General features: G+C 30.8%; 55 protein-coding genes, 2 riboswitches and 1 other annotated feature (2 of these 58 running past the window's edge). Of the genes, 12 read left to right on the top strand and 43 right to left on the bottom strand.

The window, feature by feature from the left end:
• From KPL54_RS01195 to KPL54_RS01170, 6 genes are all read right to left on the bottom strand, one after another.
• Positions 1 to 137: the 5' portion of a GTP-binding protein gene (locus KPL54_RS01195; RefSeq protein ID WP_216103859.1), read on the bottom strand. Its footprint begins 562 nt before the window's first position; 137 of the gene's 699 nt are visible here — the first part of the coding sequence; its start codon is at positions 135 to 137; its stop codon lies beyond the left edge, outside the window.
• 1004 nt (positions 138 to 1141) lie between these two features.
• Positions 1142 to 1951, bottom strand: coding sequence for a TIGR03943 family putative permease subunit (locus KPL54_RS01190; protein ID WP_216103858.1), 810 nt, complete (start codon positions 1949 to 1951; stop codon positions 1142 to 1144).
• A gap of 14 nt (positions 1952 to 1965) precedes the next feature.
• Positions 1966 to 3534, bottom strand: a complete 1569-nt coding sequence (locus KPL54_RS01185) for a permease (protein WP_216103857.1) — start codon at positions 3532 to 3534, stop codon at positions 1966 to 1968.
• 15 nt (positions 3535 to 3549) lie between these two features.
• Positions 3550 to 4542, bottom strand: coding sequence for a CobW family GTP-binding protein (locus tag KPL54_RS01180; protein ID WP_216103856.1), 993 nt, complete (start codon positions 4540 to 4542; stop codon positions 3550 to 3552).
• A 201-nt stretch (positions 4543 to 4743) separates the two neighbouring features.
• Complete coding sequence (locus tag KPL54_RS01175) at positions 4744 to 5559, bottom strand: metal ABC transporter permease (protein WP_216103855.1); 816 nt, start codon at positions 5557 to 5559, stop codon at positions 4744 to 4746.
• Complete coding sequence (locus KPL54_RS01170; protein ID WP_216103854.1) at positions 5546 to 6229, bottom strand: metal ABC transporter ATP-binding protein; 684 nt, start codon at positions 6227 to 6229, stop codon at positions 5546 to 5548. The genes KPL54_RS01175 and KPL54_RS01170 overlap by 14 nt, the downstream gene beginning before the upstream one ends.
• Positions 6230 to 6391: 162 nt before the next feature.
• On the opposite strand from KPL54_RS01170, the gene KPL54_RS01165 reads away from it, so the two are divergent.
• Positions 6392 to 7306: a metal ABC transporter substrate-binding protein gene (locus tag KPL54_RS01165; RefSeq protein ID WP_216103853.1), complete on the top strand. Its 915-nt coding sequence runs from the start codon at positions 6392 to 6394 to the stop codon at positions 7304 to 7306.
• A gap of 100 nt (positions 7307 to 7406) precedes the next feature.
• Here the strand turns inward: KPL54_RS01165 and KPL54_RS01160 are convergent, their stop codons facing one another.
• The 25 genes from KPL54_RS01160 to KPL54_RS01040 form a co-directional block, all read right to left on the bottom strand.
• Complete coding sequence (locus KPL54_RS01160; protein ID WP_216103852.1) at positions 7407 to 8171, bottom strand: heme ABC transporter ATP-binding protein; 765 nt, start codon at positions 8169 to 8171, stop codon at positions 7407 to 7409.
• The gene (locus tag KPL54_RS01155; RefSeq protein WP_216103851.1) at positions 8172 to 9224 is read right to left on the bottom strand and encodes a FecCD family ABC transporter permease; all 1053 of its coding nucleotides are present in this window, start codon (positions 9222 to 9224) and stop codon (positions 8172 to 8174) included.
• Between the two features lie 16 nt (positions 9225 to 9240).
• Positions 9241 to 10185 (bottom strand): ABC transporter substrate-binding protein, encoded by a 945-nt coding sequence (locus KPL54_RS01150; protein WP_216103850.1) that lies wholly within the window; start codon positions 10183 to 10185, stop codon positions 9241 to 9243.
• 97 nt (positions 10186 to 10282) lie between these two features.
• On the bottom strand, positions 10283 to 10615 hold the full coding sequence (locus tag KPL54_RS01145) for an ATP cone domain-containing protein (protein WP_216103849.1): 333 nt from the start codon (positions 10613 to 10615) through the stop codon (positions 10283 to 10285).
• A 41-nt stretch (positions 10616 to 10656) separates the two neighbouring features.
• Positions 10657 to 10839: a helix-turn-helix domain-containing protein gene (locus KPL54_RS01140; RefSeq protein WP_216103848.1), complete on the bottom strand. Its 183-nt coding sequence runs from the start codon at positions 10837 to 10839 to the stop codon at positions 10657 to 10659.
• Positions 10840 to 10873: 34 nt separating this feature from the next.
• Positions 10874 to 11064, bottom strand: a riboswitch (cobalamin riboswitch).
• 42 nt (positions 11065 to 11106) lie between these two features.
• Positions 11107 to 11436: an energy-coupling factor ABC transporter substrate-binding protein gene (locus KPL54_RS01135; RefSeq protein WP_216103847.1), complete on the bottom strand. Its 330-nt coding sequence runs from the start codon at positions 11434 to 11436 to the stop codon at positions 11107 to 11109.
• Positions 11436 to 12188, bottom strand: coding sequence for an energy-coupling factor ABC transporter permease (locus tag KPL54_RS01130; protein WP_216103846.1), 753 nt, complete (start codon positions 12186 to 12188; stop codon positions 11436 to 11438). Before KPL54_RS01130 ends, KPL54_RS01135 begins: the two co-directional genes overlap by 1 nt.
• Before the next feature lie 64 nt (positions 12189 to 12252).
• Complete coding sequence (locus tag KPL54_RS01125) at positions 12253 to 13080, bottom strand: energy-coupling factor ABC transporter ATP-binding protein (RefSeq protein WP_216103845.1); 828 nt, start codon at positions 13078 to 13080, stop codon at positions 12253 to 12255.
• A 12-nt stretch (positions 13081 to 13092) separates the two neighbouring features.
• Positions 13093 to 13914 (bottom strand): cobalt ECF transporter T component CbiQ, encoded by an 822-nt coding sequence (gene cbiQ, locus KPL54_RS01120; protein WP_216103844.1) that lies wholly within the window; start codon positions 13912 to 13914, stop codon positions 13093 to 13095.
• Positions 13915 to 14085: 171 nt separating this feature from the next.
• A riboswitch (cobalamin riboswitch) is annotated at positions 14086 to 14268 on the bottom strand.
• Positions 14269 to 14355: 87 nt separating this feature from the next.
• The gene (locus KPL54_RS01115) at positions 14356 to 14643 is read right to left on the bottom strand and encodes an ArsR/SmtB family transcription factor (protein WP_216103843.1); all 288 of its coding nucleotides are present in this window, start codon (positions 14641 to 14643) and stop codon (positions 14356 to 14358) included.
• Between the two features lie 173 nt (positions 14644 to 14816).
• Positions 14817 to 16811: an NAD-dependent DNA ligase LigA gene (gene ligA / locus KPL54_RS01110; protein ID WP_216104317.1), complete on the bottom strand. Its 1995-nt coding sequence runs from the start codon at positions 16809 to 16811 to the stop codon at positions 14817 to 14819.
• Between the two features lie 245 nt (positions 16812 to 17056).
• Positions 17057 to 19336, bottom strand: a complete 2280-nt coding sequence (gene pcrA / locus KPL54_RS01105; RefSeq protein WP_216103842.1) for a DNA helicase PcrA — start codon at positions 19334 to 19336, stop codon at positions 17057 to 17059.
• Positions 19337 to 19584: 248 nt separating this feature from the next.
• Positions 19585 to 19887 (bottom strand): YerC/YecD family TrpR-related protein, encoded by a 303-nt coding sequence (locus tag KPL54_RS01100; protein WP_216103841.1) that lies wholly within the window; start codon positions 19885 to 19887, stop codon positions 19585 to 19587.
• Positions 19888 to 20056: 169 nt separating this feature from the next.
• Positions 20057 to 20287: a preprotein translocase subunit SecG gene (gene secG / locus KPL54_RS01095; protein WP_216103840.1), complete on the bottom strand. Its 231-nt coding sequence runs from the start codon at positions 20285 to 20287 to the stop codon at positions 20057 to 20059.
• Positions 20288 to 20520: 233 nt separating this feature from the next.
• Positions 20521 to 21816, bottom strand: coding sequence for a phosphopyruvate hydratase (gene eno, locus KPL54_RS01090; protein WP_151553492.1), 1296 nt, complete (start codon positions 21814 to 21816; stop codon positions 20521 to 20523).
• A gap of 160 nt (positions 21817 to 21976) precedes the next feature.
• Positions 21977 to 23506, bottom strand: coding sequence for a 2,3-bisphosphoglycerate-independent phosphoglycerate mutase (gene gpmI / locus KPL54_RS01085; protein WP_216103839.1), 1530 nt, complete (start codon positions 23504 to 23506; stop codon positions 21977 to 21979).
• A gap of 167 nt (positions 23507 to 23673) precedes the next feature.
• The gene (gene tpiA / locus KPL54_RS01080) at positions 23674 to 24420 is read right to left on the bottom strand and encodes a triose-phosphate isomerase (protein WP_216103838.1); all 747 of its coding nucleotides are present in this window, start codon (positions 24418 to 24420) and stop codon (positions 23674 to 23676) included.
• A 79-nt stretch (positions 24421 to 24499) separates the two neighbouring features.
• A complete protein-coding gene (locus KPL54_RS01075; protein ID WP_171295608.1) occupies positions 24500 to 25696 on the bottom strand; it encodes a phosphoglycerate kinase in 1197 nt (398 codons plus the stop codon).
• Positions 25697 to 25872: 176 nt separating this feature from the next.
• Complete coding sequence (gap, locus tag KPL54_RS01070) at positions 25873 to 26880, bottom strand: type I glyceraldehyde-3-phosphate dehydrogenase (protein ID WP_216103837.1); 1008 nt, start codon at positions 26878 to 26880, stop codon at positions 25873 to 25875.
• Positions 26881 to 26961: 81 nt separating this feature from the next.
• Positions 26962 to 27996 carry a sugar-binding transcriptional regulator gene (locus KPL54_RS01065; protein ID WP_216103836.1) on the bottom strand — a complete coding sequence of 345 codons (1035 nt, stop codon included), beginning with the start codon at positions 27994 to 27996 and terminating at the stop codon, positions 26962 to 26964.
• 144 nt (positions 27997 to 28140) lie between these two features.
• Positions 28141 to 29511 (bottom strand): RNA polymerase factor sigma-54, encoded by a 1371-nt coding sequence (rpoN, locus tag KPL54_RS01060; RefSeq protein ID WP_216104315.1) that lies wholly within the window; start codon positions 29509 to 29511, stop codon positions 28141 to 28143.
• Between the two features lie 214 nt (positions 29512 to 29725).
• The gene (trxB, locus tag KPL54_RS01055) at positions 29726 to 30649 is read right to left on the bottom strand and encodes a thioredoxin-disulfide reductase (protein WP_216103835.1); all 924 of its coding nucleotides are present in this window, start codon (positions 30647 to 30649) and stop codon (positions 29726 to 29728) included.
• 90 nt (positions 30650 to 30739) lie between these two features.
• Positions 30740 to 31207 carry a tRNA (cytidine(34)-2'-O)-methyltransferase gene (locus KPL54_RS01050; RefSeq protein WP_216103834.1) on the bottom strand — a complete coding sequence of 156 codons (468 nt, stop codon included), beginning with the start codon at positions 31205 to 31207 and terminating at the stop codon, positions 30740 to 30742.
• A gap of 12 nt (positions 31208 to 31219) precedes the next feature.
• Complete coding sequence (locus KPL54_RS01045; protein WP_216103833.1) at positions 31220 to 32776, bottom strand: MutS-related protein; 1557 nt, start codon at positions 32774 to 32776, stop codon at positions 31220 to 31222.
• Between the two features lie 56 nt (positions 32777 to 32832).
• Entirely contained in the window at positions 32833 to 34179 is a 1347-nt protein-coding gene (locus tag KPL54_RS01040; protein WP_216103832.1) for a VanW family protein, read from the bottom strand.
• A gap of 198 nt (positions 34180 to 34377) precedes the next feature.
• On the opposite strand from KPL54_RS01040, the gene KPL54_RS01035 reads away from it, so the two are divergent.
• Positions 34378 to 35418 carry a M42 family metallopeptidase gene (locus KPL54_RS01035; RefSeq protein WP_253203296.1) on the top strand — a complete coding sequence of 347 codons (1041 nt, stop codon included), beginning with the start codon at positions 34378 to 34380 and terminating at the stop codon, positions 35416 to 35418.
• A gap of 47 nt (positions 35419 to 35465) precedes the next feature.
• Here KPL54_RS01035 and KPL54_RS01030 read toward each other — a convergent pair whose 3' ends face one another.
• From KPL54_RS01030 to KPL54_RS01015, 4 genes are all read right to left on the bottom strand, one after another.
• Positions 35466 to 36917: a TolB family protein gene (locus KPL54_RS01030; RefSeq protein WP_216103831.1), complete on the bottom strand. Its 1452-nt coding sequence runs from the start codon at positions 36915 to 36917 to the stop codon at positions 35466 to 35468.
• A complete protein-coding gene (locus KPL54_RS01025) occupies positions 36904 to 37416 on the bottom strand; it encodes an RNA polymerase sigma factor (RefSeq protein WP_216103830.1) in 513 nt (170 codons plus the stop codon). Before KPL54_RS01025 ends, KPL54_RS01030 begins: the two co-directional genes overlap by 14 nt.
• 463 nt (positions 37417 to 37879) lie before the next feature.
• Entirely contained in the window at positions 37880 to 38548 is a 669-nt protein-coding gene (gene sleB / locus KPL54_RS01020; protein ID WP_216104308.1) for a spore cortex-lytic enzyme, read from the bottom strand.
• Between the two features lie 151 nt (positions 38549 to 38699).
• Positions 38700 to 39962 (bottom strand): magnesium transporter, encoded by a 1263-nt coding sequence (locus KPL54_RS01015; RefSeq protein WP_216103829.1) that lies wholly within the window; start codon positions 39960 to 39962, stop codon positions 38700 to 38702.
• Positions 39963 to 40406: 444 nt separating this feature from the next.
• Here KPL54_RS01015 and KPL54_RS01010 point away from each other — a divergent pair, with 444 nt between their 5' ends.
• Positions 40407 to 42413 carry a YgiQ family radical SAM protein gene (locus tag KPL54_RS01010; protein ID WP_216104306.1) on the top strand — a complete coding sequence of 669 codons (2007 nt, stop codon included), beginning with the start codon at positions 40407 to 40409 and terminating at the stop codon, positions 42411 to 42413.
• Between the two features lie 29 nt (positions 42414 to 42442).
• On the opposite strand, the gene KPL54_RS01005 is transcribed toward KPL54_RS01010, so the two are convergent.
• The 3 genes from KPL54_RS01005 to KPL54_RS00995 all read right to left on the bottom strand — a co-directional run bounded on the left by KPL54_RS01005 (position 42443) and on the right by KPL54_RS00995 (position 44606).
• Positions 42443 to 43090, bottom strand: a complete 648-nt coding sequence (locus KPL54_RS01005; protein ID WP_216103828.1) for a hypothetical protein — start codon at positions 43088 to 43090, stop codon at positions 42443 to 42445.
• 64 nt (positions 43091 to 43154) lie between these two features.
• Entirely contained in the window at positions 43155 to 44042 is an 888-nt protein-coding gene (locus KPL54_RS01000; RefSeq protein WP_216103827.1) for a YegS/Rv2252/BmrU family lipid kinase, read from the bottom strand.
• A gap of 132 nt (positions 44043 to 44174) precedes the next feature.
• Positions 44175 to 44606 (bottom strand): CBS domain-containing protein, encoded by a 432-nt coding sequence (locus KPL54_RS00995; protein WP_216103826.1) that lies wholly within the window; start codon positions 44604 to 44606, stop codon positions 44175 to 44177.
• A 281-nt stretch (positions 44607 to 44887) separates the two neighbouring features.
• Here KPL54_RS00995 and pssA point away from each other — a divergent pair, with 281 nt between their 5' ends.
• Positions 44888 to 45400, top strand: a complete 513-nt coding sequence (gene pssA, locus KPL54_RS00990; protein WP_216103825.1) for a CDP-diacylglycerol--serine O-phosphatidyltransferase — start codon at positions 44888 to 44890, stop codon at positions 45398 to 45400.
• A gap of 161 nt (positions 45401 to 45561) precedes the next feature.
• On the opposite strand, the gene KPL54_RS00985 is transcribed toward pssA, so the two are convergent.
• The 4 genes from KPL54_RS00985 to KPL54_RS00970 all read right to left on the bottom strand — a co-directional run bounded on the left by KPL54_RS00985 (position 45562) and on the right by KPL54_RS00970 (position 49797).
• Complete coding sequence (locus KPL54_RS00985; RefSeq protein ID WP_216103824.1) at positions 45562 to 45891, bottom strand: hypothetical protein; 330 nt, start codon at positions 45889 to 45891, stop codon at positions 45562 to 45564.
• Positions 45892 to 45950: 59 nt separating this feature from the next.
• Positions 45951 to 46826, bottom strand: a complete 876-nt coding sequence (sdaAA, locus tag KPL54_RS00980; protein ID WP_216103823.1) for an L-serine ammonia-lyase, iron-sulfur-dependent, subunit alpha — start codon at positions 46824 to 46826, stop codon at positions 45951 to 45953.
• Between the two features lie 71 nt (positions 46827 to 46897).
• A complete protein-coding gene (gene sdaAB, locus KPL54_RS00975) occupies positions 46898 to 47575 on the bottom strand; it encodes an L-serine ammonia-lyase, iron-sulfur-dependent subunit beta (RefSeq protein WP_216103822.1) in 678 nt (225 codons plus the stop codon).
• A 563-nt stretch (positions 47576 to 48138) separates the two neighbouring features.
• Positions 48139 to 49797: a nucleoside kinase gene (locus KPL54_RS00970; protein ID WP_216103821.1), complete on the bottom strand. Its 1659-nt coding sequence runs from the start codon at positions 49795 to 49797 to the stop codon at positions 48139 to 48141.
• Positions 49798 to 49923: 126 nt separating this feature from the next.
• On the opposite strand from KPL54_RS00970, the gene KPL54_RS00965 reads away from it, so the two are divergent.
• The 3 genes from KPL54_RS00965 (at position 49924) to KPL54_RS00955 (ending at position 52064) form a co-directional block, all read left to right on the top strand.
• The gene (locus tag KPL54_RS00965; protein WP_216103820.1) at positions 49924 to 50613 is read left to right on the top strand and encodes a DUF421 domain-containing protein; all 690 of its coding nucleotides are present in this window, start codon (positions 49924 to 49926) and stop codon (positions 50611 to 50613) included.
• Complete coding sequence (locus KPL54_RS00960) at positions 50610 to 50990, top strand: DUF4363 family protein (protein ID WP_216103819.1); 381 nt, start codon at positions 50610 to 50612, stop codon at positions 50988 to 50990. Before KPL54_RS00965 ends, KPL54_RS00960 begins: the two co-directional genes overlap by 4 nt.
• A gap of 126 nt (positions 50991 to 51116) precedes the next feature.
• Positions 51117 to 52064, top strand: a complete 948-nt coding sequence (locus tag KPL54_RS00955) for a ketose-bisphosphate aldolase (RefSeq protein WP_171295626.1) — start codon at positions 51117 to 51119, stop codon at positions 52062 to 52064.
• A gap of 282 nt (positions 52065 to 52346) precedes the next feature.
• Here KPL54_RS00955 and KPL54_RS00950 read toward each other — a convergent pair whose 3' ends face one another.
• The gene (locus KPL54_RS00950; protein WP_216103818.1) at positions 52347 to 53396 is read right to left on the bottom strand and encodes a nucleoid-associated protein; all 1050 of its coding nucleotides are present in this window, start codon (positions 53394 to 53396) and stop codon (positions 52347 to 52349) included.
• Between the two features lie 307 nt (positions 53397 to 53703).
• On the opposite strand from KPL54_RS00950, the gene KPL54_RS00945 reads away from it, so the two are divergent.
• The 5 genes from KPL54_RS00945 to leuS all read left to right on the top strand — a co-directional run.
• A complete protein-coding gene (locus KPL54_RS00945) occupies positions 53704 to 54252 on the top strand; it encodes a class IV adenylate cyclase (protein WP_216103817.1) in 549 nt (182 codons plus the stop codon).
• Positions 54252 to 55157 carry a DUF5685 family protein gene (locus KPL54_RS00940; protein ID WP_216103816.1) on the top strand — a complete coding sequence of 302 codons (906 nt, stop codon included), beginning with the start codon at positions 54252 to 54254 and terminating at the stop codon, positions 55155 to 55157. The genes KPL54_RS00945 and KPL54_RS00940 overlap by 1 nt, the downstream gene beginning before the upstream one ends.
• Positions 55141 to 55785: a J domain-containing protein gene (locus KPL54_RS00935; protein WP_216103815.1), complete on the top strand. Its 645-nt coding sequence runs from the start codon at positions 55141 to 55143 to the stop codon at positions 55783 to 55785. The genes KPL54_RS00940 and KPL54_RS00935 overlap by 17 nt, the downstream gene beginning before the upstream one ends.
• A gap of 25 nt (positions 55786 to 55810) precedes the next feature.
• Complete coding sequence (locus tag KPL54_RS00930; RefSeq protein WP_216103814.1) at positions 55811 to 56314, top strand: hypothetical protein; 504 nt, start codon at positions 55811 to 55813, stop codon at positions 56312 to 56314.
• A gap of 95 nt (positions 56315 to 56409) precedes the next feature.
• Positions 56410 to 56626: a binding site (T-box leader), on the top strand.
• A gap of 120 nt (positions 56627 to 56746) precedes the next feature.
• Positions 56747 to 57671, top strand: the beginning of a protein-coding gene (gene leuS, locus KPL54_RS00925) for a leucine--tRNA ligase (RefSeq protein ID WP_216103813.1). 1538 nt of this gene lie beyond the right edge of the window; the window shows 925 of its 2463 coding nt (coding positions 1-925); it begins with the start codon at positions 56747 to 56749; its stop codon lies off the right edge, out of view.

Here is a 57671-nt window from a genome sequence, read left to right as displayed (position 1 = left end):
AGATTATCAAAAGAAGTGAGACAATCAAATTTCACAACACCAATACTTCCATTGGGCATATTCATACATTCGATGAGTCTTAAAATAACAGACGTTTTCCCTGAAGATGGTGGTCCCGCAACCGTTATCATTCTCATTGACAAATCTCCTTATTTTTTATTTGATTGGTTTAATAATTTAAACTTTATTGTTTCTCCATTTCTATTTTTTCATCTATGCACATAATGCAAATGAACATGCCTAAACACAACTAAACACTATTAAACGCGTCTAAATTATTGTGTTTTGTTATGTTTTGTTATGTTTTATAATGTTTAGTATATACTAATAATATTTGAGAGTCAAACATTATAAAAGCCATCTGATGTAACAATGATAAATAGATAAAATTGGACTGGTTCAAGTGTATTATTAGATGAGACTCTTCCTCCTATATTATTAGAAATCTCTTCTGTCCCCTTTTCGAAATTGTTATCGCTTATGACTCTATTGCTAAATAATAAAATTGCAGAACATTATAAAAAATAGATAAAGTTTTGTTTAAATATGTCAAAATATACATCATACTTTTAATTGCATATACCTTACTTGAAGAGAGGTACTAAAAGTAAAAAATGATATATTACAAAGTTAATTATTATAACATCTATAATGACTGTGGCTTTATTTATTTTAGGTTTATTTTCTATTCAGGGCGGTCGTATTGCTACGAATGATATGAATAAAATATATAATAATAGTAATTGGTAGTGAATTATTAGAGCAATATCAAACTAGTGTAAGAAATCTAAATGATAATAATTCAAATAATGCTAAGTCTATTTTTAACGATTATGAAGCATCTGCACAAGAAATTGAAAAAACTGCAGAATCTATAGCGAAGATTTCACAAGATAGTGCAATTGAAGTTTTAGAGATTAATAAAAGAGCTGTTCATACAAAAGATAGTGTTAATGAAGCACTAATAATTTTTATTTAGTGAACACGTTTTATCTCTTTATATTGAAACTGATGGAATGAAAATATTATAAAATAACGCTAAAAAGGTTGATTATAGCTTAATCAACCTTTTTTCATTACCCTGATCAAAATCTTCAATAGTTATAAGATAACAAATTTATATCCCAATTATTTTAATAATCTAAAATGGATAAACATATTCAACTTTTGATTTTTCTGTATTTTTTATACTTTCAACTATAATTATAGGTGTTTTTTCACCGTTATAGTTTAAGATTTTTATTTTCCCAGTAACCTTTATCCATGTATCTTGTTTTAGATCCTTAGCTTTATCATAATTAGCTAAAAGTCCAACTGGCACTAGATCTGCTGCGCAGCAAGTCATCATAAACCTGGCCGGAACAAACTCATTATTTTTGAATCCCTCAGCTTTAAACACGAACCCAATTAGTTCAATCTTCTTACCTTCATATTTCATCATGTTATTAGAAATCTCTTCTGTCCATTTTTCGAAATTATTATCACTTAAGACTATAGTATTATCATGCATTTCTAGTTTTACAGCTACTTTACTCGAATTTGTTTTTGTAGTTCCTATGGCGTTATTCTTATTTACTATACTATTATCCGTTATATTTTTCTGTTTTATATTATCAATTTGCGCACCACTTTTCGCACCTACAAGTGACATTGATTTTGAACTAACCGAAACCTCTGGCGTCATGAAAGCCATAAGCAATGGAATAATAAAAAATAAGTACGGTTTCATATTTACTTTTCTTTTAGGCTTAAATATATCACGTATTATGGATAATGAAAGTAAAATCATTGCAATAATCCCAAACTTTATATAAGGAATAATCCTAGGAGCAACATAAAGCAGCACTTTTCCACTTTTAATTATGTCATAAAAGAAAAATGCAAATCCAGTTAATATTACTAGTTTTAACAATACTTCTGTGTTTATTTTCTTAATTTTTATTAACCCCATAATCTTCACCTCCATTAGAATAGTGTTGCGAACACAATTAATATTTCAAATGAGATTAATAATATTAAAAATACAAGTTTAATAACAAATCTTTTTTTAAAGTTTCCGAGTAGCATAAGCAAGTTCTTTATATCAAGCATTGGCCCAAGCACTAAAAAACCCATTATTGAACCTATAGAAAATTGATTAACAAAAGTTCTTGCTATAAATGCATCAGAAGTAGAGCATACTGAAAGAATAAATGCAAATAACATCATTATTAAAAGTGAAATTATAGTTCCTCCACCTAGATTTCCAAACATTTCTTTTGGAATCATAGTCTGCATTATGCTAGAAAGAAATGCTCCACTTATTATGAATTTTCCTATTTGAAAAAATTCTGCCCCTGCATGATTAAATATTGCATCTATATTTCCTAAAATACCTTTTTTATTATTATAATCGTTATTACAAAACCCACAATTACAATTTATTACATCAACACTTTCCAATAGTAGAATATCTTTTTCAGGAACAAGAATAAATACCATACCAACTAAAAATGCTACAATAATGCCTAGTCCTACCCTATATATTGCTATAAAAGGTTGACTAGGAAATGCAAACAATGTAGATGCAATAACAATAGGATTTACTATTGGTGAAGCAAGCATAAATGTTACAGCTGCCGGCAATGGTACACCCTTTTTAATAAGTCTTGCGCCTACTGGTACAATGGCACAATCACATACAGGAAAAAAAAGTCCTGCAAATATAGCAACAATAAATTGTAAAGCTTTATTTTTAGGAAAAATATTTGTTATTTTTTCACTTGATACATTTACTTGTATTATAGCTGAAACAAATACACCAAATAACACAAATGGGAAAGCCTGAATCAAAATACTTAGAAATACTATATTGAATCTTTCTAACCAAGGTAAAAATATTTTAGTAATGTCAAATCCCGTGGGTTTAAAAATAGAATACACTAAATATGCTATAAAGAACCCTAATATAGCTATTAGAAGCAATATTTCATTATTGAATGCCTTTGGTTTAGCTAAAATAAAAATCCCTTTACTTATTTTAGCAGACTTATTTATTCTTTTTAAAGTTCGTTCAATTTTATTCAATTTTTCACCATTGAAATTACCTGTATTATTTAGAATAATAAAATCACTGTTTAAAATTTGATTAGTAAGTATACTACCCATGTTATTCATAAAAATATCAAAGGTTGAAACATCAATGGTATGGACTATTTCATTTATGAAACATTTTCTGCTTATACTAATATAATCAAATATTTCTATTAAATTATCAATTTTTTTCATACCATTGGCTTCTATAATAATTTTAGTTGGATGATATTTTTTAATAACATAGTTTATATATTCTTTATCTAAAGTATTTTCCTTGTAAGCATCCTCAATGAATAAGTTTTTATTTTTAATAACGGGGTCTATATTTGTTTGTCCTTTTTCACATTGTATTATAACTATAATATCTCTTTTAGAAACCTCATTTTCAAGTTTATTATTTATAAGTTTAGTCTTACCCGATCCTAAAAATCCAGTTACTATATCTACTTTTATCTTCATAAATTATAACCCCATCTATACTGTTATATTAAATAAATTAGAAAGTTTATTTTTATTTAAGTCCTTTCCTATTAAACATAACCTTCCTGCATAATCAGGTGCTATGCTCTTAACATCAATCTCACCAGGTACATAATCAAATTGCAACCATTTTTGATTATCACTCTGAACAATACCCTTGCCTCTTAGAATAACCCCATAAGCCTTATCATTTTCAATCTTTTTCATAATCTTTTTTAATTCTTCTCCCTTATATGAATTAAGCGTCTCAACTCCCCAAACCTCAAAAATTTCATCAGCATTATGGTTATGAGTATTATTCTCTCCATTTTTGCTCACTTTTTCATAGGTTATGCCATTTATTAAGAAGTTCTTTGCACTTTTCACCTGTCTTTCTATTGATACTGAGTCACTTTGCTCTGCAGCACCTAATATCGTATCGGCATTCATACTAACCAGCGGTGTTGTTACTATATTACATTTACTATTTAATTTACGTATTGATTTAACAACAGCCTCTATGTTATTCCTATCATATTTTTCTGTTCTACTTAAAATAATGGTCTTTGCGTGTTTTATCTGATTTTTATAAAACTCACCAAAGTTAGTTATGTATATATCATACTTTGATATGTCTACAACCGTTATAATCATATTAATCACTATTAGATTTTTCAATTTTGATGCATCACATGCCTTAATAACATCCGAGAGTTTCCCAACTCCAGATGGTTCTATAATTATTCTGTCTGGTTTATATTTTGTTATAACCTCTTCAATAGCTTTTCCAAATTCACCTTTAAGAGTACAACATATACATCCTGAATTAATTTCTTTTACTTTGGCATTTGATTTTTTAAACAAACTTCCATCAATACCAATCTCACCAAACTCATTTTCTATTATAACTAGATTTTCGCTATACAATTTCTCCTCAAGTAGCTTTTTTATTAAAGTTGTTTTACCCGCTCCTAAAAATCCCGAAATTATATCAACCTTTGTTTTCATTTCTTTATTCCTCCTCGTATAAAAGTAAATTTTTGTTTATTATCTTAATAAGTTAGAATGTATTACCAGACATTATATATTTATTAAATATATATATTTTTGCCATTCAATATAAATGCAATCCATTTGCATTTATATTGAATTATATGTTAAAAAAATTCAATTTATTATCAATTTTATTTAAAAATATCTTTTGGCAATTTATTTTGCAACGCTTTTTGATAATAATAACCCTACCTTTTTTATTAATATAACTAATGCAAGTAATACAACTGAAATCAACGCAGTTATGCCTCCAGGCGCACAATTCATATAATATGAAATAAATAGTGACAAGAGTATATCTATAACACTAAAGAGTATTGAGTATAAAAGAGTTGATTTAAACCCTTTCCCTAGTTGCATTGCTGTAGCAACAGGCAAAGCGATCATTGAGCTTAAAACCAGTACTCCAACAATTCTCATAGAAACAGATATTGTAGCCGCAACCAATATAGCAAAAATATAATTGATTAATTTAACATTTATTCTACCAACTTTTGCTGCTTCTTCATCAAAAGCTATTATAACAAGTTTATTATATAATATTATTAAAGTTACAATTGATACAAGACTTAATGCTAAGACGGCGTATAAATCATCTCTTGTTACAGTTAATACACTTCCAAATAAAAATGAATTTACATTTGCATGTAATTCTCCGGAACTCATGATAGTAATAGCAATACCAACACTTAAAGATAAAACTACAACAAGTATTAGCTCAGCATATTTTTTAAAATAATCTCTTAAAAACTCAATTAAAAGTCCACAAAATGATGTAAATACGAATGAACTCATTATAGGATTCTTATTAAATAGAAGCCCAATTGCAACCCCAGCAAGCGAAGCATGAGCTAAAGTATCACCAATCATTGAGTACCTTCTCAGTACTAAGAAAAAACCAATACATGGACAAAGTATAGAAATTAAAATAGAAATCATAAAAGCATTTTGCATAAAACTATACTGAAACATTAAATTCACCCTCTTTGTTTGGTTTTAAATATTCTTTAATATATTTATCCGGTGTGCATAAATGACCTTTTCCTTTTGATATATGATAAATAAGGGAAGAATTACTCATAGCAGCATTAAGGTTATGCTCAATGGCAATAACGGTTATCTTATTATTTTTATTTAAGTCTCTAATTAAGCTATAAATCTCTTTTTGGCTAGTTACATCAATTCCTGTTGATGGCTCATCTAAAATTAATAAATCAGGATTTCCGAGTAATGCACGTACTATAAAAATCTTTTGACATTGACCACCTGATAGTGTTCCTATTAGTGAATCCTTAAAATCGAGCATATTAATACCCTCTAACCTCCTAGCTACTAAAGTTTTATCTTTTATTTTCAATACCTTTCTATAGCAATTAAGCATCTCATATACAGTAATAGGAAACTGTGAGTTTAGAAAATCAGACTTTTGAGGAACATAACCAATATTCTTATCAGAATTTACTATAGAACCCTTAGTAGGAGACAAAAAATTTAATATTAATTTTACAAGAGTACTTTTACCTGAGCCGTTATCACCTAATATCGATAGATACTCTCCGTTATTTATAGTTAAACTAATGTCATTAAGAATATAGGGCGCCCCGCTTGTATAAGAAAAAAATAAATTATTAATTTGAATCATAATTGTCCTCCATTTTATATAGTTTTGTCACTTTATCAAAGCATTAATATACAAATTTGAAAATAATTAAGGTTATTGCTATTGACAAAGGTGCCGTTTATACTTATATTATAAATGATAATGCAAATGATTTGCAAGAAGAAATTTTAAGGAGCGATAAAAATGTTTAAAAAAATGTCAATGTTCATTTTACTTATTTGTACAATAGTAACCTTCACAGCATGTGGTAGTAAAAAGTCAGAAACTACTACTGTAAAGACTCAAAACAAAGTAAAAGTTGTAGTTTCATTCAATGCAATGAGAGAAATTGCTACTGCCATAGGAAAAGATAAGGTTGATATAGTAACCATGATCCCTAACGGTACCGAACCACATGATTTTGAGCCTAAGGCAAAGGATCTTGAAAGCTTAAGTACTGCTAAAATATTTGTGTATAATGGGTTTGGTATGGAATCTTGGGCAGATAAGGTTTTAAAATCTGTAGACAATAAAAATTTAATAACGGTTGAGGCATCAAAGGGTTCAACCCCAATTGAAAATACAGACTCAGCTGAAAAAGAAGAACACGGTCAATATGACCCACATCTATGGATTAGTTTAAAAGGCGCAGAAAATCAAGCTAAAAATGTAAGGGATGCTTTAATAAAAACAGATTCATCTAATAAAGCTTATTATGAAAAAAATTATAATGATTTCGCTCTAAAGCTTAATACTCTTTACAATGAATACAACAAAAAATTTAAAACTGTTAGTAACAAAAACTTTGTAACTGGCCATGCCGCTTTTGCATACCTTTGCAGAGACTTTGGACTAAAACAAAACAGCGTAGAAAGCGTTTTTGCAGAAGGTGAACCCAGTGCTAAAAAATTAAAAGAACTAACCGATTATTGTAAAAAGAATAAAATTAAGACTATATTTGTTGAGGATATGGTAAGCACGAAGGTTTCAGATGCTCTAGCTAAAGAAGTAGGTGCTAAAGTTGAAAAAATACACACCATAGAGAGTAAGGAAGATAATAAAGATTATTTAACATGCATGAAAGAAAACTTAGATATGATATATAACAGTTTAAAATAAATAGGTGCCATCCACGTGGCAAGTATCATCCAAATGTTTATTAATAGCCCAGGCATAAAACCTGTGGGCTATTTTTTATATTGACCATATACTTTTTATACTAAAAAAGCATAATAAAAGTCTTTCCAGTTCTAGGGTTCTTAGTTATATACACCTCTAATCCATAAACCTGCTTAAGTATATCTTGTGTTAATACTTCCTCTGGAATTCCCTCTTTGTAAACTCCACAATCATGCATTAGTATCATATGATCGCAATATGCAGCCGCTATATTCAAATCATGTAATACTGCGATGATTGTAATTTTTTTATTTAAATTTAATTGTTTTAATTGATCCATTATTTCAATCTGGTGATGAATATCTAGGTGTGAAATGGGCTCATCTAAAAGTATTATCCCCGTTTCTTGCGCAATCGCTCTTGCAACTACCACACGTTGTCGTTCTCCCCCACTTAATGTATTTATACTCTTATTTCTAAGTTCCCAGGTGTTTGTCGCTTTCATAGCCTTCATTGCAATTTCCATGTCTTTTTCACTTTCTGAAGAAAACCTAGAAATATGAGGCGTTCTTCCCATAAGAACTATATCTTGTACTGAGAAATCAAATTCTATCTCTGTACTTTGTAAAACCACAGCCATTTCCTTTGCTAACACTCTTGATTTTATTTGGGTTAATTCCTTTTCATTAATAATAATCTTCCCTTTATCACTATGGAGTGATTTAGCTAGTAATCTCAAAAGCGTAGTCTTACCTGATCCATTTGGTCCTAGTATCGTATAAAATTTACCACTTTCAAATTTTATATTAATATCCCTTAATACTTCTTGTTCAAAGGAAAAACTCACATTATTTATTTCTATCAATTAAATCGCCTTCTTCTTGGTTTTATATAATAAATATACAAAAAATGGGACTCCAAAAATCGAAGTAATAATTCCAACTGGTATTTCTGAAGGAGGCACAACAACCCTTGCGAGAGTATCACACATTATCAAAAATATAGCTCCTCCAAGTGCTGAAAATGGTATAACTACCCTATTGTCAGATCCAAACATCATCCTAATTGCATGAGGCACTATAAGCCCTACAAACCCAATTATTCCACTTACAGCTACAACTGCCGCCACCATTAATGTACTTATCACAAATATATATTTTTTAAACCCATTTACATCTATACCAAGGCTTCTTGCACTATCTTCTCCAAGCATCATAACATTTAAATCTCTTGAAAATATAGATATAAATAGAATTGAGGGTACTACTATAACAAATAGTAGAATCACCTCTTCCCAATTAGCTGTCGAAAAACTACCCATAGTCCACATAACTATCTCTTCAATGTTTTCTCTATTAAATGTCATCATTAATGAAATAATCGAGGATAATAAATAATTTAGAGCAACACCCGCAAGTAGCAGCGTGGTAACTGGGACCTTTGTACCAACTCTAGCAATATTGTATACCAAAAATGTAGTTATTAGAGCCCCAATAAACGCACTAAATGCTACCATGCTCATTCCAAAAATATGAATATTCTTAAGAAAAACCATAGTTATAGTAGCTCCAAGTGCAGCCCCAGATGAAACTCCAAGAACAAATGGGTCTGCCATTGGATTCTTAAAAATGCCCTGAAAAGAAGTACCAACCACTGAAAGCGCTGCTCCTACAAGGCATGATAAAAGTATTCTAGGAAGTCTTAAATTTAACATTATGATCACAGATGTAGACTTAATTCCATCTAATGACCCAAAATTATTTAATATGGGAATTTTGCTTATTACAATAAATACTGCCTGCCTAAAAGAAATATCCGCCACTCCAACATTTGCCGAAGCAATTATTACAATTAGGAGCAAAATCAATCCCATTATAAAAACTCTTCTATAAAAATTCTTCTTTTCTATAAACGTCATGGCAAAGCAACTCCTTTTATTTGAAAAGTTCAGGATGAATTAATTTAGCAATTGCTTCTAGACCATCTGCAAGTCTTGGTCCCTGCCTAGCAATAATATTCTCATCAACTTCTAGTAGATTTCCACTTTTTACTGCTTTTAAATCTTTGTAGCCACTTGTAGCTTCTATGCCTTTTTTTGAATCATATAACTTTGAGCATATTAGTACATCAGGATTTTTTTCTACCAGCTTTTCTACACTGTATTTCCAACCTACTACATCCTTTGCAGCATTTTCTCCACCAGCCATATCAATCATATTACCTATAAATGTATCTTTACCTGCTGTGAAATCACCACTTTTACCAAAACCCGCTACATAGTAAACTGTAGGTTTTTTAGCACCTTTTACCTTCTTAGTTACATCTGCAACCTTCTTTTGCATATCTGATATTATTAACAACGCTTTATCACTTGCATTTACAATTTGTCCAAGTTTTGACATTGTATCATAAACACCAGCAAAATTTTCTTCACCATAAATCACTACAACCTTTATATTAAGACCTTCTAATTTTTTAATAACATCCTTATCAAAATGAGTCGATGCTATTACTACATCAGGTTTTAACTCTACAATCTTTTCTATATTTGGTTTTAATAATCCACCAACAGATGTAACCTTATTGGCCTTAGCTGGATAATCATCATAATCACTTCTACCAACTAGACTTGTACCTTTTCCAAGGGCATATATTCCCTCTGTTATATTTGGCGCAATTGCAATAATCCTTTTAGGTTCTTTTTCAATAGTAATTGTTCTATTATATGAATCAACCACCTTTAGTGGGTAAGTTACAGTACTTGTTGCTTTTTTCGTAGTATTTTGTCCATTATTAGTAACTCCATTATTGCCACACGCACTTAGAACAAAACAAAAGACAGCTAAAACTATAGTTATTATATTTTTTCTTTTAAACATAAAAAACCTCCATAATAATTAATCTTCTATAAAAATAAGCCACCTAATCATTCCAATTAAGAGGCTTATTTTTAAAAATGATTACATTCTTTGTTGTTTACTTTCGGTAATTTGAATAAGCTACTCCAATTTTTATATATCCATTGTTAATCATTAATTTCTCAATAGTATCCTGAATATCTTCAACAGTGATACACTCCTTGCCATTATCATTAAGCTCTTTTATTATTTTTTGTAGCAAATCATCAATTTCTTCTGTTGTAATATAATATATAATTTCCTCTGTTTTTATATAATCTGCAATTTGTGTCCCAACTTTTTTTATAGTATTCTTTATTTTCAAAGCATCAAATTTAGTTGTTCTACCATCATTTTTAATTACATTTTTAATGCATTTTCTCGTACAAGCTACATCCTCTTCAATATACATTATAACCCTCCCTTTATAAAATGGTTTAATACTGTTTTTTTTCATTTTAGGATTAGGTTATATTTTTTCATTTTATATTGAAGATCTTGTCTTGAAATACCCAAATTTCTTGAAGTTTTGCTAACATTATTTTCATTTTTTTTAAGTGTTTTTTCAATAATTTGCTTCTCAATATTAGATATATAACTATTTAACTCAAACTTTTCATCCAAATTTATAACCATATATTATAAAAACCTCCCCTATCTCTCGTAGAGTTAATTGTATATAATTACGGTGAGGTATTCTGACTTAAGATTCATTGCCCATGCTACCTTCCCAGTTTCCCAGTGGTTTTTGTGCATAGGCTCTTCTTTTACAGCGGCGGGACCGTGCAGGATTTTCACCTATCTTCCCTTTTAAAACCAAAATTATTTATACTTTAGTTACCCGTAATTATATTTAAAATCATTCTTATAAACATAACTAATTATATGAATATACGAAAAAATTTACTTAGTTTTATTATCCCGATTTTCTTTTTTAGTTCTCTCTACGAATCTTCCTAGAAAAAAGAAAAGAACACCAACTCCAATACCAGTCTGTAGACAAAAGAGTAAACTCTCAATTTCGCCTGGTAACTCTCCACCAATCAAAGTTTCCATAATCGGCGTAGCCCAGGGCTTATAATCGGTACCTGTAATCTGGGAAACTACTTTGCTTCCTGCATCATCTGATCCACCGAACTCAGCACCCTTTAACATAAATAATGGTATAAGGGCAATTAATGCAGCAATAACTAATAAAATAATAACTTTTTTCTTTGTCTTTGTCTTTGTCATTAATTATCACTTCCTTTTAGGAATTCAAGAACTGTCAATTCCGATTTTGCATATGTTTCAAGACCCATAATAATAACAACGGTCAGAATACCTTCGATAATTGCAAGTGGTAGCTGTGTTGGTGCAAATACTGCAAGGAATTTGACTACTGATGCAGCAACTCCACCATTTGCAGAAGGATATGCAAGTCCAAGCTCGACACTTGTTACACAATAGGTAAATATATCACCAAATGATGCTGCAAGAAAAATGCCTACATATTTATTGACTTTCAGCCTCTGGCATAATTTGTATATTACATAAGAAAGAATTGGACCTGCAATAGCCATAGAGAATGTATTAGCACCAAGAGTGGTTAGTCCTCCATGAGCAAGTAGAGTTGCCTGAAAAATCAGTACAATAATCCCTAGAATACTAACTGCACTGGGTCCGAATAAGATTGCGCCAAGTCCAGTACCAGTCATATGTGAACAACTTCCTGTTACTGACGGAATTTTTAAAGATGAAAGCACAAAAATAAACGCTCCTGCCATAGCAAGAATAGTGATAGATTTACGGTTTTTTGACAATGTTTTCTTAATTGAAAAGTATCCCGCTACTAAGAATGGCATGCATATAACACCCCACAAAATACAGAATCTTGGTGGTAGATATCCTTCCATGATGTGCATCGCGTTTGCTGCCGGAACTATTCCAAAAGTTACTGCAAAAAATGCAATAATAGCGACAATTTTCTTTTCCTTTTGATTCATTTTATTTTCCCCCCTTATTTGTTTCTAATTTATATTAAATCGGTAAAATACCTAGAATAAACAACTATTTTTTAAGCATTTCTTTAAATTCTTGTGTACTTTTGGGATAAGCTTTTATATCCGCAAGCATACGTTTCTCTACAAGTGATTCATAAACCTCAAGCATTGTTGGCTGTTTTAGATTCGCCTGTTTTAAAACTTCAGTGTTCAAGAAAATTTCGAGAGGTGTCCCATCTGCGATGATTTTTCCCTGGCAGAATACAAGCACTCTTTGCGCCCATCTGTATGCAAAATCTACATCATGGGTGGAAATCAGCATCGTCTTCCCCTCAGAACTAAGTTTGGCCAAAACTTCTTCTAACATCATTGTATTTAAAGGGTCAAGTGATGCTGTCGGTTCATCATATATAATAATCTCAGATTTCATAGCAATAATTCCTGCAATAGTCACTCGTTTCTTTTCACCACCACTCAAATAGTGTGGCGGACGATCCTTAAAATCTGATATATTCATGTATGCCAGTGCTTCCTCAACCCGCTTGATTACTTCCTCTTTGGGAAGCTTTAAATTCATCGGCCCGAATCCAACTTCTGCCCTAACTGTAGATGCAATTATTTGATTGTCTGCATCCTGAAATACAATTCCGATATTCTTTCGAAGATCTTTTACATTCTTTTTATTTACTACATTACCCCGATAAATGATTTTTCCCTGCTGCGGTGTAAATACACCGTTTATATTCAAGAAAAATGTGGATTTGCCTGATCCATTAGAACCAATGACAGCGATCTTCTCGCCTTCATAGATATCCACGCTTACACCGTCCAATGCAGCCTTTCCATTTCCGTAGACGTAGTATAGATCTTCTACATTTAATATTGGTTTCCTCATAATATCTCCTTTCTATCTTGTAAAACCCCAGAGCAAAATTAAAAAAAATATGAATACTACTGCATAAGCAATCTGTATTGTCTCTACCTTTTTATCCTCCTCCAAAAATATAAGATCTCCCTCATAACATCTAGCCTCCATTGCATCATAATACGTGTTTGCCTTTTTAAGCGAAACAACCAACATATTGCTCGCAATGCTTCCAAATGTATAACAAGAAGTTTTAAAATCACAATAGCCTTGACGAGATTCTGCAGAGTTTTTCATTTTAGTATATACATCTATTAAAATGAAAATATAACGGTAAATGAGGTTCATGAGTTCTACGATAAGCTTTGGGACATGTGCCTTTCGAAGAACATATATTATCTCAGAGGACGGAGTCGACAGCGTCATCATTTGTAAAGAACTTATAGCTGCAAAAACCTTAAGAATTAAAAATACTAATTCCTTAATCTTTTCCCCAGAGGTAAACACATAGCAGAAACCAAGATACAGATTATACTGACCAATCGGCTGCTTTGAAAAATCAATAGCAATTGTAACTGTGCCAAGGAGGATAAAGACGATTGGAATCGCAAGTATTGAAAAATACTCACACACTGGAAGCCCACCTTTTACAATTGTCAGATAGGCCATTGCAATAATTATCACAACTGATACATATGGGTTGTCCAATACAACACAAAGAATAAGTATCAAAACAGAAAGAGATACTTTAAAAGTAGAATTCCAATGTCTTATTTGGGAAATATAAGCGTAAAAATCTATTGAAAATCCTTCGCCATGTTTATGTCCGATTCTATGATGATGAGGGTTCCCATCCTTATTCATATGCCACCTCCTTTTATTTTTACCCAATGTCAGTATTGTAGAATAATTTACAACCAAAACAAAAAACCTTCTAACTAAAGCGTTAGAAGGAAACAATCAAAAATATGTTTAATAATATAAAATCAACAAACAAATCTTCATTACAATGCCCTCTCTATCACTCGTAGAGTTTACGGTGCAAAAATATAGGCAGGTCTTCTGACTCAAGAATCATTATCTAAGTACGCCTTCCCAGTTTCCGAGTGACATAATATACTTAAATTCATCTATTACAGCTACGAGATAGTTCAGGATTTTAACCTGATTCCCTTTTAATTAATTAAATTTAATTAAACCTATATTCTAATATTCAATTTGATTTTAGTTTACACCATGTTAACAATTTAATCAATGTTTTCTATTAAAATAACTTGATTTTTCAAAATATTGAAAATTCATACATTAATCCTTGTTTTTTAAAATAAATTCTACTAATTCTCTGACTTCCTCATTACAAATACTATAATTTATCTCTAACCCATTTCTTTTCCCTACAATTATTTTTGCCATTCTTAATTTTTGTAAATGTTGAGATAAAGTAGATTGTGGAATGCCTAAACAATCTTGCATGTGACTTACATTACATGTCCCTTTTCCCAGCAATCCATTAATAATACACAACCTTACTGGATGAGCTAATACTTTAAGCATTTCTGCAATTTCATTATATTCCATATAATCTTTTTTCATAACATTTACCTCTTTATAAATATATTTTCATATTAATATTGTTATATTAATATATTATGATACAAATAACAAATAATATCAATACTAATAAAAAATAACATGATAATTATATTATTAATTAACATGTTATTTCTTATGCTTTTAAGAACTTCATTTTTTAGCTAACTCATTAATTATTTTAACATATTTAGTAGTTCTTCTTCAGATATAACTGCAATTCCTAGTCCCTCTGCTTTTGTAAGTTTGCTCCCGGCATTTTCTCCTGCTAACACGTAACTTGTTTTCTTAGAAACAGAACCTGATACCTTTCCACCATGGCTCTCTATCATTACTGTGGCCTCACTTCTACCTATAGTAGCTAATGTTCCAGTTACAACGAAGGTTAATCCATCAAACTTGTTATCCTCGTTATCGCCGTCCTCTGCAGCCATATTAACTCCATAATCTTTTAATCTACTTATTACTTCTCTATTTTTATTATCTTCAAAAAATTTCAATATACACAGGCCACTTATTTCGCCTATATCCGAAACATCTTGTAACTCTTCCAATGACGTATTTTGCAAGTCTTCAATAGATTTGTAATGTTTCATTATACTTTTCGCCGCTACCTTCCCAATGTTCGGAATTCCAAGGCCTGTAAGCAACATTTGTGCTTCATTTCCCTTTGACTTTTCTATAGCATCTAATAACTTATCTGTATTTTTTTCTTTTCCAATTATACCTTGCTTTACAAGTTCCCCTCGATAATTAAACAAGGAATATATATCCGCAATATCTTTTATATATTTCAAGCGAATAAGTTCCTTAACATATGCGCTGCCAAAACCTTTTATATCCATAGCAGTCCTACCAACAAAATTAATTATACGTCTTTCTAATTGCGCCAAACAATTAGGGTTTATACATTTGATGTCAGCAGTATCTTTTTCACGCACTGTTGGTGCTCCACAAACTGGGCAAATTTCTGGAATTTTAAATCTCTTTAATCCCTCAATACGTTTTTCTTTCACTACAGACTTGATTTTTGGGATAATCTCTCCTGACTTATAAACAACAATTATGTCTCCAATCCTTATATCTAAATCATCGATAAAATCTTGGTTGTGAAGGATTGCTCTAGATACAGATGTTCCGCATAACCGAATCGGCTCAAATATTGCTGTAGGAGTAATTCTACCAGTTCTCCCTACTGATACTTCAATATCAAGTAATTTCGTTTCTTTTTCTTCTGGAGGAAATTTATAAGCTATAGCCCATTTAGGAACTTTCGAGGTGTTTCCAAGTTCTTTCCTATCTTCCAAATTATCAATTTTTATAACAACCCCGTCAATATCATATGCTAAGGTTCCTCTTTTCTCTCCAATATCTTGAATAACACTCCACACTTCATCAGCCGTTTTACATTTCACATAATTCTCAATGACCTTTACTCCCTGCTTTTTTAACCATCCATAACCCTCTGTATGTGTTTTAAATTCAATTCCTTTAATATCTTGAATATTAAAAATGAATAGAGATATTCCTCTTTCTTTTGTTATCTTACTATCTAACTGCCTTAATGTACCAGCAGCACAATTTCTTGGATTTGCAAATACTTTCTTCCCTAATAACTCTTGTTGTTCATTAATTTTATCAAATGATGCATTTGACATATATACTTCTCCACGAATTTCAAGGTAGGGAACTTTATCTTTCAGTTTCTTTACAACATCCTTAATTACTTTAGCATTTTCAGTTACATCCTCGCCTTGAATGATTCCATCACCCCTGGTCACAGCTACTGTTAAGTTACCATCTACATAACGCAGGGACATTGACAAGCCATCAATTTTAAATTCAACAACAAATGTTGGATCATCCAGTTCCTCAATCATTTTATTTACATAAGCATATACCTCTTCTTTTGCAAATACATCTTGCAAACTAAGCATTGGAACATTATGTTTTACGAGCACCCCACCTTTCCTTTTAGCACTTCCACCTACTCTTTGAGTTGGAGAATCTAAGGTAATAAGTTCTGGGTGCTCTTTTTCTAGTTCTTTAAGTTCTAACATCATTTGATCATATTCATAATCCGATATTTCTGGATTATCCTGATTATAATATCTATCACTATGATAATTAATTATATTTTTAATTTCATTAATTTTATCTTCTTCATTCATCATATCATTCTTCACCTATCCCTCTAGACGCTGCTTTAACCAAATTTCACTCATATTCATAAACTACAACCTTTACGCAAAATAGCACACAACTTTTAGGCCTTTTGAATAAAATGACTAGCATTCTTACTAGCTATTTTATCCAAAATGCCTCAGTTGCATACACTATGCACAAATTACATTTATGATGCGCAAGTTACCTTCAAATAAATAACAATCAAATACTAGTCTTATTTTAACAAACCTTATAACATTTCTAGTGGTGCCTTACCTAACATTAGCTTTTTTATTCCCATGTTATCAAAGGCTATTGAAATCAAAGTATCACCATCAGAACTCGACCTTGACACTATTGTGCCTACACCAAATTTAGTATGTCTAACTTTTCTACCTACTGTAGCTTCGCTACTTATGTTATTTAATCCATTATTAATAACATTCTCACTATTAATACTTTGCTGGCCTGAATTATCTCCATGTGCTGTAGCTGATACATAATCTTGTGGCGCAGTTTTACTTAACAGACCATGTGGATTATATCTTTGTGACTCCTTGGCATTTTTTCTCTTTAATACCTGCGTAGTCCTATTTTTAGCTCCACCTATAATTTCTTTTAAATCTGGAGAAATTTCACTAATAAAATCTGATGGTTGATATGAAACATTTCTACCAAATACCATTCTACTTTCTGCAGAAGTTATATATAGTTTTTCTTCCGCCCTTGTTATTGCAACATAACATAGACGCCTTGATTCTTCCATTTCAGAAGGGTTATTAATGGAGGACATACCTGGAAATATTCCATTTTCCATTCCTACCATAAATACTACTGGAAATTCTAACCCTTTAGCACTATGAACTGTCATCATTGCTGCCGTATCAATGGTTTCATCAGGATCATCAGTGGTTGACCCTAAACTTACCCCCTCTAAAAATGTTAGGAGTGATTTATCTTCTGAAGTTCTTTCGAATTCTACAGCATCTGATACTAATTCCTTTATATTTTCAACTCTACTCTCGTCCTCTGGTTCCTTAGAGTTTTCGAGTTGCTTTAAATATCCTGTATCTTCTATTATAGTCTTAATAAGCTTAGATACTGATACCTCTTCATTTTTAGCCATAAAATTATTCATAAGACTTACAAATTTACTTATAGATGATTTATTTCTAGTTGTAAGTGTAGGTATATACTCTACATCCAAAATAGCGCTATATAAACATTGCTCTATTCCATTTGCAAATTCTTGAATCTTTTGAATAGTTGCATCCCCTATATTTCTTTTAGGTACATTTATAATTCTCTTTAAGGCAATATCATCAAGCGGATTATTAATAAGCTTTAAATATGCCATTATATCCTTTATTTCTTTTCTATCATAAAACTTTAATCCTCCTACTATCTTATATGGAATTAGATGTTTTCGAAAACTTTCCTCAAAAATACGTGATTGAGAATTCATCCTATATAAAATTGCAAAGTCTTTATAACTTCTATTTCCCTCTGCCATAATTGTTTTAATCTGATTTGATACAAAATTTGCTTCATCTCTATCTGTAAATGCTCTATACAGATTAATTTTCTCGCCATTTTCTTTTTCAGTTCTAAGAGCCTTATCTTTTCTTTGAGAATTATTTTTTATGACTTCATTAGCCGCCATAAGTATATTACCTTTTGATCTATAATTTTGCTCAAGTTTAACAACCTTTGCCTTTGGATAATCTTTTTCAAAATCTAAGATATTGGTTACATCCGCACCTCTCCAAGCGTAGATGCATTGGTCATCATCTCCAACTACACATATATTCTCTGTCTTATCTACTAAAAGTTTTATAAGCTCATACTGTGCTTTATTTGTGTCTTGATACTCATCCACCATAATATACTTGAATTTTGAATGATAAAAGTCCAAAACATCCTTATTGTTTTTTAAGAGTTCAACAGCTTTAAATATTAAATCATCAAAATCTAACGCATTATTACCCTTTAGTTTCTTTTGATAAAGAAGATATACGTCAGCTACTTTATTTTTTCTAAAATCGCCCTCATTTTCTTTTTTAAATTTAGCAGCAGAAATAAGTTCATTTTTAGCACTTGATATTTTGTTTAAAATTTCTGAATCTGTTAGATCTTTATCATTTATATCAATTTCCTTCATACACTGTTTAATTAAACTTTTTTGATCATAGCTATCATATATAGTAAAATTTTTATTATATCCTATTTTATCTATTTCCCGTCTTAGAATTCTAACACAACTAGAATGGAATGTAGAAATCCACATATTATCTGCTATATTACCTACAAGCGATCGTACCCTATCCTTCATTTCGCCAGCGGCTTTATTAGTAAATGTTATAGATAAGATTTGTGATGGATATATGTTTAAATCTTGAATCATATGTGCGATTCTATAAGTCAAAACTCTAGTTTTTCCAGAACCTGCACCAGCAAGTATTAGCAATGGACCGTCAACCGTTATTGCAGCCTCACATTGCTCTTTGTTTAACAAACTTTTTAAATCCATGAAACCACTCCTTATATTATATTAATACTAGTTACATCTAGTGTTATTTTAGATCTATATAACTTTTTTACCACTCCACTTTAAGGCATAAATATACCTATAAGTATATCACATTGTGCAAGAACTTAAACACTATAAAAAATATAGACGGTTAATTTATATCACTCTTTTATCATTAGCTAAACCGAGTAAATATATATTAACCGTCACTTTTTATATGTAAATGCATATTTTTAAATTAATTATACCTATTTTTTTGATTTCAATCGTTCTAATATAAGTTTATACCCATCGCTACCATAATTCAGTGCTCTATTGATTCTACTAATCGTGGCAGTACTTGCGCCTGTAGCACCTGTAATCTCCATATATGTCCTTTTATCTGCAAGCATTGTTGCTATTTGAAATCTTTGTTCAAATGCCTTTATTTCATTTATAGTGCATATATCCTCAAAAAATCTATAACACTCTTCCTTTGTTTGAAGGCTTAAAATACCTTCAAAAAGAAAATCCATATCCTTACTTTCTAATTTTGAACTATATTCGCTCATCATCCTTCACCTCTAATAATCATAGACTACTTTAACTAATGTTCATTCATATTACTATATACTAGATATTTTTTTAATATAATAACTTTTTAAAATATAAAAAAATGCAGTTTATTAAAATTATTTAAATAAACTGCTCTAAAATCTAAATTATGATTGATTATTTGTATTATTTTACTACATTTAGCATTGCTATACAAAAAGTAAAACAAAGTGCAGAAACTACTGTAACTCGCGCTATCACTGATTCAGCTGTTTTGGTTTTGTTTTTTGCAAAAAAAGTTTCCGAAGTTCCTCCTATAAGGCCACTTAGTCCATCTGATTTACTAGGTTGCATCATAACTGAAACAATTATTGCAATTGACGATATAATCAATAAAATTATTATAAGACTACGCATATGTACACCCCCTATTCATTAAATATTTGGCTATTTTAACATATTCTAAGGTATCTTACAACGAAATGTAATTTATCTACTTACTCCATTATCGTTACAAAAAAAACATAAAATATGTTTTTATCATTATATTTTTATGTTAATTCTAACACAATTTCATTTAAAAATCCACCTTAGCCTTAATAAAAAATAAGAGCATAGCCCTAAAGACTATACTCCTATTTTATTACTAACTATCTTTTTATATTATAGAATGCTTTTATTCCTCTGTATTCAGCCGCTTCTTCTAATTCTTCTTCTATTCTTAAAAGCTGATTGTATTTAGAAACTCTTTCACTTCTAGCTGGAGCACCAGTTTTAATTTGTCCTGCGTTCATAGCTACAACTAAATCAGCTATTGAAGTATCTTCAGTTTCTCCTGATCTATGAGAAACTACTGCAGTATATCCTGCACGCTCTGCCATTTCTATAGCATTTAAAGTTTCAGTTAATGTTCCTATTTGATTTAATTTTATAAGAATTGAATTTGCAACTTTTTTATCAATTCCCATTTTCAATCTATCTGTATTAGTTACAAATAAATCGTCACCAACTAATTGGATTTTATCCCCTATTTTATCTGTTAAGTATTTCCAACCATCCCAATCTTCTTCAGCCATTCCATCTTCAATAGAGATTATTGGATACTTGTTAACAAGTTCTACATAATAATCTGCCATTTGTTCTGGAGTAAGTACTCTTCCCTCTGATGCTAAGTTGTACTTACCATCTTCAAAGAATTCAGATGCTGCTGGGTCAAGTGCTATAAATATATCTTTTCCTGGAACAAATCCAGCTTTTTCTATAGCTTCTATTATGATTTTTATAGCTTCCTCATTTGATGATAAATCTGGAGCAAATCCACCTTCATCACCAACACCAGTAGCGAGTCCCTTACTTTTTAATAATGCTTTTAGTGCATGATAAACTTCTGCACTCATTCTTAAAGCTTCTTTAAATGATGTTGCTCCTACTGGCATAACCATAAACTCTTGAAGGTCTACATTATTATCAGCATGGCTTCCACCATTTATAATATTCATCATTGGAACTGGTAAAACTTTAGCGTTTACTCCACCAATATATTGATATAATCCAAGTCCTAATGACTCAGCAGCAGCTCTTGCGCATGCAAGTGATACTCCTAGAATTGCATTAGCACCAAGTTTTGCCTTATTAGGTGTTCCGTCAAGCGCTATCATCGCCTTATCAATTGCTACTTGGTCATATACATTCATTCCAACTAGTTCGTCAGCTATTATATTGTTTACATTATTAACAGCCTTTAGAACTCCTTTACCATTATATAAATCTTTATCTCCATCTCGTAATTCTACTGCTTCAAATATACCAGTAGAAGCACCTGATGGTACTGATGCTCTTGCTATTGTTCCATCTTCGAGTGTTACCTCAACCTCAACTGTTGGAAATGCTCTTGAATCTAAAATTTGTCTTGCAAAAATATCAATGATCTCAATAAAGTTTTTCATATTATCTTACCTCCAAATTTTTTATCTATGTTATTATTCCCTAAGTTTAATTAATATAATCCTAAGTTTAATAGAATTTAAACTAAACTTAGATAATATAATAGTTTGATTCAATTTTCATTTAATTTAAAATTTAATGATATTTCAGCACCTCATGAAATTACTTAATTAAAGATTTCCCTGTCATTTCGCTAGGTACATCGAGCCCCATAACTTGTAGCATTGTAGGTGCAATGTCTGCAAGTATTCCACTCTCTCTTAAATCTTTACTGTGATTTGATACATATGTGAATGGAACTAAGTTTGTAGTATGTGCAGTCATTGGTTTACCTGATGAATAATCAATCATTTGCTCAGAATTTCCATGATCTGCAGTTATAAATACAGTTCCGTCTTTACCGAGTACTGACTCAACAACTTTTCCAAGACATTCATCAACTGTTTCTATAGCCTTTTTAGCAGCTTCAAAAACTCCTGTATGACCTACCATGTCTGGATTAGCATAATTTAATATTATCATGTCGTATTCATCTGTATCTAATCTTTTAAGTAACTCTGTAGTAACCGCGCGGGCACTCATTTCTGGTTGCAAGTCATAAGTTGCTACTTTAGGAGATGGAATCAATGCTCTGTCTTCATTATCATTTGGAGCCTCAACACCACCATTAAAGAAAAATGTAATATGAGCATATTTTTCAGTTTCAGCAATTCGGAGCTGTTTTTTACCCATTTTACTAACATATTCTCCAAGTGTATTAGTGTAACTTTCTGGTGTATATGCAACATCAACGTTTTCTATAGATAGATCATATTGAGTAGTACATACATAATTAAGATTTAATGACTCTCTTTTAAAACCATCAAATACCTTATCATTTATTGCGCGAGTTAATTCGCGAGCTCTGTCTGGTCTAAAATTAAAACATATTACAGTATCGTTATTACTAATAGCTGCAACTGGTTTATTATTTTCCATTATAACAGTTGGAAGAACAAATTCATCTGTCTTGTTATCATGCATAGCTTTTTTAACTGCCTCTATTGCTGATGTGTCTTTCTCACCTTTAGATAGGACCATAGCATTATATGAAAGTTCCACTCTTTCCCATCTCTTATCTCTATCCATAGCATAATATCTACCACAAATAGTAGCGATTTTACCAAGCCCTATTTCATTCATATATTCTTCTATTTCTGCTATGTATTTAAGTGCTGAACCCGGTTGCACATCTCTACCGTCTAAGAACGCATGAACATAAACTTTTTTAGCGCCTTTATCTTTAGCTAGCTTTATTAAAGCTTTCAAATGATCAATATGAGAGTGAACTCCTCCATCAGAAAGTAATCCTAAAAGATGAATTGAAGAATCTGCCTTTATTGCTTTATCTATTGCTTTGTTAAAAGCAACATTCTGAAAGAAGTCTCCTTCTTTGATTTCTTTTGTTATTTTTGTTAGTGCTTGATATATAATTCTACCAGCACCTATATTTAAATGACCAACTTCTGAATTTCCCATTTGGCCCTCTGGAAGTCCTACTTCTAGTCCACTTGCAACTAATTTTGTACTTGGGTATTTCTTTGTTAACCTATCATAATTCGGTTTACTTGCTGCAGCTACTGCATTTCCATCTACGGTACTTGATAATCCAAATCCATCTAAAATCATTAGCATTACTGGTTTTTTCGACATTTATTTTCCCCCCACTAATTGTTTCTAAAAGCAATACACATTTCTATGTATTGCTATTTTTGTAATTTCTTATAATTATAATTAACCAACCAATATGCCATCTACTTTAGTAGATGAAGCTACTTTAGTAAACGAATTCGCTAAAGTAGCTTTGTCTAAAAAACAACTTAGTAGTTTACTATTCCGGCGAAGTCTTGTGCCTTAAGGCTAGCTCCTCCGATTAAACCACCATCTATATCTGATTTAGCCATTTGTTCTTTTATAGTTGATGGTTTAACAGAACCACCATATTGAATTCTAACTTTTTCAGCTACTTCACTACCAAACATAGCTCCAACAGTTGCTCTTATAAATGCAATTGTCTCATTAGCTTGATCAGCAGTTGCAGTTTTACCTGTTCCTATAGCCCAAATTGGTTCATAAGCAATAACCAATTTTTCTACTTGCTCTTTTATAAGTCCTTCTAAATCTAATTTTACTTGACTTGCTAAAACTTTTTCTGTAATATTTCCTTCTCTATCACTAAGAGTTTCTCCTACACAAAGTATAGGAATGATATTATGGCTATAAGCAGCTTTAAGCTTTTTGTTTACAGCTTCATCTGTCTCATTGAAATATTGTCTTCTTTCACTATGTCCAATTATAACATAATCAACGCCAATATCTTCTAACATTCCTGGAGAAACTTCGCCTGTAAAAGCACCACTTTCTTCATAAAACATGTTTTGAGCTCCAACTTTTATATTTGTACCCTTAGTTGCTTTTATTACTGCATCTAAGCATAAAAATGTAGGACAAACAACAACATCACATTTTGCATCTTTAACTAATGGCTTAATTTCCTCAATTAAAGTTACAGCCTGTGCTACAGTTTTATTCATCTTCCAATTTCCTGCAATTATACCTTTTCTCATAAAAAAAACCTCCTAATATTTCTTTGTAATCGGTAAAACATATATATTTAAACCTTAAAAGTACCATAGTTTTATTTAACTATTTATCTGTAAGAGCTTCAATTCCTGGTAATAATTTACCTTCTAAAAATTCAAGAGACGCTCCACCACCGGTAGATATATGAGTCATTTTATCTCCAAATCCTAATTGATTAACAGCTGCTGCACTATCTCCACCACCTATTACAGTAGTTCCATCAACTTTTGACATAGCCTCAGCTACAGCAATTGTTCCTTTTGCGAAGTTTTTAAATTCGAATACACCCATTGGGCCATTCCAAACAATAGTCTTAGCTGTGCTTATAGCACCTTTATATATTTCACAAGTCTTAGGTCCAATATCAAGTCCCATGTAACCATCTTTAATGTTTTGATCCTCTGTAACTACTGGCTCTGCATCAGCTGAAAATTTATCTGCAACTATATGATCAACTGGTATTAAGAATTTAATTCCTTTTGACTCAGCTTTTTGCATCATATCTTTAGCATATTCTACTTTATCTTCCTCAACTAGGGAACTTCCTACAGAATAACCACCGGCTTTTAAGAATGTATATGCCATTCCTCCACCAATTATTAGTGTATCTACTTTATCAAGTAAATTAGCAATAACAGCTATTTTATCAGATACTTTAGCTCCACCGAGTATTGCAACGAATGGTCTAACAGGACTATTTACTGCATCACCTAAGAATTTTAATTCCTTTTGAATTAAATATCCGCATACTGATGTTTTAACAAACTCAGTTACACCAACTGTAGAACAATGAGCTCTATGAGCTGTTCCAAATGCATCATTTACAAAAATATCTGCAAGAGAAGCTAATTCTTTTGAAAAGTTTTCTTTGTTTTTAGTTTCTTCTTTTCTATATCTTGTATTTTCTAGTAATATAACGTCTCCATCTTTCATTTTAGATACTACAGATTTCACATTATCACTAACAACATTTGGGTCTGCTGCAAAAATCACTTCTTTTTTTAACATTTCGCTTAATCTTTTAGCTACTGGCGCTAAAGAAAGTTCAGGTTTTGCCTCGCCATTTGGCTTTCCAAGATGTGAGCATAAAATTAATCTTGCTCCATTTTTAATTAAATATTCTATTGTTGGCATTGCACCTACTAATCTATTTACATCTGTAATTTCTCCATCTTTTAATGGCACATTAAAATCACATCTTACTAAAACTTTTTTGCCTTTAACCTCAATATCCTCAATTGTTTTCTTATTAAATTTCATACACATTCTCCTCTCACACTGTTTATCTTATAAACCTTTGTAACTTCTATCAATTGTAGTATGTTCTGCTAACCATACTCATATACTAGAATAAGCAATAAAAAGGCCTGGTTCCATAGACTACCTATAAAACCAGACCCTAATACTATACTTACAGTTTTATAGTAAACTAAATTTTATAGTTTATCTGCAACAAATTTAGCTAAATCAGCTAATTTACTTGAATATGCTGCTTCATTATCGTACCATGAAACGACTTTAACCATATTTCCTTCAATAACCATAGTTGACATTGCATCAATAATAGAAGTTCTTTCGTCTCCTTTGTAATCTATAGAAACTAATGGTTCTTCACTGTATCCAAGGATACCCTTCATTTCATTTTCAGAAGCTTTCTTAAATGCTGCATTTACTTCTTCTATAGTTACATCTCTTCCAAGTTCAGCTACTAAATCTACACATGAAACTGTTGGAGTTGGAACTCTTAATGAGAATCCGTTTAATTTTCCTTTTAATTGTGGTAAAACTAATGCTACTGCTTTAGCTGCACCTGTTGTAGTTGGAATCATTGATAATGTAGCAGCTCTTGCACGTCTCATGTCCTTGTGAGGAGCGTCTAATAATCTTTGATCTCCAGTATATGAATGAATTGTAGTCATTAAACCTTTAACTATTGTGAATTCTTTGTCTAATATTTTAGCAAATGGTGCTAAACAATTAGTAGTACATGATGCATTAGATATTATGTTATGTTTTGATGAATCATATTTTTCTTCATTAACACCCATAACTACTGTTATATCTTCATTTTTAGCTGGTGCAGATATAAGAACTTTTTTAACACTAACTCCTAAATGATCAGCTGCTTTAGTAGCATCTGTAAAGAATCCAGTTGACTCAAGTACGATTTCTACTCCAAGTGAACTCCAATCAATGTTTTTAGGTTCTCTTTCAGCGAATATTTTAATTTCTTTTCCGTTAACAACTATAGAATTTTCTTTAGCTTCTACAGTTCCGTCAAATTTTCCGTAAAGTGAATCATATTTTAAAAGATGTGCTAGTGTAGCAGCATCTGTTAAATCATTGATTCCTACTACTTCTAACTCTGTTGAATAATTTTTTACTAATGCGTTAAATACGTTTCTTCCTATTCTTCCAAATCCATTAATTCCTACTTTTACCATTTTGGCAAAACCTCCTAAAATTTTAATTAAATAATTATATGTAAATATATAATTCTCTCTTTAATAAAATCATTATATAGTTTACTCTCTTTTTTCTAAAATATTTATAATTTTTTGTGCAGCCGCTTCATCAATTATCAAAACAGTACTAGAACGGTTGATTTCAGTGGCAATAATTGCTCTAGCTTTATTCTTTCCAGCTGCTACTGCAATTAGTATTCCTTCATGATTAATATCTTCATTTTTCACCATAATAGTAGGTGTGGAATAAATTATCTCACCTAATTCATTATAATATTGACCAAATGCTTCACCTACTGCACCCAATTCTTCAAGTTCTCTAATTTTTTTTTGTGGTATTCCCCTTTTAAGAGCCATATCTTTTGCGATACCTATACCATAAAGAAGAATATCAGCACTTCGAATTTTATCAATTATATTTTTTATATCTTTTTCATTTAATATAGTTTCTAGTGCCGCGTTGCTTAAATTGTCAGGTACATGTAGTAATTCGTAATTTCCACCAATTCTATCTGCTAACCTTGCAACCAAAGTATTCGCTTGAATTTCTACATTTCTCGCCATGCCACCTCTAGCTGGAAGCACCAAGATGTTTTTGTATTTATTGTTTTTAGGAAAACTATCTACAACTTCTTTTACAGTAGTTCCACCGGTTAATGCAATTATACTATTATCTTCAATGATATCCATAGCATAATTCGCCGCTGCCTTCCCTAGTTCTTTAAGAACACTTTTATCAATTTCTACATCTCCGGGAACAATTATAACTTGCTTAAGCTTCAAGTGTTCTTCAATAGATTTCTCAATTTTAGATAATCCTTTGATTTCATGAATAAATCCCTTTAACTGACGTATAATTTCTTCTCCATCAGATGTTATAAACATACCCAATGCATTAACTTCAATTAAGTTCTGAGACTTAAGAAAATTTATTTCATTTCTTACTATTCTCTCGCTTATACACATATGATCTGATAAAATTCTACGTCCTATAGGTTGATTATAACATATCGTTCTTAATATATCATGCCGTTTTTCAAGAAGTTCTATCAATTCAGGCACTATTTTCTGTTCTAACTTTAAAATATTCTCCACTTGAACACCTTTCTGGACTGTTTAAGTCCCAGCATATATTTTCTGCTCCCACTTACATTATAGTTGAAATGCTAACATTTTTAAATTAGTATTTCCGAAAAAAATGTTAACATTTTGTTAACGGAGCCATTAAACAAACAAATTTTAAAATCTTTTGCGTTTACTTGAGCTTTTAATTTCAAGTTCTTCGCGATATTTTGCTACTGTTCTTCTAGAGATATTTACTCCTTCATCATTTAACCGATTACAAATAATTTGATCAGACATTGGTTTTTTTGTATCCTCGCTCTCTACCAGTTCCTTAATATTCTTTTTAATATTAATTGTAGATATATCCTCTCCGCCTATACCTGATGTTATTCCATTAGTAAAAAAATCTTTTATTTTAACGACTTTACCATCATTTATACTTACATATTTTTCTCTAATTGCACGGCTTATGGTAGATTCATGCATCTCTAAATTGTTAGCTATTATTTTAAGCGTCATTGGTTTTAGATATTCGACACCTCTATCAAAATATTCCCTTTGAACTTCTAATATTTCTTCTAAAACTCTATACACAGTGTTTTTCCTTTGTTCAATACTTTTTATAAGAAACATCGCGCTATTAAGCTTATCTTTTACATATTCTACGGCTTCTGTATCTTTTTCATCTTTAATTATTTCCTTATACAAATTATTTATATTTAATTTAGGAAGCACATCTTCATTCATAGAAATAACATATTGATCATCAATTTTATTAATATAAGCATCCGGTACAACATATTTAACAGTCTCGCCCGTATAAAATCCTCTTGATGGTTTAGGTTCTAAATTTTTTATTATATCTCCATATTTTTGGACGTCACTTATGTTAATTTTTAATTTTTTTGCTATCTCACTATACTTATTTTCTGCGAGTAGTTCCAAATAATCATTAATTATTTTACAGATATTTTCATCATCCATCCCTAGATTATACAATTGAATTGTTAAACATTCTCTTAGATTTCTAGCTCCTATACCTTCAGGATCTAAAGATTGAAAAATTGAAAGAGCTACTTCTGCCTTTTTATTTGATATTCCAAGTTCTTTACATATGTCAGGTAGACTTGCTGATAAATAACCCTTATCATCTAAGTTTTCTGCCATGTATTTGCATATACTCAAAATATCGCTTTTCTGGGTAAGTTCACCTATTTGCTGCTTAATATAATCTTTAAGAGATTTTTCCTCTGCAATATAGTAAAATGGAGAAACTTCATCGCCATCATTCTTTGAAGCATGATTTTTTACTTTATATCCATCTTTATCAAGATATTTAATTATTTCTTTATAATCATTAACATCGTAGTCATTACTTTTGCTATTTTGCAAATCTTTTTCCTCTAGCACTGGATTTTCTTGCATTTCCTTATTAACATACTGACCAAGCTCTTGTGCTGACATTTGAAGAAGTTTAACAGACATTTGCATTTCTTGCGTCATTATTAATTTTTGTTCTTGGACCAAGTTTAAGCCAAAATTAATATTCATTTTATCCATCACCTCATGTAAATCATCTTATAAATATTATAACATAGAGCGAATAGATTATACCTTAAGCTAGGACTAAAAATAAAAAAATTCAGCATATTTTCCTATCACCATAATAAATGATAGGACAAATATGCTGAGTTTTTTTGCTTTATTTAAACTAACCTTACAGAACTTATCTCTAAAAGATTTTGCATCTATTACTTTTCTATGATTTGTTTTCAATGTAATGTTCAGCATGGGTAGCTGCTATTGCACCGTCTGCCGAGGCTGTAATTACTTGTCTTAATAACTTCACTCTTATGTCACCTGCTGCATATACTCCCGGTATATTAGTTCTCATATTCTCATCAGTGATAACATCACCACGATCATTCATAGTAATTTTTCCTTTATACAATTCAGATATTGGAAGATATCCTACAAACACAAAACATCCATCTGCTTTTAATTCACTGAGTTCACCAGTTTTAACATTTTTAAGTACTAAACTTTCTAACATTTCTTTACCTTTGGCTTCCTCAACTACGGTATCCCAAACAAACTTTATTTTCGGGTTTTTGAAAGCTTTTTCTTGAAGTGACTTAGCAGCTCTAAGCTCACTTCTTCTATGAATTACGGTAACAGTTTTACCAAACTTAGAAAGGTATATGGCTTCAGATATAGCTGAATCTCCTCCTCCTAACACCGCAATGTCTAAATCTTCAAAAAAGTCAGCATCACAAGTTGCGCAATAAGAAACGCCCTTACCTCGTAGTTCTGTTTCATTCTTAAACCCACTAAGTCTAGGGAACGCTCCTGATGCTATTATAATAGTCTTAGTTTTATAAGTTTTATCCTTGCATTTGATTACTTTAATATCGCCTTCAAGTTCAACTTCCACTACCTCTTCACTTGCAAATTGTGTTCCAAACTCTTCTGCTTGCTGCTTCATTCGTTTGCTGAGTGTTGCTCCTGTACAATTTTCAATGGATCCTGGGTAGTTATCAATTTCATTAGTTGTAGCTACCTGTCCACCAAACTCTGCTCTTTCTATTATTAAAGTATCCATTCTTGATCTTGATGCATATAGCCCAGCAGATAATCCTGCAGGTCCCCCACCAATAATTATAGTATCATAAATATGTTCCATGACTTAATCCTCCTATTTTTTCACCTTATTTAAATCCATTTTGTGTTATGTAATATATACTTACTTACAATATAAAAATGGCTTATCTTTTTACTTCATGCCTTTAAACCCTATCTGTCTAAGTGCCTCATATGCAACGATAGCTACTGTGTTTGAAAGATTAAGCGACCTAGTTGTACTGCTTATCATAGGTACTTTTATACATCTCTCGGGGTCACTACCACGAACGCTATCTGGAAGTCCTGACGACTCTCTTCCAAATACTATAAAATCTCCATCTTTATATTCTACATCTGTGTAGAAATTCGATGCCTTTGTTGTAGAAAAATAAAAAGTTGAATCCTTATATTTTACGCGTAGTTCTTCGTATGAATCGTGTAACTCTAAATCTAAATAAGGCCAATAATCTAGTCCTGCTCTTTTAAGTTGTTTCTCCTCTAAACTAAATCCTAAAGGTTTTATAAGATGAAGTTTGCAATCAGTAAGCACACATGTCCTTCCTATATTACCAGTGTTTTGTGGAATTTCCGGTTGAAATAATACTATATTTAAATTCATAATTAACCCTCCTTATTTCTCTATTGTCTCAGCTCTTTTATATGCTGCATCTGTTATTGCTTTTGGATAATGCATATATTCTAAAAGTTTTATTGCATTTCTTGTTTGTGAAACTCCCTTTTTAATCTTATAATCAAAGCTTAAACCCTTGTGGTTATCAACCTTTTCACTAAAGTAGTAAAACTCATAATTTTCTTTTAAAATATCAACTAATTCTCTATCATGTGTAGCTACAATTGAAATACTTTTTCCATTGTTTATATATGTTAATATAGCTGCTGACATAGAAATTTTTTCAATTGGGTTTGTACCCCTAAATATCTCATCAATAGGACAAAATACAGGTGCCTCTTTCTCTAGAGCTTTAATTATACGTTGTATAGATTCTACCTCCGCCATAAAGAAACTCTTTCCCTTTGTTAAATCATCATTGGGACTAATTGATGAAACTATGTTAAAGAAAGGTGCTTCATAATCTTTAGCCAATGCAAAATTAAAACTTTGTGCTAAAATTATATTTACTCCCATCATTCTTAAAAATGTAGATTTACCTGCCATATTTGTACCTGTAAGCACAATTCCTCCCTTTTTTATGTTAATTGAGTTAGGAACAGCATTCTCTATAAGAGGATGTACCCCATCCTTTATATTCAAACTGATAGTCTTTGTAAACTTAGGTTTTACACACTGCTCCTTCAGATTATGTTCGTAACCTGAAATTGAGATTAATGCTTCTAATTCCCCAACAATGTAGTAAAGATCCATCAACCTTTCTTTTTCTCTTTTTATTTTATGAGATATAGAGTAATAGGTTGTTTCCTCTAAAAGAAAAATAACAGAAATGAATTCAAAAACACCTCCCCACATATTTATAATTCCTATTGTTTTTGTACTCAAATCTATGTCTTTCATACCTTTAAGAAGCGTTTTTATCTTATCTTTGTAATAAACAATTTCTTTATCATTTATACTTGCTATTTTTTTAGCTGCCTTAATATTCTTTTGCAAATAGAATATACCATTAGACTTAATTGCCCTTACTTCTGTAGAATTTATAATCATATTAATTGAACCTATAGCAAATAATGCTATCATATATTTAGGACTTGCAAATATTGCAAGTAAAATCGCTATTACTGGTATTACTTTGCCTAGAATGCTGTACACATAATATTTAGTTTTATTTATGATAAGGTCAGTTTCAATCATATCTAAAAAACTATTTTTAGTATCACTATTTAATTCAAAAAAAATACACTGAAGAGTTTCCCGAAGCTTCGTATTTTCTTTAATAGACTGAATCAATTTCCCTCTTTCTTTTAGCTTATCTTCCTTCATTAATGGATTTCTAAGCATTGAGTATAAAGACGCTTCTCCAGGACTGCTATATGATCTGTCCAGCTTTTCATACACCTTATTCATATCTAAATCATCCCAGGTCTGATCGTCTATTGTGTATTCACTGCTTTCACGCATTGTAAAAAACTTCTTAACCTTCTCAATATTTCTTGTCTTATCCGCTTCTTTATTATAATCTTTTCTTATTGATCCTAAATATTTGTTAATCATAGTACAATGCTCCTTTAGATTTTTTTAATGTTCACTTTAGTTTAATCAAACTGCTATTATTTCTTAGTTCCAACTTTCTTAACTTCATTTATAACGTGGAACGTATCTTTATTTATAATTTCAGTATTAACTAACTTTCCATTTTCATAAGTTTTTCTAGTCACTTTAACCTTAAAACCTGCATAACCTGTCTTTACAATCTCACTTTGACCCTGATACATCGTTGGGTCTTTTATAGTTTCTGTTTTAGGGTCCGTAGGTTCCGATACCTCATTTACTATTTCATAAGTTCTTTTAGTTAATGTAGAGTTAGAATATATATTGAAATGTATGTTTCCATTTGACAAAAGGCCTTCAATATATATTGGATACTCGAATGTATTTTTAAACTTATAATCAAGATTTCCATAATCAACTGTAGCATCTTGTCCCTTCGGAATATAACCCGATGATATTGTATGATGAATTCTTTCTACAGAAACAATTGAAGTTGAGAGCATTGCATTATACAAAGTAGATGAGACTTGACATATACCTCCGCCTAACCCCTGTTCCAATTTATCACCAATGATTACGCCTGCTGCCTTATACCCTCTTAAAGCAGTTCTCTCTCCTACAACATCATTAAAACTAAAAACATCTCCCGGCATAAGTAGTTTCCCATTTATACTCCCAGTTGCTAATGATATATTTGTCGCTCTATCTTCTGATGAGCTGCCAAAGTTAGTAGTATACCTTGATATCCTTGTATTTACTGTCTTTAATGCAGCCTCTGAAATTTTAGGTTTTATGTCCTTAACCGCAGCCTTTATATAATCATCATCCTTGGATACGCCAATATCAATTTTGCTTTTAATATCGTTTTTTAATTTCTCTACTTCTAACTGCTTTCCAATGACATCATTTGTAACAACAAATTCTCCACCGCTCTCCTTAGTTATAGTTGCATTCTTTGCCTTTTTATCTATCTCTTTAGCTATTCCCTTTAATATTTTGTCAACAGCCTTATCATTATATTCAAAGGTTAGTTTTATTTGTTTACTCACAGGATGTGTTATGGCTTTGTATTTTTGAAACATATTCCTATCTTTCCCATAAGTTAATGCTTGCTCTACTGCTTGGTCAACATTGTACTTTGCCTCTACCATTTTATAGTCAACTATATATTTTTTTTCATCAGTTACTATAGTAATTTTTTTCTTCATAACCTTACTAGCATATTTGTCATTAATTATCGTTTGTGCTTCTTTCCTATTTTTACCTGTTAAATCTTCATTTTCAATTTTAACTCCAGGTAAAATCAAAGAATCCCAATATTTCACTCTAATATAAGAGTAGCCACTAAATGTAAATGTACTAAATAAGATTAAAACTCCTATTATTATAATTGCCTTTTTTTTCATCTATAATCTCCTTTTATACTCATAAATAGTATACTACAAAGAAGTCGATATTCCTATATGCTACTAACATCATGAAACCTAAGTTTGACTTTTTTCTTTTTCTTATTTATCGACTTTAAATCTATAATATTGTATTAATTCATCATCTTCTATGGTAAAATTATACTTATGTTAATCTTATTTTGAAGGAGTGATAATTTGAATTATAATGAAGATAAAATTAAATATTATTTAAAGAATATCCTTTCAATTTCTAGTCCCTCAGGCTTTACAGAGAAAATTATGAAGTACATAAAAAAAGAGCTAGACATTTTAAAGGTGCCATATTTTGTTACTAATAAAGGTGCAGTTATAGCAACACTAAAAGGTGAAAATAACGACTTTCAAAGAACACTTTCTGCACATGTTGATACACTTGGAGCAATGGTTAAAAAAATTAATCCAAGCGGTTCACTATCACTAGACCCTATCGGTGGATATATGATGAATTCAATAGAAGGTGAAAATTGCACTATAGAAACTATTGATGGCAAATCCTTCACAGGCACTATTCAAAGCATAAAGCCTTCAGTCCATATTAGTGGAGATGACGCTCGGGGACTTAAGAGAACCCCTGAGAATATGGAAATAATTCTTGATGAAAAAATATCTACAAAAAAAGAAGTGGAAGATTTAGGTTTAAGTGTTGGTGACTTTATTTGTTTTGATGCAAGAACCATTTTTACTGAAAAAGGATTTGTTAAATCTAGGCATCTAGATGATAAAGCTAGCGTTGCAATACTACTTTATGCTATCAAATATATAATAGATAACGGCATAAAACTTCCATATACAACAAATATATTTATTAGCAATTATGAAGAAGTTGGACATGGAGCCTCTGCATCCATACCAGAAAAAACTAAAGAATTTGTGTCTATAGATATGGGTTGCCCAGGCCTTGATCAAAATTCTTCTGAATACAGTGTATGTATTTGTGCTAAAGATTCATCAGGACCCTATGATCTAGAACTTAGAAAGAAATTAACGCAAATATGCAAAAAAGAAAAAATAGATTACAAGATTGATGTTTATCCACACTATGGTTCTGATGCCTCTGCAGCTTTAAGAGCTGGATGGGACATAAAAGCAGCTTTAATTGGGGCTGGGATTTTTGCTTCACATGGCTATGAAAGAACTCATATGGATTCAATATTAAACACGCTAAATTTAATAATAAAATACTGTATTCAAGAATAAAGTATTTTTAAAAGGCTAGACAATTACAATTGTCTAGCCTTCTAAAATTACTTTATTTTATCTAACTTAAAATTAGTCACGACCCTATCCCCTGTTTCATTATCCACTTTAATAACGTGCACTTCTTTATTATCTAAACTCCAAATACTTTCACAATAACTGTATTGACTAGTTGCATCTAATCCACTAGTATCCTCTACATTTCGTATAGCTCCTGACCAAGACTCAGTGCTGCTATCTGCAATTGATCCGTTATCTGTTATGCCATAAGATTTATCTGCTAATATGTTATAAACGCATAAAGTAGAAATTGTTTTTTCGGTAGATGCTACCTTTGCAAAGCTCGTCATTCTTGAAAAAGTAGCCATTTTTGCAAAACCTGCTGTTTTTACAGTACTTATATCCGGGCTTTGGGTTTCTATTCCTTCTTTTACATAACTAATTAGATTGTCATCATTAGAAAAAGCAGGATACTTACCATTAGCAACATAACTACTAGTATTGTCTTTTAAATTTTGAATGAATATTTGACCTTTAGACTCATACAGTAATTTTTTACCATTTTTAGACACCATAGGATTTTTACCATCCGCAATCTTAGTAGATACCTTTCCATTTTCACTAGATAAATAGATAGCACCATTTTCTAGAGCTACTTTATTTGCTTTGTAATAAATTATTTGGCCACTAGGTGTAAAATTGGGCTTATTAACTATTTGAGTCTTATCGCTATATGCTATTAACATCTTCTCGTTTGAAGATTTTAAATCTTTTATATATATGCCGTCATCTTTAACACTAGCTAATTTCGTTGCGTCGATAGAATACCTTGGATCATATGTTGTTAATGCAACTAGAGGTACACTTGGCGAATCTGTCGTTGGTTTTGTAACTGTTGCTGGGATAACTATTTCCGGTATAACAGGTTTAACTTCAGTCCCTTGATCTTGGTTTATTTTGGGATCACTATTATCATGATTTACATCTCCCGTGATAGCGTTATTAGAAATAACATTCTCTGCCAAAAGATTATTTATAGCCTTCTTAACGTTATTACCACTTAGGACATCACTCACGCTACCTGTGTTTCCTTTTATTACTGCTAATTGTTTATTTTTATAATTATTATTTATCATATCATCTAAGATCTTTAATCCAGATGCTTGCTTACTACTATCCTCAAGTGATCCTTTTGGACTTATAGCTGGAATAGCTGAATTAGTCATTCCTTTGGACCTTGTAAATATATTTTTATTTTGAATATCAATAGCCTTAAATATTGATCCACTAACAAATACGCAAATTACAAAACCCGAAGCTATTTTAAAATATCTATTTTTCATAAAGTTACTTTTATGTTTAGGCTGCTTTGTAATGTTGTTATATTTATCTGCAAACATTATTTTGTTTTTTAAATCTGATTTAAATTCCTCATCAATAACAATCTTTGCTGCATCATTACACAATGATTTCTCAATATTATTTTCATTTATTTCCAATTACATCACCTCCTAAACTATGTTCGTAACTTTTCTTAATTTTCTTTATAGCTCTAGAAATGGTTGATTTAACAGTACTTTCTGTTATATCTACCGCTTCTGCAATTTCCCTGAATTTTAGACCACCATAAAACCTCAAATAAAGCATTTTTTTTGTTTCTTCTGGTAATACATCAATTATTTTCTTTACACCTTCAAATTCATCTCTAATAGCTATATTTTCATATCCAAAATCCTCGTCGCCTCTATCCAAAAAGCTTTCTATAGGAATTACTTTACTGTTTTTTCTATAAAAATCTATAATAGTATTATGGGCTATTTTAAATATCCAATTCTTACTTGCTTCTACCTCAGTAATTTTATCCTTATTCTCATATATTTTAGTAAACACAGTAGCAATTATATCTTCTGCATTCCATTTGTTTTTTACAGAAACGAAAATGTATCTATAAACGCAATTGTAGTACATGTCATACAGCTGTTCGAACTTACTTGGCATTAAGCAGTACCCCCATCATAATTTGTTTTCATATAAATACAACTGGTTTTAAAAAAACATTTCACATAATATACGTGAGACCTTATATTTAGTTGCATGCTTTACCAGTTTTTATGTAAAATATGTATGAAATATGTGTTAAATGTTTACACATACTTATTAATATTATACCATAATATTAATAATTCTATTGTATATGTCAATATAATTATATACTTCCAAATTAACTATAACTTATACTAAAATATAAAGTTTTACAACCATTTATAAAAAAGCCACTTGGTAAATTTTATTTACCAGGTAGCTCCTGTGAAATTTATCATGATGATTAAATCATCTCCTTGGGAGCTGCAGTGCTAACGACTTCAGAAGGAGATTTAGAGATCCACTTAAGTTTTCATTTTCTTACAGTATATATCCTCACTTCTAAAGTTGGAGACTTTCCTTCTGAAATGTGGTTAAGTTAGCTGCAAAATCTATGTTTACCAATTACTTTTATAAGTGTACGTGACCATATCCACTTATTCGTACTTGTCGCAGGATTGAAATAGAATACAGCACCTCCAGAAGGATCCCACCCATTTAGTGCATCTCTTGCGGCCCTTATAGAACTTTCTTCAATCTTTGCATTTATTTGTCCATCCACAATCGCCGTGAATGCACCTGGTTGATAAATCACTCCTGCTATTGTAGAGGGAAATCTTGCATCTCTTGTTCTATTTAAAATTGTTGCTCCAACAGCCACCTGACCCTCGTATGGTTCTCCTCTAGCCTCGCCATTTATAAGTTTAGCTACTAAATCCACATCCTTATTATTCGTTACATTTTTGTTAGAAGGTGATCCAGAGGCCTGCGTACTAGACGGAAGACCTATAGCTGCGAGTGTCGAATTTCCTGCCATTCCGTCTACTTTTAATCCATTGCTTTTTTGAAAAGACTTAACGGAAAGATATGTATTGTAGCCATATATTCCATCAACACCTTCCTTATAATATCCCCACTTTTTTAATTTAGTTTGAATTTGTTTAACTTGTTCACCACGCGCGCCATATTTATAAACCTGTGCTATAGCTTGCTTACTATAAATATTAAAATAAACTTCCCTTGAAAAATATGCTATTAAGATAATCATAACTACAGCGCTACATCTTTTGAGTAAATGTTTTTTAAGCTTCAAACCTATTCCTCCTTAAATAACAATATATAAATGTCATTAATGGTATTAGTTTGTGCTTAATTCCAAAAAAAATACACTGTGCTAATATAAGCCACAGTGTATTTTTTTATATAATTTTTTTAAGTTTTCTTTTCCATCTTGGAGACAATAGTTCTTCAATAATATCATTCATAATTACTATTCCACATAACTCTTCATCAATGTCCACTACTGGTAAAGAAATCAAATCATATTTAAGTGCCAGTTCAACAGCTTCCTCGATATCTTGACTATCTTTTATTCTAATAACTTTATCATCCATGATATCTTTAAGTTTCCTCGCAGGAGCTGAAAGAACTAAATTTCTTAAAGAAATGACTCCTTGAAGTTTTTTGTCTTCATCTACGATATATATATAATGTATTACCTCATCTTCAGGCTGAAGTTCCCTTAAAATTTCAATAGTTGCACTAGCCGTAATATTTACATTAAAAGATATAAAATCTTTATTCATTATGCTACCAACAACTTCCTCTTCATAATTCATAAGATTTCTAATTTCTTCTTCATCATCTTTATTAAAATTTAAGAGGATTTTTTCTGCATCGTCTTCCTTCATTTCATCTAAAATATCCGCAATCTCATCATTAGGCATTTCATTTAAGATTTCTTGTGCAAGCAGATTATTAATAGTACTTAAAATATCTGCTTGAACCTCTGGCTGCAATTCTTCTAGAGTATGTGCTGCCAAATCCTTGTCTAGACTTTCAAAAATTTTATTTCTAGCGGATGTATCGAGTCCCTCTAAAATATCTGCAAGATCTGCTGGATGAAGTTTAGTAAGTTTTGAATATGGCTGTGTTAGCTTTAAGCTGTGATCTACCATCTCGAGTGATTGAACACTTTCCCAAGTTATACTATTATCTTGAGGTTTTCTGCCTAAAATATTATAAAAAATCTTTATTATGCCATCTAATTTATATTTTCTAGCCGCTGCAATAATACCCGATTCTACAGCTATAACTCTTATTTCTCCACCAACTTTCGTCATGGTTAAATCATTAACTTTAACTACTTTTTTTCCATTAACATCTACTATTTGTTTGTTTAATAAATGCTTAGATAAAAGATAAGAAAATTTTCTAGGAATTATCTCTTTAACCCCTCTTACCTGTACGGTTATTTTTTTGTCTTCTTTTCCTACTTCAATATTTCTAAATTCATAATTAAAAATTTCACTTTCCTTTTTAATTTTATATCCTATAACTCTTGGATATCCTTGTTCAGTAGTAACATAAATATCAAAAAGCTTCCCAATATTATCCTCAAACTCATCATACACATTTTTATTTAAGATTGAACTTAAAAAAAACTCAGAAATTATTTCCATAGATATCCCTCCTCTTATGCAGAGAAACATCAAAATGGGGTTTTAACTCATTGACTTATATTCCTACCTTATCTATGTCAACTTATACTTTAAGAAATTCTCTGCATAATAATATTAAATTTTAAAATTAATTTTGACCTTCTACTTCGAGGGCCATTTTCCATTTTTTTTCACCACCTATAATTTTATTCTTCTATATTAGTAGATTATATTATTTTTTCTTAATTGTAAAAAATATTCTCACTATACAAGTATATTATATATACTTCAAAATGCAACTAAAAAAGTGAAATTCAATTATATTTATAAACTTTTCTAGTTCATATTTTTCTATAGATATGTTAATATTATTATATATCGTAAACACACAAAAACTAACTTTAGTTTAATTAATAATAATTAAATTAACTAAAGATTCGACTAATCTCTCAGGAGGATTATATGATAGTAAATAAACAATTTTTACCCATTTGCATGGATGATTTAAAAGAAAGAAATATATCTCAATTAGATTTTATAATAATTACAGGGGATGCATATATTGATCACCCATCCTTTGGAACTGCCATAATAGGAAGAACCCTAGAACATGAAGGCTTCAACGTAGGTATCATAGCACAGCCTAATTGGGAAAACGTAGATGATTTTAGGAAACTAGGGAAACCTAAGTTTGCATTCATTATAAATTCCGGCAATATAGATTCTATGGTTAATCACTATACAGCCGCAAAGAAAAAGAGACATGATGATCTTTATTCTCCAGGTGGTGAATCAGGTCACAGACCCGATAGAGCCGTAATTGTTTACTGTAATCGCGCCCGCGAAGCTTTTAAAAATGTTCCAATTGTAATTGGTGGTATAGAAGCAAGTCTTAGGCGATTTGCTCACTATGATTATTGGTCCAATAAAGTAAGGCGAAGTTTATTAATTGATGCTAAAGCCGACTTGCTACTTTATGGCATGGGCGAAAAAACCATAGTTGAAATGGCTAATCTTTTTAAATATGGTATGAGTATAGAAAAAATGACTTCTATTAGAGGCAGCGTATATGCTACAAAAGATATTAGTGACCTTAAGGATTATGTTGAAGTTTCTTCTTTTGAAACTGTCTCTACTGATAAACTTGCTTATGCCGAGAGTTACAAATTACAATCATTAGAACAAGACGATATAAGAGGAAAGACTATTGTACAAAAGCATAATGACAGATATGTAGTTCAAAATGCTCCTCAGATATCTTTAACCCAAGCTGAAATGGATATAACTTATGGTTTACCATACACCAGAACCTACCATCCTATATATGAAGCTAAAGGTGGTATTCCCGCAATAAAAGAAGTTGAATTTTCTATAACAAGCCATAGGGGATGTTTTGGTAGTTGTTCATTTTGTGCATTAACATTTCATCAAGGTCGAGTTATACAAAATAGAAGTCAGAAATCTATAATAGACGAAGCTACTGTTTTAACTACCTTAAAGAATTTCAAAGGATACATTCATGATATTGGTGGTCCTACTGCAAATTTTAGACACAGAGCTTGCAAGATTCAAGAAAAAGTAGGTGTATGTCGTGATAAACAATGCATGTTCCCAACTCCATGCAAGAATCTTATTATTGACCACACTGAATACTTAGATTTATTAAGAAAAGTTAGAGTAATTCCGAACATTAAAAAAGTTTTTATTCGTTCTGGAATAAGATACGATTATTTAATATATGATAAAAACACTAAATTTTTCGAAGAGTTATGTGAACATCATATTAGCGGACAATTAAAAGTAGCCCCTGAACACATTAGTGACAAAGTACTAGACCAAATGGGAAAATCAAAACAAGAAGTGTTTGATAGGTTTGTCAAAAAATATAACGAAACTAATAAAGAACTAGATAAAGATCAATTTTTGGTTCCATACTTTATGTCAAGCCACCCAGGATGTGACCTCACAGAATCAATTAAATTATCAGAATATATAAACGAAATGGGTTACACTCCAGAACAGGTTCAAGACTTTTACCCAACACCTGGCAGTTTATCTACTACTATATTTTATACTGGGGTAAATCCTTTCAGTGGCGCAAAGGTTTATGTTCCAACCGAACAAAAAGAAAAAAACATGCAAAGAGCTCTTATGCAATTTAAGAATCCAGAAAACTACAGCATTGTAAGAGAGGCACTAGTAAAAGCTCATAGAGAAGATTTGATTGGTTCTGATAAAAAATCATTAATACCATCAAGACCTACCAAAGCAAATAGTCATCCAAAGTATCAAGGGAAGAAACATTCTAAGTTTAGGACACCAAATACAGAACCTGGACATGTTTCTGAACCTGCTCCTAGAACCTTTACAAAACCTTCTTTAAAAACGGCCTCAAAACCAAATTTAAAGACTGCTCCAAAACCCTCTAAAAAACGTACATCAAACCTTAGTCCTAGAAAACGACAAGGATAAAAAACAAAAGACATATATAGCTGTAATTTTTATAGCTGTATATGTCTTTTAACTTTATTCAAAGCATAATCCATTGTTAAAATCCAAGAAATATCTCCTATCAATAAGAAATCTAAACTTGTATTTATCGAAGTTAGAAGGACTGCTATTAATGTAATAACAGCTGATATAACTATTAATACTGCGCCATGTTTATTTGAATAGCGTCTATTAAATAGATTTATACCCATAATTATAAGGATTGAATTTATTATAAGTGACGTATAATAAAAATAATTCTCTAATTGTAATTTTATAGTATATCCATAAAGATTTGATATAGAAATATTTGCACTAGAATTATATATGACAATACAATAACCTAAACACAAAATTCCGGATATTAATATAATTCTTCTTAATTTAATCGTATTTTTTCTAGCAACTATAAAAGCTGAGATGATGCCACATATTGGTATGCACAAAAAGTTTGTATATACTAAAGATTTTAACATATATAAATAATTTTGATCCTTTACAATTAAAAGTATTATTAAGGCTATGTATCTAAATGTCATTGTAATTAAAGCCACAAAACTTATTATTTTGATTTTTCTAGGAACATAATATAGACTACAAATTATACCTTCATATAATAATAAAATCATTATAAACAGCAGTAAAAAATATATTTTCATTCTTACTCTCCCTAAAATTGCTACTGTTAATATTTATTAATTAGTATATGAAATTATGCATAATTTATTGTATTTTAGATCCTATTATAGATATTCCACCCTTTTCGCAAGTAATAAGTAGAGGAAAATCTGGTCCTCTCTCCCCATCTATGTCTGTAACGATATCCTCGTGACATTCTATTTCGAGCTTACTAGTCTTAAAATAAACAATTCCCTCAACATTCTCAAGGTGCTCATTTCTTAACATTTTGATAAAAATATTTAAAATATTTTTCATGTTTCCAGCCTTTATTATTATTACATCTAAAAGTCCATCGTCCACTTTAGCCTTATATGCAAACCTCATACTTCCTGCGGTTTGTCCATTAAATACTAACATTAAGTACATATCACCATCAAATAAAACTTCATCTGAAGTGACCTTTATTTTTAATTTTCTAAAATTCGGTAATTGCTCTATTCCCTTTACATAATACGCCAATTTACCTATAGTATTTTTAAGATTCATATCCATTTTTTGAGATATATCTGTGAATAACCCTGTACTCGCTACGTTTACAAAATATTTATCATTTATCTTTCCTAAATCTATCTTTTTTGCATCACTATTTAATATCTGATAACACGCATCATACACATCATGAGGCATTCCTATATAATTTGCAAAATCATTTGCAGTACCTACGGGAAGGATTGCTATAGGTAAATCGATTTCCTTTTTTTTCATCTCATTTACTACACTATCTATTGTTCCATCGCCACCTGCTATTAAGACATATTTATAACCTTCATCTATGTCAAAAAAAGCATCTGATATAGGATATTCATTACATATTCTATATGGTACTATTGTATACTTATATTTTTGATGAATCATTATTATTTGGTCTAGATCTGATGCTATAGTGCTTTCTCCAGAATATGGGTTGTAAATAAACTTCACCTTATTCATTCCATTCTCTCCTATTTCCGCCTAATTTAACGATTTATTTATAAACATTATACCTCTTTAAAATTAAATCCACAAGATTCCATTTTCTTGTGGATGTTCACTAAATAATATTAGACTTAATTACAATTGGCTTTAAAAACAATGCGAACAAGGAATTGAAATTTCACCCAAGACGTCTGTAGTTTCCTGTTTTAAATTTGGTTCTAATGCTAAATCTCCGAGTGTTACGATCCCAATCAATTCATTATTTGAAGTAATTGGTAATCTTCTTATTTGCCTCTCACCCATAATCCTACTAGCATCATTAACATTTATATTTTCATCTCCTACTACTGGATTTGAAGTCATAATTTGTCTTATCTTTTGCACTTTGATGTCCTTACCTTCCGCTACACATCTTAAAATTATATCTCTATCAGTTATAATCCCAACTAATCCTCTACCCTGCGTATTTATAGGAATTGATCCTATATTATACTCTTTCATAATTTGGGCTGCACGTTCAACTGTATCATCTACCGATAAACTTATAACTTCTTTAGTCATTATTTCCGAAATTTTCATTTTATAATCCTCCTTATATCTCTTTATGTTAGATAACGATTATTATATTTTAACCATAATGAAAAATTTATATTAATGTTTTTTATTCTACTTGTATTTTTTTTAGAAAACATAAAACCATCTCATAGGTCATTGAAATATCATTAAAACAAAATATAAGATTTGTATATTTTATTTTTATTATAAAATAATGTATAATTAAAAATATCTTTTATACAAATTATATGCTAACCTAGTGTTAAGTTTATAATGCAATTTTATTATTTAGGGAGTGGTGTTTAGTGGAAAAATCTTTTATACCAAATATTCTTACCTTTGGAAATTTAGTTTTTGGTTTGTTATCTTTATTAATGACATTTCAAGCTAATTACAAGTTATCTGTGATTTTTATATTATTAGCTGCTCTTATGGACAGATATGATGGACAAGTAGCACGACTTTTAAAAGTATCTAGTGAACTTGGAAAAGAACTAGATTCATTAGCAGATCTAGTTTCTTTTGGAGTTGCACCTGCTGTATTAATATTTAATTTATATGATTTCATCTCGCTTGGAAATTTAGGTTATGTTTGTTTTTTAGTATACCCTGTAGCTGGTGCCTATAGACTAGCAAGATATAATAACTCTACATTTAATAATGTTTATACAGGTATTCCTATTACTTTAGCCGGAATACTAGTAGCACTTTATGCTCTAATTACTTTAAACTCGCCTCATAACTTCCCACTTACTATTATTATAATGTTTATACTCGCTTACCTTATGGTAAGTAAATTTCAAATTAAAAAAAGGTGACAAAGATTTGAATTATAATATAAAAATCATTCTATATCTCTGTTATTAACAAAGATCATACAAAAATACCTATTAGCTAAATACATTTTTTTATGCCTTTAGCCAATAGGTACCAAATTAATATTTCTAATATTTTTCTAATTCACGTAAAATGAAATAACTTAATCTTTTAACCTTAAGTCCTCATCAATTTCTGTTTCTATATACTCTATTTGAAGCTTGCTTTTCATAATTTCGGTTTTCATTTTGCAATAAGACATATAACTATAACTTGCATCATCTAACACCTTTATTGTCTCGTCTATAATATTTCCTACTTCATCCGCTCTTTTAAGTGCATCCTTAATGTCACTTTTTTTAGATAATGCAATTCCATTTAATTCATTTGCTCCGCCTATTAATAAACGATATGAATTAACTAGTTTAGTTAAAACATCTGACAGATTATTTATATCATTGTAATAATTCTGAACTACTCTTCTATGTGCCAAATAATCACCTTTTAGTTTAATTATATTATTGTATAAATTAAATTATGTTATATACTTTTTTATTTTGATAAGATTTCTTTTGCAAGTTTTAGCCCTGTAAGTGTAGTTGCAAGTCCACCCATAGCAGTCTCTCTTAATTCGCAAGGCAATTGCTTACCTACCTTATACATTGCAATTACTGTATCATCAAAAGGTATTCGACTTGTAACTCCACTCATGACAAGGTCTGCAGTAGTTAAAGCACTTACTGCCCCAGCTATATTTCGTTTAGCACAAGGTACCTCAACCAAACCTGCAACAGGGTCACATACTAGCCCTAGTATGTTTTTTATCACAATAGCTGCTGCATCCATTGCCATAGCAGGGGTTCCACCCATCATTTCAACTACCGCAGCCGCGCCCATTGCAGAAGCCGAACCACATTCAGCCTGACATCCACCTTCAGCTCCTGATAATGTAGCATTTTTAGCAATTATAATACCTATCCCAGCCGATGTAAATAGTGCATTAATTAGGTCCTCTTCAGTTTTATTTAACTTTTCACCCGCAGTAATAACTACAGCTGGAATTATCCCACAAGATCCCGCTGTAGGTGCTGCAACTATTTTACCCATAGTTGCATTTACTTCTGAGCAAGAAACAGCTCTTGCCATTGCTTTTATCATAAATTCACCTGTTAATGTGTTTTTAGCCTGTGCATACCTGTTTAGTTTAATTGCATCGCCTCCTATTAACCCACTTATTGACCTAGTTTCGTTTGTGAGCCCATATTCTGCCGCTTCTCTCATAGTATTTAAATTTTTTCTCATCCTTTCAACAATTTGGCTTCGCGAAAGCCCACTCTCATCCATTTCACACATTATAGTATATTCCCAAATTGGTATATTCTTTTCCTTACATATATTTAGAAGCTCTACTCCTTTGTTTACGAACACAATTTTTCCCCCTTGTAATATCTTTAGTTAATCATCTTACTCTTAATTGTTCTCTAATATCTCTACTTTTATTACGACTCTACCAATGGTGCAATTTCTCTTATGTTATATATATTGCCCATACCCTTAATTCTGTTTAGAACATCTTTACCCACTATAGTATCTGTTTCAAAAACCATAGTGGCGTTTAATCCTCTACTATTTCTATATACATTCATAAATGCAATATTAACATTTCCCTCATATAATATAGTACTTACTTTTGAAATCATACCTGGAATATCTTTATGCCTAACTATAATTGTTGGATAATTACCTGTAAACTCAACTGCTTCTCCATCAACACTAAATATTAAAATATTTCCTCCTCCAACAGAGGAGCCAATAATTTCGATAACTCTACCACTTTTTTTCGTTATAACAAACTTTACAGTATTGGGATGAACATCACCCAAATCTGCGAAAGCAAACTCAACGTTTAGTCCTTCCTCTTTAGCTATATTCATTGAGTCCTTAAGTCTATCATCCCAAGGATCCATCCCTAAGATCCCTGCAATTAATGCTTTGTCTGTCCCATGACCTTTATATGTTTTAGCAAAAGACCCATGAAGCACAAATTGGACTGACATTATGTTCTTACCCGCAATAATAGAAGCAACCTTAGCAAGCCTCGCCGCACCAGCTGTATGAGAACTTGATGGCCCAATCATAATTGGACCTAATATATCAAAAGCACTATAATTTTTCATTTTGTCCTCCTTTATCGTCTCTAAATATCATGCATCAAAATTTCTCCACCGTGCATTGCAAACGAACTCGAAACATGAATGTCATTAAGAAATTCTAATGTTTTGCTCATGATAAATTCTCTATCGCTCACACTCGACGTCCTGTCTCGGGTTCACTAGCCTGACTTCCTGTCAGGCTCACGATAATTTAACATTTGCAAAACAAGAATTACTAAATGGCATTTCAATTGTTTTTTCATCTCGTGTTGCAAATCACTTCAGAGAAACTTGATATTTTTTCACATTAATACATTATTCTAAGTCTAAATAATTCTCATAAAGGTGAAATCATGTAGGAGTGTGACAGATAGTATATAGTGAGTTTTACAGACTCTTAGTTTATGTAATGAAAAATTTCTGTAAGCAACCCAGGACGGGTTGCTAGCACTTCTGAGACAGGACGTCGAATAAGTGCGCTAAGACATTTTTCATGGAATAAACTTAGAATCTGTTAACGAACGCTCCACTATCAGAACAGCCTATATGATGAATCTTTATGTGATACTCAAAGTAGTTAGATTTCATCAGTATTGATAAAAACAACTTCCACCAGTGAATTCTCTTATTATTGAATTATCTGGAACCAAGTCTTTGTCTACATCTTTAAAGAAATTTAAAAAACTTCTTAATTTACTTGCTTCATAATATACTGGGCTATCTTCTCCCAATTTATTAAGCTCTTCTAATGCAAATTTCTTAAGCACACAAAGCTCATAGACTGAACTAGAGTTAAACATTACATCTGCCTGCTCTTGAAATACAAAAATATTTTTTTCTTCTCCACGTTTTATAGAAGGCCACATTTTAAGAGTATCTTCGGCGCCATATCCCCTAGATAAATAATCTCTAACTATTCTCCTAATCATTCTTACCTCTGTTGTGGAAATTCTATTGTGATCATCTACATTTAGTTGCGTTAAAGGACTTATATATATTTTAAACTTTCTCTCTTTTGGTATCGATGAGGTCAATATTTCATTTAATCCATGTATTCCTTCTACAATAACAATCCCATTTTTAGGCATTACAATTTTATTATTAACCCATTCCCTCTTTCCTGTTTTAAAATTAAAACTTGGTATTTCGATTTCCACGCCAGAAAGTAGTAATTCTAAATCCTTGTTAAAAAGTTTCAAATCCAAAGCATATATAGATTCAAAATCATAATCACCATTTTCATCTCTCGGGGTAATTTCCCTATCAAAAAAATAATCATCTAACGAAATAAATATTGGTATCAATCCATTTACAGTTAATTGAACACCTAACCTCTTTGAAAAAGTGGTTTTCCCTGAAGACGATGGTCCCGCTATAAGCACTAGTTTAGCTAATCTCCTCTTATGAATCATATCCGCAATATATGCGATTTTCTTTTCATGGAGCGCCTCAGCCACCCTGATTAAATTAACAATGTCACCATTTACCACTTCATCATTTAGTGCACCGACGCTTCCAACCCCTAGTATTTCTCCCCATTGCGCTGCTTCATAAAACACTTTAGCTAATTTTTCTTGTTTGTTAAACTTAGGAAGTCTGTCTGGGTTATCAATAGTCGGATATCTTAGTATAAAACCTGGCTCATAATACATCAAATCAAATGTTTTTAATATCCCTGTTGAATAAGCCATAGGTCCATAAAAATAATCATATCTTCCATTTAATTCATAAAGTTTTATTTCCTTTGAGTTAACATATTTTAAAAGCTTTACTTTATCTTGCATATTATACTGTGTAAATATCTCAACTGCCCTCTCTTTGGAAAACGTTATTTTTCTTATAGGAGTATCTGCTTTTATTATTTCACTCATTCTATTTTTTATGTCATATATATCATCAATATCAAGTGCTTGCGTCTTATCTATTTCTCCGAACAACCCTTTACTTAGAGAATGTTCAATAGAAATATTAGCTCTTGGAAATAATTCTGAAATTGCTTTTATCAATACAAATTGAAGAGTCCTAACGTAGGTCGTCATTCCTATTCTGCTAGCAATATCCACAGTTTCAAAATTACCCTCATTCATAATAGTTGTTCCTAGTTCATAAATTTTATTATTAATTTTACCTAGAACTACTGGTAAATCATTTTTTAAATTATTTTCTTTAATAATATCATTTAACGTAGTTCCCACTTTGGCTACTACGTTTCTACCATCCTTAAGCACTATATCGAAACTGCCCATTTGCCCATCCCCTATTTTTAGTTATTAGTACTATTATACTGTAATTTTAAAAAAATGTATCATTTACCCCTTATAATTTTCGTGATTTAACAAACCATATACATTATATAGTAAAGAGGTGATATTGTGCTTGTTTTAGTAATCAGAACTTTTTTCTTATACTTTTCAATAATATTTATTATGAGGATGATGGGTAAAAAACAAATAGGTCAGCTTGAACCCTTTGAACTAGTAATTGCTTTAATGATTTCCGATCTTGCAACCTTTCCAATGGAAGATATAAGAATACCACTTTTACATGCCATTATACCAATAATTACTTTGCTATTTCTACAAGTAGCTTCATCTTATATTGAGCTAAAAAGTGAAAAGGCTAGGAAACTGTTAACAGGTACCCCCAGCATATTAATAAGAGACGGCAAAATAGATATCAAAGAACTAAGATATCAAAGATTTAATATTAATGATTTGCTAGAAGAACTTAGATTAAAAGGATATTTTAATTTATCCGATATCCAATATGCTATTTTGGAGACTAGTGGTGCATTGTCTATATTACCAAAAACCGGTCAATCTACTGCTACAAAAGATGATTTAAATATAACTATAACTCAAGAGTCTTTACCTATACCTTTGATTATGGATGGCATCATTAATTATAAGAATTTAAAACTTTTAGAAAAAGATGAAATTTGGCTAAAAAATATATTAAAAAGAAATAAAATTTCCTATGCAAGTGATCTCTTCATAGGCCTGCTTGACTCTAAAAATAAGTTTTATTATCAACTTAAAGAAGGGAAAGTTAATAAAAAATGAAAAATGTTTTGATAGCTTTTAGCTTGTTCGTTATAATGATGGTAGGAATATTTTTATCTGTAAATATTATAAATGTCAAATGTAGCAAGTTACAAGATTTAAATTGCACTCTTGAGAGCTATATAATTAAAGAAAAGTATCAAGAAGCATACAAATTATCACTAGATTACATAGCTGAGTGGAAGAAAACTTCTAAACTTTTAACTATATATGCACACCATGAAGACTTAGATAATATAGATAGCGAGATTCTAAAATTAACTCAATATATAAAAATTAAAGATAAGTCAGAAGGATTAGCCACTGTTCATGTTATGAAATATCTTGTTGATCATATAATGTCCCATGAAAAAGTATCTATAAGCAATATTTTTTAATTTATAGATATCATTTATAGTAAAAGGGTAGAAAATACTCCATTTATAGCTTATAATTATAATGAATCATAAAAAGTCCCGCAGGGACAATAAATGTCCCTACAAAATTTGAAAGGTGGAATTAATATGGCTTTAGTTACTACTACTAAAATGTTTGAAAAGGCAATAGAAGGAAATTACGCAATTGGTGCTTTTAACATCAATAACATGGAAATAATTCAAGGAGTTATCGACGCTTGTGCGATTCACAAGTCAGCTGTTATACTTCAAGTATCAGGCGGCGCAATGAAATATGCAAGACCAACTTACCTTAGAAAAATGGTAGAGGCTGCTATAGAAGACACTGGTCTTGATATAGCTCTTCACTTAGATCACGGTTCAGATTTGGCACAATGTAAGCTTGCAATAGCTTCTGGATTTACTTCAGTAATGTATGATGGTTCTCATTTTGATTATGAAGAAAATGTAAGAACAACTAAAGAAGTAGTTGATTTTGCTCATTCTAAAGGTGTTGTAGTTGAAGCTGAGCTTGGTAAACTTGCTGGAGTTGAAGATGCTGTTAGTGTTTCAGCAGCAGATGCAACATATACTGATCCAGAACAAGCAGTAGATTATGTAACAAGAACTGGTATAGATTCTTTAGCTATAGCTATAGGAACAAGCCATGGTGCATATAAATTCAAAGGTGAACCTAAACTTGATTTTGAAAGATTAACTTTAATCACAAAAAAATTAGAAGAAGCTGGTCTTCATAATTTTCCAATAGTTCTTCATGGTGCATCTGCTGTAGATCAAGAATATGTTACTATGATCAATGAATTTGGTGGAGAAATGAAGGGTGCAAAAGGAATCCCACTAGAAATGCTTAGAAAAGCAGCTTCTATGTCTGTTTGTAAAATAAACATGGATACTGATTTAAGACTTGCAATGACTGGTTCAATAAGAAAAGTACTTACAAAAAACCTTGGCGAAATAGATCCTAGAAAATATTTAGGAGAAGCAAGAACTAACATAACTAAATTAGTTGAAGGTAAAATTACTAATGTTTTAGGATCTTCTAACTCATCTAAGTAATTTAGATCTTAATTATTAAATTCAAAAGACCCACAGTATAATATGCTGTGGGTCTTTTGGGTTTATTTTGCATTAAATTTCTTACGCCAAAAAAAAGTATATATTACGTATAATGCATTGAAGCGAGCTTTAGAACTTCTTATTATATTTTTAATTAAGATGCGTTAAGAAAAGCATATGTTTGAGCACAGCGAGTTTATGCTTTTTAGCAGATTAATTAAAAATATAATTAGTAGTTCTTAGCGAAGTGACTGCATTACTAGTGAAATATACTTTTTCTCTTTATTTTTCAACGTAATTACTTACATGTTTGATAACCATATTAATTGTTCCATCACCATTTCTTTGTATTTCAAAGCGACTATCATCATGATATGTTTCTTCATTTACATATAAATCTATATCCTTATCAATCTTGAGTCTTACTCTTTTTAATTTTTTATCTATCCATTCTTTATCAAGACTAATATTTTCACAAATTCCTTGCTGTGCTATAAACTCAACAAATTTCTCCTTATTTTCATTATTTTCAGGAAATATCTGCTGCGACAATTCTTTAACATCAATATTATCTTCTTCTCTAAGTTTTCTTTTTATAGTACTTCTAACAACTTCTGCTTCATCTGCATTTTCTGCGAAAGTATTCTGGGTGAATTTTTCAACTGCCTTTACAAAACTTTTAGTGACATCTCTTTCATTGTCAACAATCGTGCAACCTAAATAATTATTAATAAAATAGTTTGAGTCATTCTCTTGGTTCTCATTATTTGATTCCTTGGTTTTGCTCCTTTTATCAATAACCATTAAATCAAAACTATTTTCATCTCTAATTGGTTTTATAAAAGCGCATTTTTGTATCCTTTGAGAACTACCAGGTAGACCCGTAAACTGTGGCACTATATCAATTCCTAATTTTTCATCCAGAAACTCAATAGTATGAACATAGTTTTTTATATAATCCATTTTAAATATAGCAAGTACTGGACCAAACTCCGTAGTAAAAGATACTACTATTAAATCACAAGAAGGAATACTCCCCTTAGATCTCATTAAAACAAACATTTGTTTTGCTAGTTCCTTTGAAACAGCGAGTATGTTATTCTCACCATTTAAATATTCTTGAGATAAATCTTTTACTATATTTGACTCAGGAGAAAATACCCCATATTTTAAGTCTTCATCTTTTAAGCATTTTTGAATATGTTTAAGTATAAAATTATATTTTTCCTCATCTAAATCTAATGCATATTCGTTCAAGATAGGTTCATCTGCATTGTTATCTAAAACATGAATAATAGCCTCATTTATATTAACTTCTTTTATATACTCCAAAAAAACACCACCTTAATAATTATCTAAGGCACATGAAAATAATTCACAAGTTAAATCATCTCCTGAGGGACTGTAACATCTCTCAAGAGATGATTTAACAGTTCTGAAAGAGATGAGTTTACTTATTTGAATGTGCTTAACTATTATACTATGTATTTATGATTATAACAAAGTCATATATTGCTATCAAAATTGATAATTTTAATGAATTATTAATGTTACTTTATTTAACTTATGATATAATCACAATTAATGGTTAATTAATTTATTGATCATTATATACCCTAAAGTATCAAGGAGGATTATTTTGAAAGAAATAGAGCTTAGAATTATAGACATTGATGTTAAGAAAATTCGCGAAAAATTATTAAGTTTAAATTGCATAAAAGTAAAACAAGAAGATCAAATAAATAATATTTATGATTTCTCGGATAAAAGACTACTACTCGGTAAAGGCTATGCAAGAATACGTACAGTTAAAGATAATTTAAAAAATTCAACTATTCACTATATCACCACAAAAAAACTTATAAGCCAAGAAAAATATAAAATTATGGATGAGCATGAATCTGAAATTAAAGATGAAATTGCAGCGAGGGGAATATTTGAAGCCTTAGGCCTCGAGCTTATGCAGTCTATTAAAAAATATAGAGAAAGCTATAAATATAAAAATACTCTTATAGAAATCGACATAAATGAGAAGGATTTTTGTCCTTTTCCTTATATAGAAATTGAAAGTGCATCAGAACCTGAGATTGAAGAAGTTGTAAGATTACTTGGTTACAGTTTAGAAGATACTACCTCTAAAAGCATTTATGAAATATTAAAAGCCAAAAAATCAATGGAAAAGCTATAATGTTTGGATATGTAACTCCATGTAAAATGGAAATGAAGATAAAAGACTACGAGATATTCAAAGCTTATTATTGTGGTCTATGTAATTCCATAAAAAATGATTTTGGTAATCTTCCAAGACTTACTCTAAATTTTGACATGACATTTTTAGCAGTACTTTTGGATTCCTTATCAGAAAGTAAATATAATTTCGTTAAATTTAAATGTTTAATACACCCATTAAAAAAAAGACTTATGATAAATAATAATAAAGCTTTAGATTACGCTGCTTTTTGCAATGTTACATTAGCTTATTATAAGCTAATGGATGATGTCCAAGATAATAAAACAATGAAGAGCAGAATTTATTCGATATTTTTAAAAACCTATTTACCAAAGGCAGAATTATCATATACTGATGTAATGGAGTATACAAAAGACAAACTATTACTTCTAAACACTCTAGAGGCAAATCATAATGATATAGGTATAGATGAATTATCACATGTCTTTGCTGATCTTACAGGTTTTATAATATCGTTTTATTATAAAGAATCCTCTTTTAAAGATGATTTATACTGGCTTGGGTATAATTTAGGCAAATGGATATATATTATAGATGCTTATGATGATTTAGAAAAGGATATAAAAAGTAATTCTTTCAATGCTATAAATTCATTACTTAATACAGACAATCTGGATTTTAAAAGTTTTTCTCTATTAATTAAACCAAGAATTGATTTTATATTAGCTACATGTGCCTCTTTATGTTTAAAACATTTGAATAATTTGCCTTTAATTAAAAATGAAGATATATTATGTAATATACTAGAACTAGGACTCATGGAAAAGATGGATAAAGTATTTACGAATGAAACTATTGATAATTTAAAAGGAGTGGAAGATAAAAATGGCAAATCCCTATGAAGTACTTGGTGTAAAAGAAGGAACCTCTAAAGAAGATATTAAAAAAGCTTATAGAGAACTAGCAAAAAAGTATCATCCTGATCAATATGGTAACAATCCATTAAAAGATTTGGCTGAAGTTAAAATGAGAGAATTAAATGAAGCTTATGATACACTTATGAAAGGCAATGGATCTTCTAATAATAACAGTTCTTCTAACAATTATAGTTCCAATAATAGTTCTTCTAATAATGGTTCAAGTTCAAATAATGACTACAATAATAACAATATATATCAATCTATAAGAATGGATATAAATAGTGGGAACATCCCCTCTGCTGAGCAAAAATTAGGCTCCATGAACACAAAAACTGCTGAGTGGAATTTTTTAATGGGAACAGTTCACCTAAAAAAAGGTTGGCATGATAGTGCTTATACTTTTATTAATCGCGCCTGCACTCAAGAACCTAATAATGTTGAATACAGACAAAGTTTTAATCAACTAAATAATCAATCTTCAAATTATAGAAATAACTATTATGGTAGGACAAATAACAATTCCGGCGGTATGGGTAACATGTGCCTTAACCTCTGGTGCGCAGATACCATTTGTGAATGTTTCGGCGGAGATCTTATTTCGTGTTGCTAAGTCTATTAATTTAGGAGATGATTTTATGAAATCTAACCATATTGCTAAAGGTGGAATATTCGCAGCACTTAGTTTGATATTACTATATATATCTTCCGTTATACCTACAAACAGATTATCTGTACTATGTATAGCTTCTTGCATTATTCCTCTTTCCATTATGCTTACTGGAGTAAAGAATACTGTTGTAGTCTACGGTGCTGTTTCCTTACTTAGTTTATTTATTATACCATCAAAGCTTATAGGCCTGAGCTATATATTGATTTTTGGTTCCTATGGTTTTGTAAAATATTATGTAGAAAAGCTAAGAAATATTCCTATAGAAATTATACTAAAGTTATTGTATTTTAATATAACCTCCGGTATAATCGTATTTATATATAAAATGTTGTTCCTAAAAATCCCAAATATAAATATAAATGTTTATCTGCTCCTTATTATTGTGGAGGTTGGCTTTGTAGTCTATGATTATGCACTTACTGCTTTTATTTCTTATGCTAATAAAAACCTCTTAAAGAAATTCAAATAAAAATACCATAAGTACTTATGAACTTATGGTATTGACACAAAATTTTATTTAAATTATAATGGATAATAATCTAGCAATAAACAAACACTAATATAATAAATAGCTTTATTAGGAGTATTAGTATTTATATCATTTTTTAGAGAGCTGCTGTTAGCTGTAAAGCAGTAATGATAAAATATGAACTTACCTATGACTTACATTGTAAGTAAAAGCCTACTTGTAAAAACAAGTACGGTTAAAACCGTTATATTTGCAAGTGAGGTGTAAAACCTAACTAGAGTGGTACCGCGGAATATTACTTTCGTCTCTTTTTTGAGATGGAAGTTTTTTTTATTTTATAATTATACATATTTTTACACTAAGCCATGAGAATCTATATATATAAAATAATTAATCATATTTAAGATTAAAAGATTACAAGGAGGAATATTAATGGCAAAATATAATACAGGCATAGATGAAAAATGGCAACAAAAATGGGAAGACACAGATCTATACAAATTTGATGAGAATAATATTGAAAGAAAATTATATGTACTTGAAATGTTCTCTTACCCATCTGGAAGCCAATTACATGCTGGACATTGGTTTAACTATGGCCCCGTAGATACTTGGGCTAGAATGAAAAGAATGCAAGGATATAATGTATTTCAACCAATGGGTTTTGACGCTTTTGGGCTACCTGCCGAAAACTACGCAATAAAAACAGGTGTTCATCCAAAAGATTCTACTGAGCAAAATATTATTAATATGAAAAAACAATTAAAAGCTATGGGAGCTATGTTTAATTGGGATCACGAAGTTGTAACTTGTAGACCTGATTATTATAAGTGGACTCAATGGTTATTCTTAAAATTATTCGAGAAAGGCCTTGCTTATAGAAAAAAAGCCCCAGTAAATTGGTGCCCTAGTTGTAATACAGTTCTTGCAAATGAACAAGTACTCGCAGATGGTTCTTGCGAGAGATGTGGCACTGAAGTTACTAAAAAGAATTTAACTCAGTGGTTTTTAAAAATTACTGACTACGCTGAAGAACTACTAGAAATGCTTGACACTTTAGATTGGCCAGAAAAAACTAAAGCAATGCAAAGGCATTGGATAGGTAAATCTACTGGTGCCGATGTTACTTTTAAGGTATCAGATTCTGATGTAGACTTTAGTGTATTTACAACAAGGGTAGACACTCTATATGGAGTTTCATATGTAGTTATAGCCCCTGAAAATGATCTTGTTGACATTCTTACTAAAGATGAATACAAGGATTCTGTTGAATCTTATAAATATGATGCCAGGAAACAAACCGATATAGAAAGGCAGTCTATTACAAGAGATAAAACCGGTGTATTTACAGGTTCTT

Origin of the sequence: Clostridium estertheticum (assembly GCF_018861295.1) — a bacterium.
Lineage (GTDB): Bacteria > Bacillota > Clostridia > Clostridiales > Clostridiaceae > Clostridium_AD > Clostridium_AD estertheticum_D.
Note: the sequence above shows the minus strand (reverse complement) of the source record. Positions and strands in the feature narration are given on the sequence as shown.

Excerpts from the sequence above, each read along its gene's own strand:
- KPL54_RS01190 (WP_216103858.1), bottom strand. The coding sequence starts at position 1,951 with ATGGGGTTAATAAAAATTAAGAAAATAAACACAGAAGTATTGTTAAAA.
- KPL54_RS01185 (WP_216103857.1), bottom strand. The coding sequence starts at position 3,534 with ATGAAGATAAAAGTAGATATAGTAACTGGATTTTTAGGATCGGGTAAG.
- KPL54_RS01180 (WP_216103856.1), bottom strand. The coding sequence starts at position 4,542 with ATGAAAACAAAGGTTGATATAATTTCGGGATTTTTAGGAGCGGGTAAA.
- KPL54_RS01175 (WP_216103855.1), bottom strand. The coding sequence starts at position 5,559 with ATGTTTCAGTATAGTTTTATGCAAAATGCTTTTATGATTTCTATTTTA.
- KPL54_RS01170 (WP_216103854.1), bottom strand. The coding sequence starts at position 6,229 with ATGATTCAAATTAATAATTTATTTTTTTCTTATACAAGCGGGGCGCCC.
- KPL54_RS01165 (WP_216103853.1), top strand. The coding sequence starts at position 6,392 with ATGTTTAAAAAAATGTCAATGTTCATTTTACTTATTTGTACAATAGTA.
- KPL54_RS01155 (WP_216103851.1), bottom strand. The coding sequence starts at position 9,224 with ATGACGTTTATAGAAAAGAAGAATTTTTATAGAAGAGTTTTTATAATG.
- KPL54_RS01150 (WP_216103850.1), bottom strand. The coding sequence starts at position 10,185 with ATGTTTAAAAGAAAAAATATAATAACTATAGTTTTAGCTGTCTTTTGT.
- KPL54_RS01145 (WP_216103849.1), bottom strand. The coding sequence starts at position 10,615 with ATGTATATTGAAGAGGATGTAGCTTGTACGAGAAAATGCATTAAAAAT.
- KPL54_RS01140 (WP_216103848.1), bottom strand. The coding sequence starts at position 10,839 with ATGGTTATAAATTTGGATGAAAAGTTTGAGTTAAATAGTTATATATCT.
- KPL54_RS01135 (WP_216103847.1), bottom strand. The coding sequence starts at position 11,436 with ATGACAAAGACAAAGACAAAGAAAAAAGTTATTATTTTATTAGTTATT.
- KPL54_RS01130 (WP_216103846.1), bottom strand. The coding sequence starts at position 12,188 with ATGAATCAAAAGGAAAAGAAAATTGTCGCTATTATTGCATTTTTTGCA.
- KPL54_RS01125 (WP_216103845.1), bottom strand. The coding sequence starts at position 13,080 with ATGAGGAAACCAATATTAAATGTAGAAGATCTATACTACGTCTACGGA.
- cbiQ (WP_216103844.1), bottom strand. The coding sequence starts at position 13,914 with ATGAATAAGGATGGGAACCCTCATCATCATAGAATCGGACATAAACAT.
- KPL54_RS01115 (WP_216103843.1), bottom strand. The coding sequence starts at position 14,643 with ATGAAAAAAGATTATATGGAATATAATGAAATTGCAGAAATGCTTAAA.
- ligA (WP_216104317.1), bottom strand. The coding sequence starts at position 16,811 with ATGAATGAAGAAGATAAAATTAATGAAATTAAAAATATAATTAATTAT.
- pcrA (WP_216103842.1), bottom strand. The coding sequence starts at position 19,336 with ATGGATTTAAAAAGTTTGTTAAACAAAGAGCAATGTGAGGCTGCAATA.
- KPL54_RS01100 (WP_216103841.1), bottom strand. The coding sequence starts at position 19,887 with ATGAGCGAATATAGTTCAAAATTAGAAAGTAAGGATATGGATTTTCTT.
- secG (WP_216103840.1), bottom strand. The coding sequence starts at position 20,287 with ATGCGTAGTCTTATAATAATTTTATTGATTATATCGTCAATTGCAATA.
- eno (WP_151553492.1), bottom strand. The coding sequence starts at position 21,816 with ATGAAAAACTTTATTGAGATCATTGATATTTTTGCAAGACAAATTTTA.
- gpmI (WP_216103839.1), bottom strand. The coding sequence starts at position 23,506 with ATGTCGAAAAAACCAGTAATGCTAATGATTTTAGATGGATTTGGATTA.
- tpiA (WP_216103838.1), bottom strand. The coding sequence starts at position 24,420 with ATGAGAAAAGGTATAATTGCAGGAAATTGGAAGATGAATAAAACTGTA.
- KPL54_RS01075 (WP_171295608.1), bottom strand. The coding sequence starts at position 25,696 with ATGAAATTTAATAAGAAAACAATTGAGGATATTGAGGTTAAAGGCAAA.
- gap (WP_216103837.1), bottom strand. The coding sequence starts at position 26,880 with ATGGTAAAAGTAGGAATTAATGGATTTGGAAGAATAGGAAGAAACGTA.
- trxB (WP_216103835.1), bottom strand. The coding sequence starts at position 30,649 with ATGGAACATATTTATGATACTATAATTATTGGTGGGGGACCTGCAGGA.
- KPL54_RS01050 (WP_216103834.1), bottom strand. The coding sequence starts at position 31,207 with ATGAATTTAAATATAGTATTATTTCAACCGGAAATTCCACAAAACACT.
- KPL54_RS01045 (WP_216103833.1), bottom strand. The coding sequence starts at position 32,776 with ATGATTAACAAATATTTAGGATCAATAAGAAAAGATTATAATAAAGAA.
- KPL54_RS01040 (WP_216103832.1), bottom strand. The coding sequence starts at position 34,179 with ATGAAAAAAAAGGCAATTATAATAATAGGAGTTTTAATCTTATTTAGT.
- KPL54_RS01025 (WP_216103830.1), bottom strand. The coding sequence starts at position 37,416 with ATGCCAAGTAAGTTCGAACAGCTGTATGACATGTACTACAATTGCGTT.
- sleB (WP_216104308.1), bottom strand. The coding sequence starts at position 38,548 with ATGATTATCTTAATAGCATATTTTTCAAGGGAAGTTTATTTTAATATT.
- KPL54_RS01015 (WP_216103829.1), bottom strand. The coding sequence starts at position 39,962 with ATGGAAATAATTTCTGAGTTTTTTTTAAGTTCAATCTTAAATAAAAAT.
- KPL54_RS01005 (WP_216103828.1), bottom strand. The coding sequence starts at position 43,090 with ATGAAAATATATTTTTTACTGCTGTTTATAATGATTTTATTATTATAT.
- KPL54_RS01000 (WP_216103827.1), bottom strand. The coding sequence starts at position 44,042 with ATGAATAAGGTGAAGTTTATTTACAACCCATATTCTGGAGAAAGCACT.
- KPL54_RS00995 (WP_216103826.1), bottom strand. The coding sequence starts at position 44,606 with ATGAAAATTTCGGAAATAATGACTAAAGAAGTTATAAGTTTATCGGTA.
- sdaAB (WP_216103822.1), bottom strand. The coding sequence starts at position 47,575 with ATGAAAAATTATAGTGCTTTTGATATATTAGGTCCAATTATGATTGGG.
- KPL54_RS00970 (WP_216103821.1), bottom strand. The coding sequence starts at position 49,797 with ATGGGCAGTTTCGATATAGTGCTTAAGGATGGTAGAAACGTAGTAGCC.
- KPL54_RS00960 (WP_216103819.1), top strand. The coding sequence starts at position 50,610 with ATGAAAAATGTTTTGATAGCTTTTAGCTTGTTCGTTATAATGATGGTA.
- KPL54_RS00955 (WP_171295626.1), top strand. The coding sequence starts at position 51,117 with ATGGCTTTAGTTACTACTACTAAAATGTTTGAAAAGGCAATAGAAGGA.
- KPL54_RS00940 (WP_216103816.1), top strand. The coding sequence starts at position 54,252 with ATGTTTGGATATGTAACTCCATGTAAAATGGAAATGAAGATAAAAGAC.
- KPL54_RS00935 (WP_216103815.1), top strand. The coding sequence starts at position 55,141 with ATGGCAAATCCCTATGAAGTACTTGGTGTAAAAGAAGGAACCTCTAAA.
- KPL54_RS00930 (WP_216103814.1), top strand. The coding sequence starts at position 55,811 with ATGAAATCTAACCATATTGCTAAAGGTGGAATATTCGCAGCACTTAGT.